Below are 55532 nucleotides of genomic sequence, written 5' to 3'. Positions count from 1 at the left end.
TTGTTTGGATTTCAAAAAACAACGACCGCGCGCCACCTGCAAAAACCCCCCCCCCCCCCGCGTCGTCGTTGTTTGGGGATGAAGGTCAGGAGGCGCCCTTGCGCAGCGCCTCGGTCAGGATGCGGGAGGCGTTGCAGACAATTTCCGCGTGCAGGCGCCCGGGCTGGCGGGTCAGGCGTTCGATGGGTCCGGAGATGGAGACGGCAGCAATCACGCGCCCGGAGGGGCCACGCACGGGCGCCGACACCGAGGCGACCCCGGGCTCGCGTTCGCCCAGGCTCTGACCCCAGCCGCGCCGTCGAACACCAGCCAGAACGGTGGGCGTGAAGCGGGCGTTGTGCAGGCCCTCGAGCAGACGCTCATGGTCTTCCCACGCCAGCAAAACCTGGGCCGCGGAACCGGCCTTCATGGTGAGCTGGGTGCCCACGGGGATGGTGTCGCGCAGGCCGATGGGCCGCTCAGCCGAGGCAACGCACACGCGCGAATCGCCCTGCCGGCGGAAAATTTGGGCGCTCTCACCGGTGGAGTCACGCAATTGCAGCAAAACAGGTCCCGCAGCGGCAATGAGCCTGTCCTCACCGGCAGCCGACGCCAGCTCAACGAGCCTGCTGCCGAGCACAAACCTGCCCTGCATGTCCCGGCTCACGAGCCGGTGATGTACCAAGGCTAGTGCCAACCTATGCACTGTTGGCCGGGCCAAACCGGTGGCTGCAACCAATTGAGCCAGGGTTGTGGGGCCAGCTTCCAATGCATCAAGCACAAGAGCCGCTTTATCGATGACGCCAACGCCACTTGAATTGTCCATGTAATGATATTGACGTCTCATTATGTGAGATGCAAATCGAAGGATTGGCTTCTGCCCGGATCTGGCTGGAACAGTGGAGCTATACAAACTAAAGAACACCCTTGGAAGCCAAGCAAATTCCCCGTGAATGCCATGGCCGCCAGGGCTTGAACAGATGAAGGGAGCTGACCGTGACCGAGCCCACCGCGCCCGTTGCGCACGAATCAGCACAGGTGCCGACAGTTTTGACATCGACTCCGCGCAAGACCGCGAAGACGTTGGCCGAAAAAGTATGGCGCGACCACGTTGTCAAGCAAGGCGAAGGCGACGGCGATGCCGCACAGCCCGACCTTCTCTACATCGACCTTCACCTGATCCACGAGGTCACCTCGCCCCAGGCCTTCGAGGGCCTGCGCCTGGCCGGCCGGCCGCTGCGCCGCCCGGACTTGACCATTGCCACCGAGGATCACAACACGCCCACGCTGGCCATCGACAAGCCTATTGCCGATCTGACCAGCCGGACCCAGATCCAGACGCTGCGCAACAACTGCGCCGAGTTTGGTGTGCGCCTGCACTCCCTGGGCGACGCCGAGCAGGGCATCGTCCACGTGGTGGGCCCGCAGCTGGGACTGACCCAGCCCGGCATGACGGTGGTTTGCGGTGACTCGCACACCTCAACCCACGGTGCCGTGGGTGCGCTGGCGTTCGGCATCGGCACCTCCGAGGTTGAGCACGTCATGGCCACCCAGACTCTGCCGCTGAAGCCGTTCAAGACCATGGCCATCAACGTTGAAGGCACCCTGCGCCCCGGTGTCACATCCAAGGACATCATCCTGGCCATCATCGCCAAAATCGGCACCGGTGGCGGCCAGGGCTACGTGCTGGAATACCGCGGATCGGCCATCCGGGCCCTGTCCATGGATGCCCGCATGACTGTCTGCAACATGTCCATCGAAGCCGGTGCCCGCGCAGGCATGATCGGCCCGGATGAGATCACCTTCGAGTACCTCAAGGGCCGGGCCCACGCACCCGTTGGTGCCGATTGGGATGCGGCCGTTGAGTACTGGAAGTCGCTGACCACCGAGCCCGACGCCGAATTCGACGCCGAGGTCTTCCTGGACGCCAACACCTTGGACCCGTTCGTCACCTGGGGGACCAACCCGGGCCAGGGCGTTTCACTGAGCGACAACGTGCCGAACCCGGAAGATTTCGGTGACGAAAACGCCAAGGCTGCCGCTGAGCGCGCCCTGGCGTACATGGACTTGGTTGCCGGCACGCCCATGAAGGACATCCGGGTCGACACGGTGTTCCTGGGCTCCTGCACCAACTCCCGCATTGAGGACCTGCGCGCGGCAGCGGACATCATCCGCGGCCGCGAAAAGGACCCCAACATTCGCATGCTGGTGGTGCCGGGCTCCGCCCGAGTCCGGTTGGAAGCCGAGGCCGAAGGCCTGGACAAGGTGTTCAAGGACTTTGGTGCTGAATGGCGCTTTGCCGGCTGCTCCATGTGCCTGGGCATGAACCCGGACCAGCTGGAACCGGGGGAGCGCTGCGCGTCCACATCCAACCGCAACTTTGAGGGCCGCCAGGGCAAGGGTGGACGCACACACCTGGTCTCACCTGTTGTGGCAGCCGCCACCGCCATCCGCGGAACTCTCAGTTCGCCGTCGGACCTGTCACCGGTCCTCGCCAACACCGTAGCGTAAGGAGCTAACACCATGGAAAAGTTCTCTACCCACACAGGCATTGGCGTCCCGCTGCGGCAAAGCAATGTTGATACTGACCAGATCATCCCGGCCGTCTACCTCAAGCGGATCACGCGCACAGGTTTTGAAGACGCCCTGTTCTCCAGCTGGCGCAAGGACCCGGAATTCATCCTGAACCGGGAGCCCTATGTGGCCGGTTCGGTGCTGGTGGCCGGCGCCGATTTTGGTACAGGTTCCTCCCGCGAACACGCCGTCTGGGCGCTGAAGGACTACGGCTTCAAAGCTGTTTTGTCCTCCCGCTTTGCCGACATTTTCCGCGGCAACTCCGGCAAACAAGGTCTGGTGGCCGCCGAGGTCGCCCAGGATGACATTGAGCTGATCTGGAAGGTCCTGGAAAATGCTCCAGGCACCGAGATCACCGTTGACCTGGTGGCCAAGATGGTTACCGCAGGCACCGTTGTTGCGCCGTTCCAGATTGACGACTACACCCGCTGGCGCCTGCTCGAAGGCCTGGATGACATTGGCCTGACACTGCGCGACGAGCCGGCCATCACGGCGTTTGAGGCCACCCGCCCGTCCATCAAGCCCACCACGCTGCCGGCGAAGTTCTAACTTTCAGCGGCTGCGGCCGAAACGGTCTTTCGCTGTTGATATATCAACAGCGAAAGACCGTTTCGCTGTCCGGAGTCAATGAGGGCCCCTCGGGCGTCGTTGCGGTAGGCTGGCCTCGCGCAGCAAGTGAATGAGTCGCTGCGGATTGCGCAGATCCTGCCATTCCCACCTGACCACCCGGTAGCCAAGCGCCCGCAAACGGTTCTCCCGGTTCTTCTCCTCGATGACTATTTGGGCAGGTGACCTCCCTTTGAGGTAGCGCTGGGCGGAATACTTTTCGTGTCCATCGAACTCCCCGAGAGTCTTGAATTCCTCCCAGTCAAAATCCGGGAATCCAATCCGGCCCAACCCATCCCGGAACTCCCGCTGCAGGCCAGGTATCGGGAAGCCCTGCTCAATCATGATGGCCCGGCTCCATGATTCCCCGGCAGACTGGGACTTGCCGTCGGCGACTGCAAGTACGCGTTGTGCCCGGGTTCGTGCCGTGGCGTTGGGCAGCAATTCAATGGCTGCCAGCACATGATCGGCTTGAAACGTCAAGGGAACATTGACCGGTGATCCTGGCAGGATCCGTTGTGCCAACAACCTGTCCATGGCGGGCAGCGACTGAACCAGCGGCAGGCGGACCGCCATATCCCTGGCAGTTTGTACGGGCGGTGTCAGCAACAAGCCATGCATTTCCCATGGTGGTGGATCCCCTGCCAGTGCCTCAAGTCGCCGGACGCCGTTGCTGCTGCGACCCCCACCTTGCCCGGGCGGTACAAGAGTCTGCACCTGGTTGGGTATTGAGATCAACGGCAAACCCATAATCTGGGCTGCAGATTCGCGTGCGAAAATGGGGCGCCTGAGGGCCAGCTCATGGACTGCTTGGATTTGCATCCGGTACTTCTGCCAACGGGTCAAGGCCTCCCAAGCTCCGGAGGGCAGGTACAGTCCGTGGCGCACCCGGACAAGCTCACCGGCGGCAGCCTGCTTGGAGAGTTGGCGGGAAGCTGTTTCGCTCACAAACTTGTTCGGAGCGGAGATAAAAGGTGGAACTTCGAACTCTGACATGACCCCATGGTGCTGCGATTTTTCCGCCCTTGGTATGCCACCGCAGTCGAACGTGGACAAGCCCAGGCCTTGCTGGGCCTGTGGAAGAGGAAAGCAGCGCTCGAGCGACCCAACCCGCAGGGCGCCCGGAACCCCATGACGTCGATGTGGTCATCGGCTGGAGCTATATCCAGGTCGGATGACCATAGCGGCAGCACGACGCGAATCACCCCGGGCCAGCGGCGTCCGCCACAGAGAGCACAGCGCATTTCAGCATCTCGAGCGGGAGAAACTATGCTTGACGCAGGCCCAAGCAGGTACAGGGTGCGTAGGTGGAACAAAGGATTAGGTGACGATGAGCAGAATTCTGACGGTACGTGGTGGTGTTCCGCTCAAGGGACGCGTCCAGGTGCGCGGCGCCAAGAACTTGGTTCCCAAGGCCATGGTGGCGGCACTTTTAGGCAGCACGCCATCAACGTTGCGCAACGTCCCTGAGATCAAGGACGTTGAAGTTGTCACGTCCTTGCTGCAGTTGCATGGCGTCACAGTGGTCAAGGACCCCATTACGGGCGACCTCACCATGGACCCGGCCAACGCGAAAAAGGCCAACAGCGCCGAGATCAACACCCACGCCGGTGACTCGCGCATCCCCATTTTGTTGTGCGGGCCGCTGATCCACTCCATTGGCCATGCCTTCATTCCGGATCTGGGCGGCTGCAAGATCGGCGACCGGCCCATCGACTATCACCTTGAAGTGCTGCGCAAGTTTGGTGCAGTGGTGGAAAAGACCGGCGGCGGTATCTCCATCACAGCCCCGTTTGGCCTCAAGGGCACCAAGATCAGCCTGCCGTACCCCAGCGTGGGAGCCACGGAGCAGGTTCTGCTTTCCGCAACGCGTGCCGAGGGCATCACCGAGCTCAGCGGCGCAGCCACGGAGCCGGAAATCATTGACCTCATAGCGATCCTGCAAAAAATGGGCGCCATCATTTCGGTGCAGACGGACAGGACCATCCGCATTGAAGGCGTTGCTGAGCTGACAGGCTACGACCACACAGCACTGCCCGACCGCAACGAGTCGGCGTCCTGGGCCTCGGCTGCCCTGGTCACCGGCGGCGATATTTACGTTGAAGGCGCCAGTCAGCGGGACATGATGACGTTCGTGAATACCTACCGCAAGATCGGTGGCGGCATGGACATCCACGACGACGGCATCCGCTTCTTCCACAAGGGCGGCAGCCTGAAGCCGCTCATCATGGAAACGGACGTCCACCCCGGCTTCATGACGGACTGGCAGCAGCCCCTGGTGGTTGCCCTCACCCAGGCCGAAGGCGTCTCCATTGTCCACGAGACGGTTTACGAAAACCGCTTTGGCTTCACGGAGGCGCTGACCCGCATGGGCGCCAATATCCAGCTGCACCGCGAATGCCTGGGCAGCATCCCGTGCCGCTTTGGGCAGCGCAACTTCATCCATTCGGCCGTCATTTCCGGACCCACACCCCTGAAGGGTGCCAAGATCAACGTCCCCGACCTGCGCGGCGGCTTCAGCCACATGATCGCCGCCCTGGCCGCCGAGGGAACCTCCACGGTGACGGGCATTGACGTCATCAGCCGCGGCTACGAACACTTCACCGCCAAGCTGGACGGCCTGGGCGCCGACTTTGATGTGCACGACTCCCAACGGATTTCGAGGTAGCCAACAGTGACCACTGACCTTCCGCCCACGGGCAAGCCGGCACACAGGCGCCCCTTCAAGCCCCGTGGCATGAAGATGAGCACCCGGATGTTCTTTGCCGCGGTTGCGGGCATTGCCAGGAGTGCCATCAACGTGCTCATGGGCAAGGAATGGTACGGCCTGGACCGACTGCCGGTGGATGAGGGCTTCATTGTGGTGCCCAACCACTGCACCGAAATAGACCCCATCGTTGTGGGACACATGCTCTACAACCAGCGGGTCATGCCGCACTTTTTGGCCAAGGACGGCTTGTTCAAGACACCCGTCGTGGGCACTGCCCTGCGTGGCGCACGCCAGATTCCTGTTGAGCGCAGCGGCGCCGGAGCCGGAAAGTCGCTGGCCGTGGCCCAGGAAGTCCTGGATGCCGGGGGAGCCGTTGTCATCTATCCCGAAGGCACGCTCACCCGGGATCCTGATCTCTGGCCCATGAAGGGCCGCACGGGGGCAGCACGGCTGGCCCTGGCCACGGGCGCCAAGGTCATTCCCGTGGCGCACTGGGGTGCACAGGAAGTGTTCCCGCGCTATGGCAAGGGCGTGAAGCTTTTCCCGCGCAAGAAGGCCAGGGTGGTGGTGGGTCACCCCGTTGACCTGAGCGCATTTGCCGGCAGGAGCGCGGACAAGGCGACCCTGGAGGCCATGACGGACATCATCATGAGCGACATCACGGCACTGTTGGAGACGCTGCGCGGCGAGACGGCCCCGGCCCAGCGCTGGGACCCCTCCGCGCACCAGCAATCAAGCCACGGCCGTTTCGAAGAGCGGGGTTCCTCCGCCAAGAATCCGGACACAAAGAACCTGAACGACGCCGGACCAACAGAAAAAGGGGACCTTCCGTGAGTTACGTGGATGGGATTGCACCGGCCAAGACAGCTGTTTTGGGCGCCGGCAGCTGGGGCACCACTTTTGCCAAGATCCTCGGCGATGCCGCCGAGGGAACAGAGCGCAAGATTGTGCTGTGGGGCCGCCGCCAGGAAGTGGTGGACCAGATCAATGACCACCACAGGAACCCCCGCTACCTCTCCACCACGGAACTTCCAGCCAACATCAGTGCCTCCTCGGACGTCCAAGAGGTCCTGGCAGGCGCCCAGTTGGTGGTTCTGGCCGTTCCCGCCCAGACGCTGCGTGAGCAGCTCCGCGGGTGGGCCGGGCACCTGGCCCAGGACGCCGTCGTCGTGAGCTTGATGAAGGGCCTGGAACTGGGTACAGACCAGCGCATGTCCCAAGTCATCGCCGAGGAGTTGGGGCTGGCAGCGGAGCGCATCGTCGTGGTGTCCGGCCCCAACCTCGCCATGGAAATTGCGCGCCAGGAACCCACGGCCTCCGTGGTGGCGTGCGCGGATGAGAACACAGCCAAATGGGTGGCGAACGTGTGCAAGCCCCGTTATTTCCGCCCCTACACGGTTGACGACGTGGTGGGCGTGGAGATCGGCGGGATCGTCAAGAATGTCATCGCGCTGTGCGTGGGCATTTGCGAGGGACAGAAGGTTGGCGACAACACCAAGGCCTCGGTCATCACGCGAGGCCTGGCGGAGACCACGCGGTTGGCGCTGGCGCTGGGCGGCAAGGCCGAGACCATGGCCGGGCTGGCCGGGTTGGGCGATCTCGTGGCCACGTGTTCGTCCTCGCTGAGCCGCAACCACACCGCCGGGCGCATGCTCGGTGAGGGGCTGACTCTTGATGAGGTCAACAACCGCATGACGCAAACGGCCGAGGGCATCAAATCCGGCCGAGCTGTGTCCGACCTCGCCGCGAAAATGGGTGTTGATATGCCCATCACCAACGCCGTTGTGGGCGTGTTGGAAGGTAAACTGACTGTCGATGATCTGGGTCCGCTGCTGTTGGCCCGCCAACTGAAATCCGAAGGCGACTAACACGTGACTACTGAAACCCCTGCAACAACTGCGCCCATTCGCGTGGCCATTTTATTCGGCGGCCGCTCCAGCGAGCACGCCGTCAGCTGTGTCACGGCCGCAGGGGTTCTGGGCGCCATTGACCGCGAGAAGTACAGCGTGGTTCCCATCGGCATCGCCAAAAACGGCCAATGGGTATTGGCTGGGGATGACCTCTCAGCGTGGTCGCTGAAGAACGCCTCCCTGCCGGAAGTAGTGGCGGGGGAGAAAACCGTTTCATTGACCCAGTTGGGCAACACGCACCAGCTGGTGGTGACCGAGGCCGCCAAGGTTCCCGAGGTGCTCGGTGCCGTTGATGTTGTTTTTCCGCTGCTACACGGTCCGTGGGGCGAGGACGGCACGGTCCAGGGCCTGCTGGAGCTCGGCGACACCCGCTACGTGGGCGCCGGCGTCCTGGCCTCGGCCCTCGGCATGGACAAGCACTTCATGAAGGTGGTCTTTGAGGCTGCCGGGCTTGCGGTGGGCCCCTACGTTGCCGTCACTGACCGTGAATGGACGGTTGACCCGGCCAAGGTGCGCAGCCGGGTGGCGGCCCTGGGCTTCCCCGTGTTTGTGAAGCCAGCACGCGCCGGTTCCTCCATGGGCATCTCCAAGGTTGATTCCCTGGACCAGCTCGACGCCGCCATCGCCGAGGCCCGCGAACATGACCTCAAGCTGGTCATTGAGGCCGGCATTGTGGGCCGAGAAATTGAATGCGCAGTTTTGGAGGGCCGGGGCAGTGACATGCCGCGCGTTTCCCAGCCTGGCGAAATCGCCATGGTCGACGGCGAACACCACGCGTTCTACGACTTTGAGGCCAAGTACGTCCAGGGCGATGCTGTCAGCCTCAGCTGCCCGGCCGACATGCCAGAGGCTGACATTGCCCGCATTCAGGAACAGGCCGCGCTGGCGTTCGACGCCGTGGGTGCCGAAGGGCTCTCCCGCGTGGACTTCTTCTACACCGCGGCAGGGGAGCTGATCATCAACGAGATCAACACCATGCCAGGCTTCACCCCGAGTTCCATGTACCCGCAAATGTGGGCGGCCTCCGGCCTGGCCTACCCGGAGCTGATTGACGAGCTCCTCCAGCTGGCCCTGCACCGCAAGGTGGGCCTGCGCTAACCCCGGCACCCTATCGCAGCAATGGTCAGTTTTTTCGGGACCCTATCGCATCCAATGAGACCGCGTTCACGAAAAACTGACCATTGCTGCGAGAGCGTTTGAAGGGGTGGGGCGGACGCCGTCGTTCATGTCCGCCGTGGCCCATGCCACCCAACGCGGTGAACGCCCCCGGCTTGTATAGACAAGCAATGTTCACGCGGCGCTCACCGGCTTAAAACGAGAACTTTTCTGTGGCTCATTATCGTTCCAAGGGTGCCAACAACGGCACCACAGACGAAAAAGAGATCATGCGCTCATCACATCGCGTTGTCCGCCCACTTGTAGTGACTGCCGCCGTGGCAGTGGCGGCCATGACGTTCACGCCCGCAGCCACTGCCGCAGTCCCGGGTATCCCCTATGAAGGCCTGCCCGGAGGCGCCAAGGTCCAGAAGTCGCTCGTGATCGGCCTTGACGGGGCTTCGATCAGCGTCATGGACAAAACGGCGCTGCCGGCCATTGAATCGGTCCGCAAGGCGGGCATGACGGCTGCCAGCAACCTCTACGCCAACCCCATGGCGCCCACCGTCTCCGGGCCCGGCTGGAGTTCCATTGCCACCGGCGCCTGGCCGGACAAGCACCGGGTGCTGGACAACAGCTTCACCGGAAACAACTTGGAACAGTTCACCAACTTCCAGAACCGCCTGGAACACAACGATCCCGCCACCTCCACTCTGGTGGCCGGCACGTGGGGACCCATCCCCGACATCATCTTCAAAACCGGCACGGACCTGGCCATCTCCGGCGGCTCCGACAACAACACCACGGCCAAGGCTGTTGACTACCTCAGGAACGGCAACCCGGACAGCACCTTCGTCCACCTCGACGACGTGGACGGCGCCGGGCACAACTCTGGCAGCAGCAGCGCCAACTACCAGGCACAGCTGAAGGTCACCGACGCCAAGGTGGGCGAGATCCTCGCAGCCGTCAAGGCCCGCCCCAGCTACGCCGCCGAACAGTGGCTGATTGTCATCACCGCCGACCACGGCCACACGCCCACCGGTGGCCACGGCGGCAGCACCCAGTTGGAACGCCAGTCCTTCGTCATTGCCCAGGGCGCCGGCATCCCCGCCAATTCCACGCGCAACGACGTCAAGGTCACAGACATCGCCCCCACGGTGCTCAAGCACCAGGGCGTGGCGATCGATCCGGCCTGGAACCTCGACGGCCAGCCGATCGACGAAATCGTCCCGGACGCCTTCGACACCGTCCGCAGCCAGCTCAAGCCCCGCGCCGATGAAACGGCGGTGGGCGCCGACGTCCTCGGCTGGACCCACACGGCCCCCGAGGGCTGGAGCATCGACAACTCCGCCATGCCCACCGGCGGTGTCGCCGAGTGGAGCGGCTGGTCCTTCGCCACTGACGAGTTCTGGACCAACATTGAGCGCAACCAGGGCCGTGAGAGCAGCGTGCGCAACCGCAATGTGTTCGCCGTGGCGGACTCGGATGAGTGGGATGACAAGGCCCACGCCGCCGGCAAGTTTGATTCCACCCTGGTCAGCCCCGCGTTCCCGCTCAATGGCCAGCCCACCGCCTCGGTGAACTTCGCCAGCAACTACCTCATTGATGGACCCCAGTCCGCTGAGGTCTTCATCAGCTTCGACGGCGGCACGCCCCAGCTGCTCAAGGCCTACAAGATCGACACCAACAGGATGGAAAGCCTGCCTGCAGACGTCCCCGCCGGCGCCAAGGAAGCACAGCTGCGCTTCAAGTACACCGGCACCAACAGTGCGTTCTGGACGGTAGATGCGGTCACGCTCACCCAGGCAGCCTGGACCGTGCCCGTCACCACTGCCAGCATCGCCGAAGCCCCCGCATCGGGTTGGCACACCACGGCCCCAACCCTGACACTCACTGTCAATGGCGGCGCCACGGCCTTGGCTGCAGAGTCCGGAATCCGCACCGAGTACCAGATGAACGACGGCGAATGGGTCGCCTACTCAGCCCCCGTCACCCTTGCCGACGGGGAGACCAAGGTGAACTACCGCTCCATGAACGGCGGCGGAGTTGCCGAAGAGACCAAGACCCTTGGTGCCATCAAGGTGGACACCACCGCCCCGACGCTGACCACCAAGGCTGTCAGCCGGACGGCCGTTGCCCAAGCCAGCGATGCTGCATCCGGGATCGCAGCGTTGGAGTACAGCATTGATGCTGGCGCCACGTGGCAGCCGTACACGGCAGCCGTTGAGGCCGGAAGCAAGGCCGCGACAGTGATGTTCCGTGCCGCGGATGTTGCCGGCAACAGCACAGCAGTGCAGGAAGTGAAAATTGCCGCGGTGGCGGCGCCCAGCGCTTCGGCGACACCGTCGGCAACCGCAACAGTGTCTTCACCCGCCTCAGCCGGAGCGGCCCTTCCTGTGGTGCAGGATCAGGGCCAGCTGGCCGTCACGGGTGCAGGCAGCACCCTCACATGGCTCTCCGCGGGAGCGCTCCTGCTGATGCTCGGTGGATTGGCAGTGCGCCTGCGCAGGCGCGTCCGCGCCTAGAAATCCTCGCCTAAAAGGGCGGACGCAAGAAGAAACTATGCCCATGCTGCACGCATCTCCAGAGCGTGCAGCGTGGGCATTGTCACTCCCGCGGCGATTCGCTGAGCTTGATCCCCAGAAAGCCTGTGGTCTTGAACAGGTGGATGATGCGTTTGATGGAGCCGGTGAGGCATGTGGCGCCACCGCCCACCACAGCCAGCAGCAGGACAGCGAGCACCAGGAGGTTCTCCGAGCTGCCAGGCACCAGCGGGGTTGTAATGAGCCCGCCGATGCCGGCGGCCATGATTGCCCCGCCGATGAGCATGAGTTTGATGCCCGGACGCCGGGTTGGTTGTTCAGTCATAGTAGGAAAATCTAACACCGCAGCACCACGCCTCCGCCAAGGCAGGCGAATTCACAGCCGCCCAAGAAAAACCTGGCTCCTGCACGGGCTAAACTGGGGCGTTAGTCCTGTCCTGTGGGCACTCGCCAGCACTGCTTGGCCCCGGCAATCATTCGAGGAGCCCCATGAGCACTGAACCCTTGCCCCAGCGCACCACCATTTCCTGGACGCAGGGCGAGGCCGAGTTCACAGCACCGTGGTTCTCGGCCAGCGGTGCCGCCGCGCCCAAAAAGGTCCTGGCCGTGGATGACTCGCTCACCGCCGACGACGCCTACCGCCTAGCAGCCCAGGGCACTGCCTTGTTGTGGCAGGGCGACTATCACAACGCCCGCCAGCTCCTCTCTGCCATGGCCCGGCGCCTGCCCACCTTTTCCCGGCACGACGGCGAAAGCGTTGCTCAAGCCTTCTACCGCTACCGCCAGGGCCGGACACAAAGGGCTAGAATGCTCGGGCTGGTGCTGGTCCCCTTGGAGCCGGGCCCCGCAGTGGGCCTGCGACGCGCCCCGGATGTTTCGGCAGCATGGCTGGCCGCTGCCGGTGAGGTGGAGACTCTGACAGTGGCCCCGTTGCAGGACGTGCTTGGCGCCGTGGGTGCCTTCGAATGGCGCCGCAACGGATTGTTTGTGCAGGAGCTCGATGACCACATCTACCCGCACTATGGGACGTTCGCGCCCATCCGCAGCGAATACCTGGCGCTGGTGGCGCAGGCGCCTTTGCCATCCACCGAGCTGGCCTTTGACATTGGCACGGGCACCGGGGTCCTGGCGGCCATTTTGGCCAAGCGCGGGGTGAAGACTGTCATTGCCACGGACAGCGAACCACGGGCCATCGCCTGCACCCAGGAGAACATGGAGCGCCTGGGTCTGGCGGATGCCGTCGAAGCCAGCCTGACCAACATGTTCCCTGAAGGGCGTGCGCCCCTGGTGGTCTGCAACCCGCCGTGGTTGCCCGGCACAGCCAACACGTTGTTGGACAACGCCGTCTACGACCCCAAGAGCCGCATGTTGAAGGCCTTCCTGACAGGGTTGGGCGGGCACCTGGAATCCGGGGGAGAGGGTTGGCTGATCATCTCAGATCTGGCCGAGCACCTTGGCCTGCGGTCACGGTCCGAACTGCTGGGCTGGATCGAGTCGGCCGGGCTCACTGTCCTGGACAAGTTGGACACGCCAGCCAAGCACCCGCGCTCCATGGACAGCAGCGATCCGTTCTTTGCCGCCCGCAGCCAGGAAACCACTTCTCTGTGGAGGCTCGTCACCGCGGACTGACGGCTGGTTGCCGCGCCATCGCTGGATGAAGCGTACGACGCCGGACCGCGTGGAAGTTCCGCTGTGCCCGCCATCGAACGTGGACGGCGGCACCACAGTCCTAGGACTTCGCCCGACGACCAGCTCGTTTGGCGAACTCATCGATGGCGTTCAAGATTTCGTCGCTGCGCCAGCATGGTCCAAGCTGGTGTTCCGCCTTGGACTGCAGAATTCCAGCCTCGACGAGTGCTTTCAGCGGTGGGTATACGTTCGGTTGCGCCACCCCGAGTTCTGCCGCAGCGGTAGCTGAGTCAAGAACTGGGCGGCGGGCAATTACATCGAGCATTCGCCAAGCATTACTGTTCTTGCGCGCGGTGAGCTGATTTTTCCAAGCTCCTTGAACTACTTCGATCTCTTCGACCAGCTGACGAGTGTTGGCGACTGCCCTCAATGCGGCGTTTGCGAAGGCGCGAATAATTGGCGTGACGTCACCGGCGCGGTACTCGGTCAGCGCACTATGGTAACCCTCAATATCGGCCAGCAGGCCGGCAGAAACAGGGATGGCCACGTTTCTGGTGACGCCGCGGTGCCGGAGGATCGATTGCGCCAAGGCGCGTCCCGTTCGGCCATTTCCATCCGGGAACGGGTGGATCGTCTCAAACTGTGCATGGCTCACGGCAACCGAGACCAAAGCTGGAACATCAAGTCGTGCGATAAACGTGACAACATCATCTATAAGCCCATGTACTTTGCTGTGGTGCGGTGCCACGAAGTCGGCGCCAACGGGGGTGTCGTTGCGCGTACCGATCCACACCGGCTCATCGCGCCATTCGCCGGCCTGGTGGATGGTGTGGTTCTCCATGAGGGCACGGTGCATTTGCAAGATGGCGTCAGATGAGATCTTCTCTGCCAGTTGCAGGGCAGCCGTCATCGCCCTGGTATTGGCAGCGATCAATTCAGCGTTTCGGCTCTTTTTCAGTCCAAGCTCGGCGCTGAATATGGCTCGGGCACTGGCAGTCAGGTTCTCGATCTGGGAGGATGATGCGGATTCAGAGCGCAGCAACACAGGTGCAAAGGTTGCTACCTTATGTCCCAATTCGGCATCAAACCTGGTGAGCCCGTTGGTGGCTCGATCGGCGAGTAGGAGCGTTTCCTCATCCGGTGCTGGTGTTCGCTTGGCAATGGATTCTTGTTGGTGCTCATAAAGCGACCGCCCTGTTTTTATGACTTATCGAGTTACTCATAATAGTTACCCATGATTTTGTGAGTAACCAGCCTCAAACACTTCAGCCCCGCCATGCGAAAGCCTACAGGCAGGCTCCGCCGGTGGCAGGAATCTTCGCAGCGGCGGCAGAAATCTGTGTTAGGACGGTGTCCGAGGGAATCGTGTTCTCCTTCAGCACCAGCTCGGTGGCGGGGTTGCGCCCATAGGTGGTGATGGTCCAAGTCTGGTCCTTTTGCTTCAGGACCCAGTCCACGCCATTGACCGTCACGCACTTGTCAGTGGTGGGCCCCAGAACCGGCACGCCGCAGCGCAACACCACCAGCGATGGCTCGCCCCAGGCGGCCGTTGCCTGGCTGGTGGTGGTCCGGCGCTGGGCGTCAGCCAGGGAATCCGGCAGGGCCACCATCATGGGGGCGCACGCCGGATTGTTGGCATCCTCGGCGGCGGTGATGGTCACGGACGGCGCGCAGGCGGTCAGGGAAAGCAGGGAAGCGGCGGCTAGGGGCACAGCAATCCGCCAGGAACGGTAGGTCAGAGGCATGGGTGAAGCCTATCTGTTCAAGCTATGAAGAGGCTGCCAGGAGAAGGCAATCCAACAGATTTACCTGCCCCGGGCGGGGTCAACGGGCGGTTTCGTGATGAAATTCACCACTCGCCGAAGTCGGTGGCTGGGTGGGGCGCAACAGCTCAGGAGCTGAAATCGCCGATGCGTGCCCCTACGCCCAACAAATGGGCAATGGCCGCCACTGAACGTGCCGCCGCCTTGCCGTCGCCGTAGGGATTCACTGCAGTGGACATCGCGTCAAAGTGCAGGGGATCGTTGAACAGCCTGCCTACCTCAGTGACGATGCGTTCCTCGTCCGTGCCGATCAGCCGCACAGTGCCAGCCTCGAGGGCCTCGGGCCGTTCGGTGTTTTCCCTCATGACCAGGACGGGCTTGCCCAAACTGGGGGCCTCTTCCTGGACACCGCCGGAATCTGTGAGGACCACATGGGCAAGGGACAGCATGCGGGTGAATTCGCCGTACGCTAACGGTTCGGTCACCATGACGTTGGGCAATCCCGCAATGGCGGGCAGAACGGCCTCCCGTACCAGCGGGTTCTTGTGGGCCGGGAGCACAATGGTGAGGTCCTGCTCCGCCAGTGCAATCCGGGCCAAGGCGCGTCCCATGCCGCGCATGGCGCCACCTTGGTTCTCGCGGCGGTGCGTGGTGACCAGCAGAATCTTCCGTCCGCTAGTTGCCAGTTCTTCCAAGGCGGGGTCGCCGAAGGCGATCCTCTTATCCACAGTGGTGAGGAGGGCATCGATGACAGTGTTTCCGGTGACAACAATGGCGGATTCCTTGACGCCCTCAGCGAGAAGATTGGCCTTGCTGGTGCTGGTCGGTGCCAGGTGGAGGCTGGCAAGCTGCGTGGTCATCTTGCGGTTGGCTTCCTCCGGGAACGGGGAGAACATGTCGTGGCTGCGCAACCCGGCCTCGGCATGGATGACGGGGATGCCGCGGTAGAAGGCGGCGATAGCGCCGGCGGTGGAGGTGGTGGTGTCACCTTGAACCACCACGGCGTCGGGCTTGGACGCGGCGAAGAGTTTGTCTAGGCCGTCAATGGTGCGCGTCAGGATGTCAGAGAGGGACTGCCCATGCTGGAGGATGTCCAGATCGTGGTCCGGGGTGATGCCAAACAGCTCGTTGACCTGATCCAGCATTTCCCTGTGCTGTCCCGTCACCGTCACAACGCAGTCAAAGTCGCTTGATGCATTCAAGGCTGCAACTATAGGCGCCATCTTAATGGCCTCCGGACGTGTGCCGTAGATCGGCATGATGACAGGCATGGTTCCCCCAATGAGAATTTGATGTGAGCAGCCCCAGTCTATTCCACGGGGCTCCGCGCCCGGCCGCACTGTGGCGCCGCAGACCATGCCATCGGCAATGTCTGGAATCACAGACTCGGCACCCGTCGAACCCCTAGGATTGCGCGGCGCAGCGGGGTTGGATAAGAGCATAGGAACTTTCCCGTCAGGCTTTCGGCCCTGAACGCTGATCCACTAGTTAAGGAAAATCATGGCAACCATGCATGACCCATCCCGCACCATCCGCGCAGCCCGAGGCACTGAGCTCTCGGCCAAGTCTTGGCAGACGGAAGCGCCGCTGCGGATGCTCATGAACAACCTTGACCCGGAAGTTGCCGAGCGGCCGGAGGACCTGGTGGTGTACGGCGGCACAGGACGCGCAGCCCGCTCCTGGGAAGCCTATGACGCCATTGTGGCCACGCTGAAGACTCTCGACGACGACGAAACCCTCCTGGTGCAGTCCGGCAAGCCGGTGGGCGTGTTCCGCACCAACGTATGGGCGCCGCGAGTTCTGCTGGCCAATTCCAACCTGGTGGGGGACTGGGCCACCTGGCCGGAGTTCCGCAAGCTGGAGGCCGAGGGCCTGATGATGTATGGGCAAATGACTGCCGGCTCCTGGATCTACATTGGCACCCAGGGCATCCTGCAAGGCACCTTTGAAACCTTCGCCGCCATCGGTGAAAAGCTCTTTGGTGGCACCCTCGCCGGCACGCTAACCCTGACGGGCGGCTGCGGCGGCATGGGCGGCGCCCAGCCGCTGGCCGTCACCCTCAACGGAGGCGCCTGCTTGATCGTCGACGTGTCCGCCGAACGCCTCCAGCGCCGTGTGGGCAAGCGCTACCTGGACGAGCTGGCCCCCGACCTGGACGCGGCACTTGAGCGCGTACTGGAAGCCAAGACGAACAAGACGCCGCTTTCCGTGGGAGTTGTGGGTAATGCCGCCGAGGTGTTCCCGGAAATCCTGCGCCGCCACAAGGCTGGCGAGTTCACGGTTGACATTGTCACCGACCAGACCAGCGCACACGATCCCCTCTCCTACCTGCCCACCGAATACTCGGTGGAGCAGTGGGCTGCCGAAGCGGAGGCTGATCCCGAGGGTTTCACCAAGAAGTCCCAGAACGCCATGGCCCGCCACGTGCAAGCCATGGTGGAGTTCCAGGACGCCGGCGCCGAAGTGTTCGACTACGGCAACTCCATCCGCGACGAGGCCCGCAAGGGCGGCTACAACCGTGCCTTTGACTTCCCCGGCTTTGTCCCGGCCTACATCCGCCCGCTGTTCTGTGAGGGCCTGGGCCCGTTCCGCTGGGTTGCCCTCTCCGGCGACCCCGAGGACATCCGCGTCACCGATGAAGCGTTGAAGGAACTTTTCCCCGAAAATGCCCACCTGCACCGCTGGCTCGACGCCGCGGCGGAGCACGTTGAGTTCGAGGGCCTGCCGGCGCGCATCTGCTGGCTTGGTTACGGCGACAGGGCCAAGGCCGGGGTGCTGTTCAACCAGTTGGTGGCGGACGGCAAAGTCAAAGCGCCCATTGTGATTGGCCGCGACCATCTGGATTCAGGGTCGGTGGCATCCCCCTACCGCGAAACGGAGTCCATGAAGGACGGCTCGGACGCCATCGCCGACTGGCCGCTGCTGAACGCCATGCTCAACACGGCCTCCGGCGCCACCTGGGTGTCCATCCACCACGGCGGCGGCGTGGGTATTGGCCGCTCCATCCACGCCGGCCAGGTGTCCGTTGCCGACGGCACGCCGCTGGCTGCGGAAAAGCTGGCCCGCCTGCTCACCAACGACCCCGGCATGGGCGTCATTCGCCACGCCGACGCCGGCTACGAGCGCGCGCTCGACGTCGCAGCGGAGCGGGGCGTACGCATCCCCATGCAGGAGCAGTAGGCCCTGGCGGAAGTGGCGTCCTGCGTCACTTCCGCCAGTAATACGGAATGGTGGTGGAGACCTTCAACAGGCCCGAGCGTTCCAAGATAGGCCGGGAGAACTCGGACGAGTCACTGTGGACAAGCGTCTTGCCCTGCGCCATGGCGGAGCGGGCCCGCGCGGCTGTTAGAGCCCGGTAGATGCCTCGGCCCCGGTAGGCCTCGAGGGTAGCCCCGCCCCAAATGCCAACGAAGTCGCTGTCTGGCACAGGTTCGAGCCGGCCGCAACTGACCATCCTGCCGTCAATTTCCGCCACCCAGAGTTCCATGCCGTCCTTGCGGGCCAGCCGGGCCAGCAAGGCATTGGCCTGGCGGGTGTCGACCGCCTCACCAAAGGCCTCGTCGGCCATGGCGCTCATGGCCCGCACGTCGGCCTCGGTGGTGACTGTCCGCAGCGTGACACCGTCGGGGATGGGAGCGTTGGCGCACAAGCCCTCGAGTGGGCCCACCATGATGGATTCGGCCTCTTCGGGGGCGAATCCTTGGGCCACCAGAGCCTCGGGCAGCCCCGGCGAGGCATCGTGGAGGCGGACCTTCCATTCAACCTTGTCGATCTCCGGATCTGTGCCGTAGTGGGCCAGGGCGCCCGAGACCAGTCCCGGCATGTCCGCCGCCACGGCGCCGCCCAAATCTCTGTAGGTAATGAAACCAAGCCCGCCCGCGAACGTGGCCAGTCGCAGGGGACCCCAGCGGGTCACATGCAGCGCGCTGGGCGTTTCGGCGTCGGTGCGGAGTTGTTCGTCATAGGCCTGAAGGTAGAGCTCTTTGGTAGTCATCGGCCCCAGTTTCGCAGCGCCCTGTGATCCGCGCAACTTCCCGTCTTGGCCCGGCGTGGGCGGGGTCCGGGCGCCAGGTGCGCTCAGCTGTGCGACGGCGGGGTCTTTCGGTTCCTAACAGCCACGAGCCCGGCACCTAGCAAGAGCAAGAGAATTCCGCCACCGGCCAACAGACTGCTGGAGGCGCCCGTCCAGGCAAGGTTTGCAACGTATTGCCGCTCGCTTGGACGGGGCACAGGCGTTTGTGTTGCCGAGGCCGCCGCCGTGGTCGCCGCCGTCAAGGTGGGCGTAGGCGCCGCCGTCGTCAAGGTTGGTGTAGGTGTAGGTGTAGGTGTAGGTGTAGGTGTGGGCGTAGGGGTAGGGCTGAAAGTGGATGTTGGCGTTGGACTCGGCGAAACCGTTGGTGCGGGTGTGTAGCTGAACCCTCCCGGCAGGGCGAACGTGGGCCCGGGCGCACCATTGCTGAACTCGGTGGTGATGGTCAGGTCAACGGCTCCCGCACTGTGGGCCGGGGCGGTGACGGTGAACGTTCCGGCCCCGGACGCTGCGAGGAGATGTGTTCCAGGCACGGAGTCAAACATTACGCCCGTCACCGTGAGGTGGGTGAGCGCGGCAACAGCAGTGGACTCGTTCGTGAACGTGGAGGTTCCGTCACCCAGCTGCCCGCTGCCGTTGAACCCCCACGCCCAGACGGAGCCGTCGGAGGCCACCGCCACCGAATGTTCGGCACCGGCACTGACGCCCTCAACTGCGGCGGCGGTTGGCCAGTTCGCCACCACCGGCACCGGCACCGAACTGTCGGCTGCTGTTCCGTCGCCCAGCTGCCCGCTGCCGTTGAACCCCCAAGCCCAGACGGAGCCGTCGGAGGCCACCGCCAGGGAATGGCCTTCCCCTGCGCCGACGCTCGTGATCGCAACGCCGATTGGCCACGTAGCCACCACCTGCACCGGCGCGGCATGGTCGGTGGCGGTTCCGTCGCCCAGCTGTCCGAAAATGTTGTTGCCCCAGGCCCAGACGGAACCATCGGAAGCCGCGGCGACCGAATGGTGTACCCCGGCGCTGATGCTTCCGATCGTGACACCGGCCGGCCAAGGGGCCACCACCTGCACCGGCAGCGCACTGGCGGCGGTGGTTCCGTCTCCAAGCTGGCCGTTGTCGTTGTTCCCCCAGGCCCAGAGGGATCCATCGGAGGCCACCGCGGTTGTATAGGTGAAACCGGCGTTGACGTTCTTGACGATGACCCCGGTGGGCCAGTTCGCCACCACCTGTGTCGGCTCGTTTTTGCTGGTCATGGCTCCGTTGCCCAGCTCCCCCTGAAGGTTGCCACCCCAAGTCCACACGGAGCCATCGGAGGCCACCGCAGCAGAATGGTAGTACCCGGCGTCGATGCTTTCGATGGTGACCCCTGCCGGCCAGTTTGCAACCACCTGCACCGGTACCGAACTGTTGACGTTACTGCCGTCGCCCAACTGCCCGGATCCGTTTGCCCCCCCAAGACCAAACGGATCCGTCGCTTGCAAGCGCCACCGAGTGGTAGTTCCCGGAGCTGACGCTCTTCATCACCACACCGGCCGGCCAGTTCGCCACCACCCTCACCGGCTCGCTGCGGCTGTCTTGGGTGCCGTCACCGAGCTGCCCGTAGAAGTTGTCGCCCCAGGCCCAGAGCGATCCGTCGGCGGCCAACGCCACTGTCTGGGAGCCAGTGGCGGAGGTCTGCACAAAATTGTCAATCGCTGCGCTTCCACTCACGGTTGTCCCGCCGCCAATGCCGCCCGACTCAGGGGTGATGCTAGCGCCAGCCTGCGCGGACAGGGCAGAGCCCGCAATAAGTGCGCCAGCCAAGAGCAAGGCTGCCAGGGGGTTGGTGCGCCTATGTTGTTTCTTGCTGGACGGTCCCCGATCCGGGGTGGTCAGGGTTGCGGCAGTCGACGGCATGGAACACTCTTTCAGCTGTAGTGGAACTACTCGGCCTGCTGAATTCAGCACATATCACCACAGCGTAGACGCCGTTGCAGCGGCGCGCACCAGTGGGGAGTACTCATATTGCACTCTTCCTACCTAATTCAGGCGCCCACGCTGCCCGTCCGGCTGGCGGTAGCCTCAGCGAGGTGACAGCTCGGTCCAACCGCAGCAGCAGGGAGAGTACCCTGATCCCATGGAATCCGTAGTGCGGCAACTGGTGTTGGGAACGGGCATTTGCGTTCCCTGCCTGGTCCACGGCGATGCAGGGGCAAAGCCGCTGTTGCTGCTGCATGCGTGGGGTGAGTCCAGGCGCAGCTTTGCAAGGATGCTGCCGTTTCTGGCGGACTTCAGGGTCTACGCCCCCGATCTGCGCGGGCAGGGGGACGCAGACAAGCCGGAAGCCGGGTATTCCCTGGTTGAACAGGCCGAGGATGCCGCAGCAATCCTGACTGCCCTCAAGGTGCCGCGTGCGTTTGTGCTGGGCTCCTCCAGTGGCGGATATGTGGCCCAGCAACTGGCCATCACGCACCCCGGGAAGGTTGCGGCGTTGGTACTGGTGGGTTCACCGGCGAACCTGCAGGGCAGGCCCGCCTTCGCGGCGGACGTCGAAGCCCTGACGGACCCCGTCGACGAACCCTGGGTGCGGGCCTCCCTGGAGTGGTTTCCCCGGCTGCACGAGGTTCCGCAGTGGTACATCCGGGACCGTGTGCGCGATGGCACCAGGATGCCGGCCCATGCGTGGAAAAGTATCATGGCGGGATTGTGCGCGGCAACGCCGCCCACCGAGGCGGGGATCATTCACGCGCCCACCTTGATGCTGTGGGGCGCACACGACAACGTGCTGCCGCGCTCGCAGCCGGACGCACTGGTGGATCGCATCCAGGATGCGGTGTTGAGGATTTACCCGGAGGTGGCACACCTGGTGCTCTGGGAATGCCCGGAGCAGGTGGCACAGGATGCCACGGCGTTCCTGCTTTCCCGCAACTGATGCCACGGCCCTGGCCGGCGCCGGCAATGTCCCACCCACCGGCTACGGTTAAAGCATGACCCTCACAGTGGCCCAACTCTCCGAATCCGAGCTCCTGGCCCGGATTTTCCCGCGCCTGCACACAGGTTGCTCCATGCTGCTGGGCCCGGGGGACGATTCCGCCATCATTGCCGCACCCGACGGCCGGACAGTCATTTCCATTGACACCCAGGTCCAGGACAAGGACTTCCGTTTGCTCTGGCCTAACGGCAGCGCCTCCTCCGGGTTCGACGTCGGCTGGAAAGCGGCCGCGCAAAACCTCAGCGACATCAACGCCATGGGAGCCGTTGCCACGGCCATGGTTGTCAGCCTCACCTTGCCGGGTACGACGCCGGTGTGCTGGGTTGAGGACTTTGCCGACGGCTTGAGTGCCGCGATTGTTGCGCTTGGTGCGCCGCAGTGCTCGGTGGCCGGGGGAGACCTCTCCGGCGGCAGCGAACTGGTGGTCACTGTTGCCGTCACGGGCTCCCTGGACGGACTGGCGCCCGTGCTGCGCAGTGGCGCCCGGGCGGGGGACCAGATTGCTGTTTGCGGGAATATGGGTTTCTCGGCCGCCGGCTGGGCGCTGCACGAAAGCACCATTCCGGCTGCAGACTTCACCCCCGCACTGGCCCATGCCGCCCAGCTGTTTGCGCGCCCGTTTCCGCCCTTGGCTGCGGGGGCCGCCGCTGCACGGGCCGGGGCCACCGCCATGATGGACATTTCCGACGGCTTGTTGCGCGATGCCACCAGGCTTGCCACCGCCAGCGGTGTCACTCTCGATTTGGATGGCACAGTGCTTCGGGGGGTGGCCCGCGGCCTTGAGGAATGCGCCGTCGCACTTGTTGCCGACCCCTTTGCCTGGGTGCTGACGGGGGGCGAGGACCATGGATTGTTATCCACATTCCCGGCGGGCGTGACGCTCCCGCGCGGCTTCCTTAGGATAGGCTCAGTACTGTCCTTGGACGCGGCCGGATTGGCAGTGACCATTGACGGACAGAACTTCAAAGGTGCCGCAGATGGCGCCGTGGGATGGGATCATTTTGCAGTCTAAGATCGCCGCAACTGCGCCCGTGGTCCGCCGCTGGTTGGCCATGGCTGAACAAACGCTGGCCAATCACAGCGACCGGCTCAACGCCATCAACATTTACCCGGTGGCGGATGCAGATACCGGCACAAACTTGTACCTGACGGTCAAGGCGGCAGCCCACGCGGTGGCTGAAATGGAACCCGCCGACGTGGGCGCCACCGTGAGTGTTGCCGGCCGCGCAGCCATGGAACAGGCACGCGGCAACTCCGGCACCCTGTTGGCAGTTTTCCTGGTGGCACTGGCCGAGCCGCTCGCCGGTGCGCAGCGCCTGAGTGGACCCCTGCTGGCAGCTGCCCTGCACCGGGCCCAACTGCGGGCCTGGAGCGCCCTGAGCGAACCTATGCCGGGGACCATTTTGTCCGTGTTGGAGGCGGCCGCCCAAGGGGCAACGTCGGTGCAATCCAGCCTCAGCGGTGATGAATCCAATCAGGCACTGGCCCAAACCATTGACGGGGCAGTGGTGGCAGCCCGTGAAGCCGTGGTGTTGACGGAGTCCCAACTGGGCGTGCTGAGTGAGGCCCACGTAGTGGATTCCGGCGCCGTTGGCCTGTTGCTGATCCTTGACTGTTTGCGCTCGGTGATTGTGGGTGAGCCGTTGCAGGAGGACTTGCTGGACGGCTTGTCAGGCTACAAGGTTCAAGATCCCAACATTGCCGTGTCCATGCCGGAGCAGGAGGGTGTGGAGGTCATGTGCACCATCCAACTCACGCCGCTGGCGGCAGCAGGACTACGGTTCCAGCTCGATGGCCTGGGGGATTCGGTGATCATGAGCGCCGTGTCCGAGCAAGCCGACGCCACCGGGGCCTACCCGTGGCGTTTGCATGTTCACGTGCCCTCAGCCGCCGTGGCACTTGAGGCAATCCAGGCTGTGGGTGATCCAAGCAATGTGAGCATTTCGGCGCTGACAGCCAATGCCACCGAGGACGCCCATGACTTCATCTGAGCCGATCTACCGCGATCTCAGCCTTGAACTGTCCAGGCTTGTTGGCGTCGCCACGGCAAAGTCGGTGGCCAAGGCCCTGGAGATCACCACTGTGGGCGGCATGCTCCACCAGTTCCCGCGGAAATACCTGGCACGCGGGGACCTGACCGACCTTGACCAGCTGGTGGTCGATGAGGAGGTCACCATTCTGGCCCGGGTGGTCAACCTCTCCACCCGGTACATGCAGACCCGCAAGGGAACCATCAGCGATGTTGTCATCACGGATAATTCGGGGCGCCCGTCATCACTGAAAATCAGCTTCTTTAATGGGTTCAAGGCCAAGGCGGAGCTGCAGGCCGGCGTGCTGGCCATGTTTTCCGGCAGGGTGTCCCTGTACAACGGCAGCAAGGTCCTGACCAACCCCGGCTATGTCCTGCTGCCCGACGACGAACTGGCCGAGCATGAGGTTGAGGTGCAGGCCGCCAAGCCCGTGCCCATCTACCCGGCAACGGCCAAATTCCCCAGCTGGAAGACCCAGAAAGTCATCGAGGCGCTGCTGCCCGCACTGGACCTGGAGAAGATTCCGGATCCCGTGCCCAAACACATTGCCGCCCGGGAGCGGCTCATGCCGCTGTGGGATGCCTACAGCGAAATCCACAGACCCACGGACATGGACTCCTGGCCCAAAGCCCGCAAACGCTTCCGTTTCCAGGAAGCCCTGGCGCTGCAGACCGCCCTGGCCCAGAAACGCTTCGAATCGATGCACCAAAACGCCACCGGCCGGCCACCTGTCCGGGGCGGGCTCCTGGACGCCTTCGACTCCCGGCTGCCGTACACCCTGACGGCCGGGCAGCTAGAGATCGGTGAACTGATTTCCGCCGAAGTGGCCGCCGGTCATCCCATGCACAGACTGTTGCAAGGTGAAGTGGGCTCGGGCAAGACAGTAATTGCCCTGCGCGCCATGCTGCAGGTGGTTGACGCCGGCGGGCAGGCCGCGTTTTTGGCCCCCACAGAGGTGCTCGCCGCGCAGCACCTGCACTCCATTTCTGCGCTCCTGGGCACCCTCGGTGCGGGATCGCTGCTTGGCGGGCCGCACGCCACCGCCGTGACCCTGCTGACCGGCTCCATGCCCGCGGCTGCCAAAAAGAAGGCACTGCTCGCGGCAGCCTCCGGCGAAGCCGGCATTGTGATTGGCACCCATGCACTCCTGTCCGAGCACGTGCAATTCGCGGACTTGGGCTTGATTGTGGTGGATGAGCAGCACCGTTTCGGGGTGGAACAGCGCGACGCCCTGCGCGCCAAGGCACTCAAGCCCCCGCACCTGCTCGTCATGACGGCCACCCCCATCCCGCGAACCGTGGCCATGACTGTCTTTGGTGATCTGGAAGTCTCCGAACTCACGGAACTTCCGGCCGGGCGGGCGCCCATCACCACCCACGTGGCGCCGCTGGCTGAACACCCCAGTTGGGAGTCCCGGGTCTGGGCGCGCTGCCGCGAAGAGGTGGACTCCGGCCATCAGGTCTATGTGGTGTGCCCCAAGATCGGCGACGACCCCGACGCTGACGACATCGCCCCGAGCGGCGGTGACACGCGCCCCATGGCAGGGGTACTCGACGTCGTACAGTATTTACGCACCGTCCCGGCATTGGCCGGCAAACGCATCGAGGTCCTGCACGGGCGCATGGACTCCCCGGACAAGCAGGGCACCATGGCCGCCTTCGCCGCCGGCGATGTTGACGTTCTGGTCTCCACCACCGTCATCGAGGTGGGCGTGGATGTGCACAATGCCACGCTCATGGTGATTCTGGATGCCGACAGATTTGGTATTTCCTCCCTTCATCAGCTGCGCGGACGGGTGGGCCGCGGCGGGTACCCGGGGACGTGCCTGTTGGTCACGAATCTGGAGCCGGACCACCCCAGCCGCAAGCGCCTAGACGTGGTGGCCTCCACCATTGACGGCTTCGTGCTGGCACGGGAGGATTTGGAAATGCGCCGCGAAGGCGACATCCTTGGGGCCAAGCAGTCCGGTGGAAACAGTGGGTTGCGCGTGCTGAGCGTGCTCCGCGATGAGGACCTGATTGCGCGGGCCAGGGCCGACGCCACCGAGATTGTGGCCAAGGACCCGGAGCTGGAATTTCATCCGGCCCTGAAGCTTGAAATAGACATGTATGTGACAGAAAAGAATGAGGCATTCCTTGAACGTGGCTAGCACAGTGGTACACCGGACGGCACACGCATGAGCCGCATCGTGGCAGGTGCCGCCGGCGGATCGGTGCTGGTCTCGGTGCCGGGGGACGGCACCCGGCCCACCACCGACAGAGTCAAGGAAGCACTGTTTTCCCGGCTGGAATCCATGAACATGCTCACCGATGTGCGCGTGCTGGATCTGTACGCCGGATCCGGCTCCCTTGGCGTGGAAAGTGCCAGCCGCGGCGCTAAATCCGTTGAGCTGGTTGAGTTCAATGACAAGGCTGCGGCCGTGTGCCAACTCAACGCCCAGCTGGTCAACAAGGTCCTTGGCAGCAAAGTTGTGACAGTGCAGCGTTCCAAAGTGGAAACGTTCCTGGCCCGGGTGGCCGAGGCCGGCGTGGACCAATGGGATCTGGTGTTCATGGACCCGCCCTACCCCCTGACGGAGGAGGAACTGGCCCTGGTGCTGTCCCTGCTGGCGCCGCGTCTGAGCTCCTACGCAGTGGTTGTGGTGGAGCGCTCGGCCAGGACGCCCGAGCCCACCTGGCCAGAATCCCTTGGGCGTTTTGCGGAGAAGAAATACGGCGAAACCCGCCTGTGGTTCGCGGAGCCGGCAGGCGAGTAGCCGGTCCCGGCCGTCACTGGGGCGTTCCCGGCCCGCACCTTCGATGAGCCCAGTATGCCGCGTCACGCAAGCGTTGCTGGGCTCCCGCCGCAGTAGTGTGGAACACAATCCCCGCCCGTACGGACGCTAAGGAACTTTTTGTGACGCAACTGAGAATTGGCCTCATCGGCGCCGGCGGCATAGCCGGCGTCCACATTGCCGGCTGGCAGCAGCAGGGCGCCCACATCAGCATTTATTCACGCTCCGGTGCGGCCCACCTGGTGCAGAAATACGGCATTGCCGAGGTTGCCACCTTGGCGGAATTGCTGGTAGCCAGTGACATGGTCAGCATCCTGACCCCCACCACCACCCACCACGGGTACGCCCTGGCCGCCATCGCCGCGGGCAGGGACGTGATCTGCGAAAAGCCCCTAGCGGAAACTACGCAGCGCGCAGCCGAGATCGCCAACGCTGCCCGTGACGCCGGCGTGCGGCTGTTTCCGGCCCATGTGGTGCGGTTCTTTCCGGAGTATGCTGCGGCCAACGAGCTGCTGGACGCCGACGCCACACAAGTCCCGGCAGTGCTGCGCCTGAGCCGCGCCAGCGCAGCCCCCGCAGCAGGTTCGTGGTTCTTCAACGAGTCACTGGGTGGCGGGATCGTCAGGGACCAAATGATCCATGATATTGACCAGGCCCGCTGGCTCGCCGGGGAGGTGCAGCGCGTCCATGCGGTGCAGGACCCGCCCTCCGCGGATGGAGTGGTGCCGCGCTCCGTCACAGCCACGGTGGCCTTGATGCACGTCAACGGCGCCGTCAGCCATCTTGCCGGTGCGTGGGGTCCGGACGGCTTGCCCTTCAGCACGTCGATCAGCATCGAGGCGCCCAATGGCACCGTGCTCTATTCGTGGCCGGATGTGGCCGCCGCGGGCCCCGCCGCGGGGAATATCCCGGGCGATTACCTGCCCGCCCAGACTCCGGCGGACAGCCCCTACACCCTGCAGATTGCAGAGTTTGCCGCAGCACGCGCCTCGGGAGGGCCCGCCCGGGTCAGCCCGCTCGACGGCGTCATGGCCGTTGCGCTGGCCGAGGCCGCCTATGCCTCAATTGCGGCGGGCGCACCGGTGGAGTTCTCCGCCGCGGCGGTGCTGGCGCTGCTGTAGAACTGCCGCGCATTGCGAGAGCATCCGGAATAATGTGACCATTGCTGCGAGAGCGTCCGGAATAATGTGACCATTGCTGCGAGAGCGTTGGGATGGGTGGGCTAGCCGGTCAAATCGTCCAGCTCAACCCCCGTCAGCACAGTGGCCGGGTGCGGGCCCGCTGCTACGAGTGCTTGGGCCCAGCCCTGCGGCCAGGGACCGTTTTTGCCCAGCAGGATGATGTTTCCGGGGTAGCGGCGACTAAATAGCATGGATGTGCCATAAGCTGCCACGCTTGTCATGGCCTCCTGGAGTGCCTTGGACTGGCTGGCCACCAGCGTGAACCCGGGTTCGTCACCAACATTTACGGCAAGGATTCCCTCTGGCGCCAGCAAGGCGGCCGCTTCACGGTAAAAGTCTGCGCAGGCCAGGTGCGCCGGTGCGTCGGGACCGCTGAAAATGTCCAGAATGACGACGTCGAACAGCAGGCCCTCGGGCAGGGCGGCGAGTTCCTCGCGGGCGTCCCCCACATGGTTGGTCAGGACGGAGCCTGCCGGCATGGGCAGCTGCTCCAGCACAAAGTCCAGAAGTTCGCGCTCCAACTCCACGGCGTGCTGCACCGAACCCGGCCGGGTGGCCTGGATGTACCGCGCAAGTGTCAGTGCGCCGGCGCCCAGGTGCAGGGCCGTGATGGTCTCGCCGGGCGGCTTGAGCAGGTCCACGGCGTTGGCGATCCGGCGCAGGTACTCGTAGAAAACTTCGCCGGGCTCGGCCAGATTCACGTGCGACTGCTCGGCATTGTCAATGCTCAGTACAAAGGCGTCCTCATGCCAGGGATCCTTCTCAATGCTGGCGTGGACGCCACTGGTGCGCAGGAAACGGCTGTTGTGCGCCATTAGACCTTGTCCTTCAAGGTGGCGAGGCGTTCGGCTGCCTGCTCCAGCAGCGGAACCTGTTTGCAGAACGCGAAGCGCAGCAGGGAGCGGGTTCGGTGTGCGCCTTCGGGGTGGCAGAAGACGGGGACGGGGATGGCCGCCACACCAATCAGCTCAGGCAGTCTGCGGGCCAGTGCCGTGGCGTCGGTGATGCCGAGTTTTTGGGTGTCTGCGTTGATGAAGTACGTGCCCTGGGGCAGGTACACGTCAAAACCGGCCGCGCGCAGCCCCTCGCCCAGGATGTCGCGCTTGTGGGCCAACGTTGCTGCCGCGTCGGTGAAGTAGTCATCCTCCAGCCGCAGACCGGCCGCAATGGCGCTCTGGAATGGCGTGCCCGAGGAATAACTGAGGAACTGCTTGACGGTCCGTGCCGCGGCCACTAGCTCGGCCGGGCCGGAGAGCCAACCGATCTTCCAGCCCGTGAACGAGAACGTCTTGCCGGCCGAAGAAATGGTCAGGGTCCGTTCGCGCGCGCCCGGCAGCGTGGCCACGGGGATGTGCGTGGGGCCAAAGGTGAGGTGCTCGTACACCTCATCGGTGAGGATGACGGCGTCGTACTTGATGGCCAGGCGCACCACCTCAGTCAACACCTCAAGCGGGAACATGGCACCGGTGGGGTTGTGCGGATTGTTGATGATGACCATCTTGGTGCGCGGGCTGAAGCTGTGCTCCAGCGTGGCCACATCCGGCATGAAATCCGGCGCGAGCAGGGCGGCAGTGGTGTGCTTGGCGCCGCTGAGGCCAATCATGGCACCGTAGGAATCGTAGAACGGCTCGAAGGTGAGGACCTCCTCTCCCGGACCGGTCAGGGCCAGGATGGCTGCTGCAATGGCCTCGGTGGCGCCGGTGGTCACAATGACCTCATGCTCGGGATCCAGCGTGATTCCGTAGAAGCGGTCCTGGTGCTCTGCCACAGCGGTGCGTAGATCCAGGATGCCCTTGCCCGGCGCGTACTGGTTGTTGCCCTGCGCGATGGCTTCCTGGGCAAGACGGCTGAGCTCTACCGGACCGTCCTCATCCGGGAACCCCTGGCCCAGGTTGATGGCCTGGTGCTGATTAGCCAGGGTGGTGATCTCTTCAAAGATGGTGACACCCAGGGAACCGTCAGGGCCCATCAAATTGGCGCCCTGCGCGGTGCGTTGCCATGGGTGGGACATTGCTGCTCCTTTGAAGAACCAGCCGCCACTGCGGAACGTGTGGGCGGGCGGTGAATTGATCCGTACTGTGTAGTCCCTCAATACGTTACCGGCCACGTCTCCTTCGCCCTAGCGGGAAGCGTGGGGGCACCGCCTCCCGCTACCGGGCAGTAGCTTGGCTAAATAGCTAGGACATGGGAGAAACAGCAGCGCGAACGTGAAGATGTCGGCTAGATTCATCTCTATGCGACGCGCTGTATGCCCCGGATCTTTTGATCCCATCCACAAGGGCCACATTGAAGTGATTGCCCGGGCCGCGGGACTTTTTGACGAGGTCATCGTGGCGGTATCCACCAACTACGCCAAAAACTACCGCTTCACGCTCAATGAGCGCCTGGAAATGGCCAAAACCACGTTCTCCGCACTGTCGGGAATTGTGGTGGAACCCATGGGCGAGGGGCTGCTCTCCGAGTACTGCCACGCCCGCGGTGTCTCAGCCATTGTGAAAGGACTGAGGTCCTCCTCCGACTTTGACTACGAACTACCCATGGCCACCATGAACCGGCAACTCTCCGGGGTTGAGACGGTGTTCCTGCCGGGGGACAGTCGCTACCTGCACCTGTCCTCCACCCTGATTAAGGAAGTTCATACCTTGGGCGGGGACGTGGCCGACTTTGTGCCCCGTGCCGTGTTGCGCCGCCTCCAGGGAGACGTGGGGCTGGACACGCGGCCCGTTCCCATAGTCCCGCCACGGCGCTAGCTGTTCCCTGGCCCGCATTTCGTGAACTTCACTCCTACGCCAGCGCACGGTTATGGGCGAATGTGGCGCCAGTCTAGGAGTGGCGCCACATTCGCAGCAAACCGCACGCAGGAGTTGTGCCAAACCCGTGGGGAACACGCGCAAGCCCGCCCGCGAAACCCGGCGTGTCCGGCGTCGAACATCAACAAAAGAGCGGTTGAGAGTTACATCACGCGCGGCTGGGGCGGGTGGGGTCGCTGTTAAGCCGGAGTCTGTCGTAGACTGGATAAGGCCAATTTGGTCTGGTACCGCTCGTTTTGATGCCCGTCAGCTTTCGGGCTAAGATGGTGCGTCGGTCATATGTTCTTACAGGAGTTCTCATTAGCGAAACCACGTTGGGCAACAAGTCCAACCATGGCACGCCCCTCACCATTGGTGTAAGGGAGCTTGGGCGCAGCCCGGGCAGCATGTGGAAGTTCGAAGAACGTATACCTGTGCCGGAAGATTTTGGCACCCCGCTCATCGGCGCGACGCCTGGATCCATTTTGGATCTGGAACTCCGTTTTGAGGCCGTCCATGAAGGAATTCTGGTGTCGGGCAATGTGCTTGTCGAAGTGACAGGTGAATGCTCACGATGCTTGGAGACCTTCGAGGATGAACTCGAAGTCGATGTGCAAGAACTTTTCTTCTACGAGGAACCGCCCGCGGAAATCCTTGAACAAGAAGAAGATCAGCAACGTTGGGTCGAGCACGATTCTATCGATCTTGAACCGGTGTTGCGGGACGCAGTGGTAACCGCCCTGCCGTTCCAGCCGGTGTGCCGGGAAGACTGTGAGGGTCTGTGTTCCGAATGCGGAATACACCTTGCGGATGAGCCGGGGCACCATCATGAGGTCTCAGATCCTCGATGGGCTGCCCTACAGGGCTTTACCGGCGAAGAAAACTAGCAAAAAGTTTTACTTTCGGACATGAGTCCGTAAGTTATCGAGAGAAAAGAGTTTGCCGTGGCTGTTCCCAAGCGGAAGATGTCCCGTGCCAATACGCGCGCACGCCGTTCCCAGTGGAAGGCCACCGCGCCTGCTCTGGTCAAGACCATTGAAAACGGCGAAGTTGTTTACAGCTTGCCGCACCAGGCACGAGTTGTAACCGACTCAGCTGGCACCGCACTGTTCTTGGAATACAAGGGCCGTAAGGTTGCCGACGTCTAAGACGTCCGTGCGGCCAACCGGCCGTTCGATTTAGTGGTTAATAATTATTGCAGGAGCTGCTCATGTCCTCAGGTACGGAATCCCCGAAGCTGACGGACGGACAGAAACTGCTTTTGAAGCGTCTCGGTGTCAGTATTGATGCCGGGACGCTTCGTCTTGCCCTCACGCATAGGTCCTACGCCTATGAAAACGGTGGCATCCCCACCAATGAGCGCCTGGAATTTTTGGGCGACTCCATCCTGGGGTTCTCCGTCACTGACGCGCTCTACCGCGACAACCCCACTCTTCCCGAAGGCGAGCTGGCCAAGCGCCGCTCCGCCGTGGTCTCCACCCGTGCCCTAGCCTCGATTGGGCGCTCCCTGGGCGTTGGCGAGTTCATCTACCTGGGCCAGGGCGAACGCCTGACCAAGGGCAGGAACAAATCCTCCATCCTGGCCGACACCATGGAAGCCCTGATCGGCGCCACCTACCTCACCCACGGCATCGACGTGGCGCGTGAGCTGGTCATGCGTCTGGTGGGCCCGCTGCTGGCGGATTCCGCTGTTCTCGGCGCCGGCACCGACTGGAAGACCAACATTCAGGAAATCGCCGCAGCCCAGCACATGGGCACCATTTCCTACCAAATCACCGGCGTGGGTCCCGACCACGACCGCTCCTTCACCGCCCAACTGCTCATCGGCGGCGAGCTCCACGGCACAGGCACCGGCCCCTCCAAGAAGGAGGCCGAGCGTTCGGCAGCCGCCGTTGCCTGGATTGAGCTTGAGAAACGCTTCCCCCAGAACGACGCCGGAACCTCCTCAGCGGCCGGCTCACCTGCCGCAGCTTCCGCAGCCGCTTCGGCAGAGTAATGCCTGAACTGCCCGAAGTTGAGGTGGTGCGGCGCGGCCTTGAACGCTGGATTGCTGGACGCAGCATCACCGGCGTCTCAGTGGTTGATCCCCGCTCCATCCGCCGTCACACCCTAGGCGCCGAAGATTTCCGCGGCAACCTGCTGGGCACCACCGTTTTGGATGTGGTGCGCCGCGGCAAGTTCCTGTGGATGCCGCTAACTGATTCGCCGGGCTCTTCCGCTCCGCCGCATACGGCCCTCGTGGCGCACCTGGGCATGAGTGGGCAATTGCTGGTGGAATCCCCGGAGCAGCCGCTGGAGAAGCACCTCAAGGTCCGGTTGACCTTTTCGCCCCGCGCCGATGCGCCCGAGGAACTGCGATTCATTGACCAGCGCATTTTTGGTGGATTGTTCGTCACCTCGCTGGTGCCCACTGTGGACGGCGCGCCGGGCGGCTGCGGGCTTGCCTCTGCTTCCGGAGGGTCCGAATCCGGGGCGATTGCTTCAGAACCCGGCTGGGCACTGATCCCCGCCGAAGCCGCGCACATAGGCCGCGACCCCCTGGATCCACACTTTTCTCTTGACGAGCTCCACAAGAAACTTCGTGCCCGCAAGACTGGTTTGAAGCGTGCGCTCCTGGATCAAGGGCTGGTCTCCGGCATCGGCAACATCTATGCCGACGAGGCCCTGTGGGCTGCCAGGATGCACTACGCCCGACCCACCGACACCCTGCGCCTGCCGGACACCGAACGGATCATCCTTGCCGCCCATGACGTCATGTCCAGGGCCCTGGATGCCGGCGGCACCAGCTTCGACTCCCTGTACGTGAACGTCAACGGGGCCTCAGGATATTTTTCCCGCTCCTTGAATGCCTATGGCCGTGAAGGCGAACCCTGCCACCGCTGCGCCGGGCTGGGCTTGTCCACCAGAATTCGCCGGGACACGTTCATGAACAGATCCTCCTACAGTTGCCCGGTCTGCCAGCCGAAGCCCCGCAACGCCCGCATGTAGCCGGTTGCAGGGATAATCACGGCAGCGCGGCACCGGACGGCGTTTGTGCGAGTGCTGACCTTGGCCACACGAATCGCTGTGTAACCACGCATCCCGCAGCGGAGGTCAGCAGAATCGTCAGGACTTGTGGTGGACAGCCCCGTTTAAGGGTCATGCGGCAGCTTGCCGGGCTGCCAGATACGCAGCCATGATCCTGGCCTTGAGACGTCCGGGGTTGCCCAGATGCTCCCACTTGACGCGGATGAACCTCCAGCCTTCCTCGATCAGGGCATTCTCGCGTTCCCGTTCCTCGATCAGTGCTTCGGCAGTGGGCAAGTAGTCAAAGTACTTGGTGTCTCCATCAAATTCGAGAATGAGCCGGATGCTGCGCCAGGCAAAATCCACGCGGAAGGAGCCGCTGGCAGTGTCCAACCAGACTTGTTGCTCGGGCTGCTCAATGGGCAGCTCCATCACCAGGAGCCGCGTTCTGGATTCGCCGGCTGATTCGGAGGCGCCATTGAGGGCCTTGATGGCCAGGCGTGCCCGTTTGATGCCGCGGCAGCCCAGGAATGTTTCCGCCAGCTCTTGAAGATCGTTTAGTTTCAGACCGGCATTGAGTGCCGAATCACCAATAATGACGGCCTGTTCCAAGGAACCCCTCATGGCGCACTCCAAGACTGTGCGGGAAAGGTTCGTGTACCGGGCCAGGCCAACTCCCGGGATGAACCGCTGGACTACGTCACTGGGGGCCAGCTGGGCAAAGTGGACTGTGATGTCCTGTGACGTCCGTGAGGGCGAGGAACTGTACGGCGTGCTCACATGAATCAATTTTGAGCTATTCCACAGCTGAAGTCCGTGCAGGCGTGCCGAACTGAAATGCGAATACACATGGCCTCCGTTGCTCACGGCAATATGGCCGGCGAGCACCAGTTTGTCCCTGTCCCAGGGTTTGGCCTGCTGCCACCTGTGCATGGGAACATACACTCCGCGCCGCAAACGGACGAGCAGCTTCAACTGCACACCCACCTCGATGGTCCTGGTGTCCAATCCGGCATGAAGCAGCTGTCCGGTGGTGGCCACTATGCGGTCCGAGGGCCAGAGCCTGGAAAATGAGTCTGATGCATCCTGCGCGTCCATGGCTTGATTCTGGGAAGAATCGGGCCTGCAGGCAAGGGGCCACCCGCCAAGACGGCAAATCTGTGGACAACACAGCGCCGGATCCGCATGGAGAAGAAATCTTTTGCTGACACCAGCCGCGAGATGCACGGTTGCACGGCGGATCCTGTGGCCAAGGTCAGCAGTCGCGAACCGGCCAGCAGACCTACTACCGGTCCGGCGACCGGTAGTAGGCGGCCAAGCGGGCCAGGCCCTCGTCGAGGGAGACGGCAGGAGTCCAGTCCAGGACAGCCTGCGTGTGCCGCTGGTCAAACCAGTGGGCAGTTGAAAGCTGCTCCGCCAGGAACCGGGTCATGGGCGGCTCGTCGTGCACCCAACCGCGTGTTCCGGCAGCTGTCCACGCCTTCTCAATGGCGGAACCTGCACCGCGCGCCAGCCAGCCGGGAACCGAGTAGGCCGGGGGACGGACGCCGGCGGCTTCGCAGATGCCAGCAATCAGCTCACCGACGGGGCGTGGTTCCCCATTGGTGACCACCAGGGCTTGGCCGTGCGCGTAGTCCATGCGTTCCAGCCCGCGCACTATGGCCTCGGCGGCGTTGTCCACATAGGTGGTGTCGATCAAGGCGCGGCCACCGTCCAGAAGAGGAAGCCTGCCAGCACGGGCGCGTTCCACCACGCGCTCTACCAGCTGAGTGTCGCCGGGACCCCACACAATGTGCGGGCGGATCGCGGTGACCCTGAAAGTAGGGGAGTCTTCGGCCAGAGCCAATTCCTCGGCGGCGGCCTTGGACCGGGCGTAGTGGCCGCGGGCAAATTCCGGGCTGGCTGCCCCTGCTCCGCTGCCCACAATGGAGGCGCCAAGATGGGCCACCGATGGGGAGGAAACAAACACAAAGTCGCGCACACCTGCGTGCTGGGCGGCCGTAATGAGCTGGCGGGTGCCCACAATGTTGGTAGCCACGAACTCATCCCACGCCCCGGTGAACGACACTTTTGCGGCCAGGTGGACTACGGCATCGACGCCGTGGACTGCGCGGGCTGCCACATCCGGATCGGCCACGGAACCCTGCAGCGAATCCCAGGGCGCGTCCACGGCCCGGCGCTGCAGGGTCACCACCGAATATCCCCGGTCAAAGAGCAGCTGCGCCACGGCACGTCCCAACAGGCCGCTGGTGCCCGTCACTAGAACCCGGCGGCCGCCGGCAGCGGGGGCCGGCCCGCCAGCCACGGGACCACTCATGGACGCCCGGCCTTCTCGCCGGTAAGCATGCGTCCGGCCCAGCGGGACAGTTTGGCCCGGTCGATCTTGGAGTTGTGCCGCACATCGGTGGGCATGGAATCGATGATAAGAACTGCTGCCAGCGGCATATCCACGCTCAGCGCGGCGGCCCGCACCTGTGCTGCCAAGGCCGTGGACGCCAGGGCGGAACGCTTCGCCGCCGGATTGGTTTCCACGATGGCAACCGCCACCTGGGTCCCGGCTGGGCCAACGCCCACCACGGCTGCCCGCGTCACCGACGGCACAAGCTCCACTGCCTGTTCGGCGGCAACGGGGGTCTTGACCCCGGACGGCGTACACAAGATGTGTTCCAAGCGGCCCTCAACCCAGAGCCGACCGTCCGCGTCCAGATGGCCAATGTCGCCGCTGCGGTGCCAGCCGGGGATGGAGGCGCTGCGCTGTTGGGTGATCCACAGGCGGTCGTAGCGTTCCTTGACATGCGGGGCGCTGACAAGGATTTCCCCCGTCACATTCGCCTCCAAGGTCGGCGTGGCAGCCACAGTCCCGTCGGCGTCGATGGGTGCTATGGCCACCCGTGCACCGCTGACGGGCACACCAACGCACACGCCGTTGCCAACGCCGGCTGCGCTGATCCCGGCCAGATCAATGTCCGTCACCGGCAGCGCTTCGGTCATGCCGTAGGGGGTGTGTAGGGCTGCCTTGGGCGCTAGCTTCTGCACTTTGTGCAGCAGTTGCTCGGCCAGGGGTGCCCCGGCTGACAGGACCAGCCCCACACCGGCCAGGGCCTTTTTCTGCCCGTCCGTCAGTTGCGCCGCGGTGGCCACAACGTTGACCAGGGCCGCCGGGGAGGCAAACACCACAGTGGCGTTGATGGCTGCTGCGGCATCGGCCAAGGCCTGGGCCGTGAGGGTTCGCGGTGCCGTGACATCCATGTCCGGAGTCACAGTGGTTGCGCCAAGGGCCGGTCCCAACAGGGCGAAGGGTGCAAACCCTGCCACGAGGGCGGTGCCAGCGCCTAGGGAATACGTTGCCGCCAGGGTGTCCCGCATGGCCGCCAGACGCCGGTGCGTGTAGACAACGCCCTTGGCGGGCCCCGTGGATCCGGAGGTGAACAAAACGGCGGCATCTTTATCTGGATCGGCTGTGCTAAATCCGGGCCGGGTACCGGCCAGCCGGGCCACGCGGCCGTTGGCCATGAGCTGCGGCAAGGTGGCCGCCACCTTCAGGACAGCAGTGCGGGCCGTAGCCGTCGCCGGGGAAAAGTCCTCGGCAGCGATCTTCACGCCGGGCCAGTTGTAGAGTCGGGCCCCCAGCAGGGCCTTTTCAATGCCGATCAGGTAGTCAGGTCCGGCGCCCTTGATGGCGCGGCTCATCCCTCGGGTGCCCAGTCCGGCATCGGCCACCACAATGACCGCGCCCAAGCGCAGGCACGCGTAGATGAGGGTGGTCAGCGTGATGCCCGGCGGCACCAGCAAACTCACCCGATCACCGGCGTTCACACCCAGTTCGCGCAGGCCGGCGGCGAGGTCGTCAACGTCGCGGGCAAGTTCGGCCCAGCTGAGCTTGGCCGTGGAACCTCCGGGCAGCATGTCCACCACCGCCGTTGAGGTATCCACCCGGCGGGCATCAAGCTCGGCCAACATGGGCACGTAGGGCGCGGCAACAAGGGCGGGGCCGGGGGCCACGGCCGTGTTGGGGGCGGCCAGGATCTTCTGCGCCAGCCAGGCAAACGTGGGGGTGGCAATGTCCCGGTCCTCCTGGACCAGGTGGCTGGCACCCTCAAAGCGGTGCACATCCGCGTGCGGCAGCCGGGTCAGCAAATCCCGCAGGTAGCGGTCGGAGAATACCGGATCCTTGGGCCCCCACAGCATGAACGCGGGAACTTTAAGGTTTCGGATGTCGGAAGACACACCATCCAGGGCAGGCCACGACGGGTGCGATTCGCCGGCGGGGATGTCGGCCACAAAATTGCCCACACCGTTGCGGCGCGCCACGGTGCGGTACGGGGCCATGAACGCTGCCCGCACGTCGTCGGACAGGGCAGGTTGGGCCAGCCCGTGCGTGACGTTCAGGAAGGCGGGGGAGGTCTTGGTGCCCCAGGGGTGCACGGCAGGGTGCAGGGCAAGCTTCAGGGCCGGCGGCAGCGAGAACCCTGCCGGATGGACTGCGGTGTTGGTCAGCACGACGCCGGCCAGCTGGTCCTGGTGCCGGGTGGCCCAGCCCAGGGAGATGATGCCGCCCCAGTCGTGGCCAACGCTGACCACGGGTCCCTCAAGGCCCAGCACGTCGGTCAGGTCGCCAAGGTCCGTGATCCTATCTTCGAGCCGGCGGAAGGTGCCCGTGCGCTCGGAGAAGCCCATGTCCAGCTGGTCCACGGCAATGACACGCCAGGGGTCACTGGCGGCCAGGGTGGCGGGGGAGGTGGCTTCGGCGAGCAGGGTGCGCCACAGGTAGCTCCAGGTGGGGTTTCCGTGCACGCACAGCAGGGTGCCTACGGGCTCCATGCCGGTGGCCGCAACGTCGTCGGTGTTGTCCAGGAAGTGCCATTGGCGGTTGGTTCCGGGGGAGTCAACGGCTGCCGTTGAGGGCACGGAAAGCGTCCGGCGCCAGTGTGCCTTGACGCCGGGCCAAGGCTGCGGAAGTTCGGTAAGGGGCAAAGTTGGGGCTACCACTCGATTTCCATCATGGTGGTGTTGAGCCCGGAGCCCACGCCCATGCAGAGAACCCTGTCCCCGCTGTTGAGGCTGTGTGATTCCTGGGCCAGTGTCATGGGCAGCGATGCCGGGCCCACATTGCCCCACCTGGGGAATGTCATGGGCACCCTGGAGCGCACCAGGTTTACCGCCTTGATGATGGCGTTGGTGTAGGAATTGGAGACCTGGTGGGTGACGTACCTGTCCATGGAGCCCCACTCCCAACCATCGGTGTGGGCCTCATCCCAGGCGTCCGTGACCAGTTTCAAACCGTTGTCCAGCAGGCCCTTGGTATCGGTGAACATGCCGTCGGGGCCGCCAACGCACAGTTCGTGGTGTTCGGTGCCGGCACGGGACACGCCGCCCAAAATGCGGTGGCCGCCGGGGTGCAGGTCGGCCGGGCCAATCACTGCAGCTGCCGCGCCGGAGCCCAGGGTCAAGGTGGCAAATTCGCGCAAGTAGTCTTCGCGGGTGGAGGTCTCGGCGTTCAAGCGCCTGAACGTTGTCTCCTGGGTGGCTTGGGCGTCCTCGCCGGCCACAATGAGTGCGTACTTGATCTGGCCGGAATCAATCATGTTCGCGGCCAGCGTCATGCCGTTGACAAAGCCCAGGCAGGCGTTCGCCACATCAAAGTTCATGGCCGAGGACGGCAGGCCCAAACCGTTGTGAATCTTCACAGCAACGGAGGGTTCTAAGTTGCGGCGGGTGACACTGGTGTTGATGAGCAGGCCTACTTGGCTGGCGTCAATGCCGGACTCGGCCAGGGCCTTGGCACCTGCCTCAATGGCGGCGTCGTCAAAGGATGTACCGGGTGCCCACCAGCGGCGTTCCTCCACGCCGGCCACACGCTCAAGCAGGCGCTTGGAAAGGCGCAGCCGTTTCAGGCTCGGGGCAAGGCGTTCATCAAAATCGCTGGAACGGACAACTACCGGAGCCTCAATGCTGGAGACGGCAAGCAAGGCAGTGTTGTGGTGTCGAAACGTAGCATTGCCGATCAAGTTCCAGCCTTTTTCTTGAGATTTTCGGAGTCGGTCGGCACCGGAAGCCCAGTGCTTGGTCCTGATTCACGGGATGTTCGCTGCAGTTGCCCCCATGGTTCATCAAGACCCAAGCTTAACTATGCACCTTATGGGGGTGATCATGCACATACGCCACAACGCATACACGCGGTGCTGGCCCCGGTGCACGGAGTCATTTCACGGTAGATTGGCTTGTGAGAAACAGTCCGGCGCAGGAGAAGAAACCAGTTTGCATCTAAAAAGTCTTTCCGTGCGCGGATTCAAGTCCTTCGCCTCGGCCACCACTTTTGACTTTGAACCAGGTGTGACTGCAGTTGTTGGTCCCAACGGTTCGGGCAAATCCAATGTGGTGGATGCGCTGGCCTGGGTCATGGGTGAGCAGGGCGCCAAAACCCTGCGCGGGGGCAAGATGGAAGATGTCATTTTTGCCGGCACCTCCGCCCGCCCGCCGCTGGGCCGCGCCCATGTTGCCCTGACCATTGACAACGCCGACGGCGCCCTGCCGATCGACTACGCCGAAGTCACCATTTCACGCACCCTCTTTAGGGCCGGCGGTTCCGAATACGCCATCAACGGCACCTCCTGCCGGCTCCTGGACATTCAGGAACTACTCTCCGATTCGGGCCTGGGCCGTGAAATGCACGTCATTGTGGGCCAGGGCCAGTTGGACAAGGTGCTGCACGCCACCCCGGAGGACCGCCGCGGCTTCATCGAGGAGGCGGCAGGAATTCTCAAGCACCGCCGTCGCAAGGAAAAGACGCTGCGCAAGCTTGAGGCCATGAGCGCCAATCTGGCCCGCCTGAGCGACCTGACCGGGGAGATTCGCCGCCAACTGACACCCCTGGGCAAACAGGCAGCCGTGGCCAGGCGGGCCCAAAGCGTGCAATTTGACCTCCGTGACGCCAAGGCCCGGCTGCTGGCCGATGAAATCGTCCAGCTCAGCAACGCCGTGGACCAGGACGAGGCGGATGAGCTGGCCCTGAAAAACCGCCGCGAACTAGTGGAGCAGCAGCTCCTGGCCGGGCGCACGCAGCAAGGCGAGCTGGAACAAATAGCCGCTGCCGCCACTCCCGTGTTGAATGCCGCCAAGGACAACTGGTACCAGCTGTGCGCCACCCGTGACCAGCTCAAGGCCATGGGTGCCCTGGCCGCCGAACGCCAGCGCCACCTGGGCGCGACGGACGCCGTCGCCGATCCCAGCCGCGACCCCGACAGATTGGCTGAGCAGGCCGCCCGGCTGCGTGCCGAGGAGGCAGAGCTGGTTCTGGCCCTGGAGGAACGCCGTTACGGGTTGGAAACCGCCATGGAGATCAAGGAAGACGCCGAGGCCGCGGTGCGGGCCGAGGAGCAGCGCGTCCGTGAGCTGCTGCGTGCCACGGCCGACAGGCGTGAAGGCCTGGCCCGGCTGGCCGGCAAGGTGGCCACCGTCCGCTCCCGCGTGGAGTCGGCCGAGGCTGAGATTGGCCGGCTGCACCACAGCAAGGCCGCCGGCGCGCAGCGGCACAGTTCCGCAGCCGAGGAGTTTGCCGCATTGGAGTCCCAGGTGGCCGGTGTGGAAGCGGGCGAGGAGCGCCTGGATGCATACTATGAGCAGGCTGCCGCGGCCCTCGCCGAGGTGGACAAGCGGATCCAGGTCCTAAGCGCCGATCAGCTTGCTGCGGAGCGCGAACGTGATGCGCTCACCGCCCGGCACGACGCCCTGGCCGTGGGCTTGCTGCGCAAGGACGCCAGCGCGCACCTGCTGACTGCCGCCCCGCCCGGCGTCGTGGCAGCCATGGCGCAACTGATCCAGGTTGCCCCGGGCCAGGAAACAGCCATTGCTGCCGCCCTCGACGCGGTTGCCGAGGGTGTTGCCGTCAGCGACATGGCTGCCGCCCTGGATGCTTTGGAACTGATCAAGACTGACGACGGCGGACGCGTCACCCTCGTGGTCACCGGCGCCACCGCAGCATCCGGCCACCCCGGCCAGGCCCATGCTGCGCTGCTGGCCGCAGCCCAGGCAGCGGCGGACGCTATTGACGGTGCCTCGCTGGCGCGCGACCACGTGGGCGGCCCGCCGGACCTGGACGCCGCACTCGACGCCCTGCTGGCGGCGGTGGTGCTGGTTCCCGATCTCGCCGCGGCGCAGGAAGTTCTGGACCACCATGCGGGCCTGACAGCCGTCACGGCGCAAGGGGATGTGATCACGGCGTTCTACCTCAAGGGTGGTTCGGCCACGGCGCCGTCGCTGTTGGAGCTGGCGGCAGCGGTGGACCAAACTCAGGAGCAATTGCGTGCCGCCACCGCCCGCAGTGAGCAGGCCCGGTTTGCGCTGGCCGGCTTGCGCTCCCAACGCCTTGAGCTGGCCGAGGTTGAGGCCGGAGCCCTCGCGGAACTGCACGAATCCGATGCCCGGCTGGCAGCTGTTGCAGAACGCCTCGGTTCCCTGGGTGCCACCTTGCGGTCGGCTGCTGGGGAATCGCAACGCCATGCTGCGGCGTTGGCGGCGGCCACGGCCAACCTCGCCCAGGAGCAGGATGCCCTGACCGAGATTGCCGCACGGCTGGCGGTTGCCCAGGAGGTGCCGGCGGATGCTGAGCCGGCCATGGATGAACGGGATGCCCTGGCCGCGGCCGCAACGGCTGCCCGTGCCGTGGAACTGGAAACCAGGCTTTCCCTGCGCAGCACCGAGGAATCACTGAATACCGTGAAAAACCGTGCGGCAGCGTTGGAACGTGCCGCCGCCACCGAGCGGCTGGCCCGGGAGCAGGCAGCACAACGCGCCAACCGGCGGCTCTTCCAAGCCAAAAAGGCGGCAGCCGTGGCACTGGCCTGCGAACACATTCTGGCGTTCGTGGCTGCGTCCATTGATCAGGCCGAGCAGGTCCGTGATGCGGCCGAGGAGCACAGGGCCGCCCGCGAGGTGGAACTGATGTCCGTCCGGGCGTCCGTGGTGGAGGGTGAGAAGGAACTTGCCACGCTGACCGATTCCGTCCACAAGGATGAACTGGCCCGGGCCGCCCAGCGTTTGCGCATTGAAACGCTGGAGAACAAGTCCATTGAGGAATTGGGCCTGACGGTCGACCACCTGATCGCCGAATACGGGCCAGACGTACCGGTGCCCCACGGACCCGGCGAGGCCGCCGACAAGTGGGCCGCTCTGCGCGTCACTGTCGACGCATCGGGTGAGGAAGTCCGCGAGGGCGTTCCGTTTGTCCGCGAGGAGCAACAAAAGCGCCTCAAACGGGCAGAACGTGACCTCGCAGCCTTGGGCAAGGTCAACCCGCTGGCGCTGGAAGAGTTTGCGGCCCTGGAGGAACGTCACCAATTCCTCGCGTCACAGCTGGAAGACTTGAAATCCAGCCGCAGGGATCTGATGGACATCATCAAGGAAGTGGACGCCCGGGTAGAGGAAGTTTTCACGGCCGCCTACACAGACACGGCCGCGCAATTTGAGCGGGTCTTTGGCCGGTTGTTCCCGGGCGGCGAGGGCCGGCTGATCCTGACGGACCCGGCGAACATGCTCACCACGGGCATTGAAGTGGAGGCCCGGCCCGCGGGCAAGAAGATCAAGCGGCTTTCACTGCTCTCCGGCGGTGAGCGCTCGCTGACGGCCGTGGCGCTGTTGGTGGCCATCTTCAAGGCCCGGCCCTCGCCGTTCTATGTCATGGATGAGGTCGAGGCGGCCCTGGATGACACCAACCTGGGCCGGCTCATCACCATTTTTGAGGAGTTGCGCGAATCCAGCCAGCTCATCATCATCACCCACCAGAAGCGGACCATGGACGTTGCCGACGCGCTCTATGGCGTCTCGATGAGGGGCGACGGCGTCTCAACAGTGATCAGCCAGCGCATGAACCGCGAACCCTCGAGCGCCTAACACCTCCCCTCCCCATCTGTGACGCACTTGTTGCGGTGGAAATCGCTTTCCGAGGCGGTTTTTGTGCACCTAATGCGTCACAGTTGGGGGGAGGGCGGGGAGGCGGGTGTCCTTGACCGGTAGCCAGAACATGATGCTGATCAGGGCGATGGCCGTGGCCATGGCGAAGGCCGGACCATAGGAGAAGGTGTCCACCAGGATGCCGGCGGCGATGGGGCCAACGATGGCACCCAAATCGGAGCTCATCTGGAACGTGGCCAAAACCTTGCCCCCGGACCGGTCATTGCCAATCACGTCGGCCACTGTTGCCTGTTGGGCAGGCCCCATGAGCCCGCTGCCAAGACCGGCGATGGCTGAAACCACGAAGAACCAGAACTCAGTGCCGGTGAAGCCAAGGACCCCCATGGCCAGCCCGTTCACTGTCAGGCCCGCCAGGATCATGGGTTTACGGCCCCACGTGTCTGCCAGCTTCCCGGAGAAGGTCAGGGCCGCGCCTGTCCCGATGGCAAAAACTGCCAGCGAAATGCCGGCCACTTCCGGCCCGGCACCCAAGGCTGCCGTGGCAAAAAGCGGCACCAGGGCCATCCGGATGCCGAAGGCCGACCAGCCATTGGCAAAGCCGGAGGTCAGCACAGCCCGGTAGGCGGGCAAGGCCAGGGCTGCCCGCAAAGGCAATGCCGGTTGTTTGCGGGCCGCTGCGGCCCGCAAATGCGCGGGAACGGCAACGGCTGCCGGGAGTTGAGTTGCCACCAGAAGCGCCACCAGCACCAGGGCGCCAGCGTAAACCAGGAATGGAAGCGCCATGCCCAGGCCCGCCAACAAGCCGCCCACCACGGGTCCGGCAATGTTGCCCAGCAGGAAAGAGCCAGCGTACAAGCTGGAGACCCGGCCCCTGGCTTGCTGTGGCGCCATCCTGATGAGCAGGCCCATGGCAGCCACCGTGAACATGGTGGAGCCAATGCCGCCCAGCCCCCGGTACACCAGCAGTTGCCAATAATTTTGGGCAAAGGCGCAGGCAGCGCTGGACGCGGCAACAATGAGAATCCCCAGGATGTAGGTGCGGCGCTCGCCCATCCGCTCCACCAGCCAGCCGCTCAACGGGGCGAACATCAGCCGCGTGAAGGCGAAGACACTGACCACCACGGCAGCTGCGGCCACGCCGACATCAAAGCTCTGCGCAAATTGCGGCAACACGGGCGCCACAATGCCAAAACCGATGGCAATCAGGAACGCGGCGGCAACCAGGACCTTGATCTCACGGCCCAGCCGAAGTGGAGGGGCGTAGGCAGGCTTCTTGGCTGCGGAACTTTTCTTTGACATCAAGGAAGAGTTTGTCACAACCAGGGCGCAACTGCCGGTTCCCAACCTCCGTGAGAGACTGGGGGAGTGAACGATATCCTCCCCATCATCCTGTCCATTGTTGTTGGGCTCGCCGTCATTGGTGGCCTCATACCCGTCTTCTTGAAGGCCCGGCGGACCAGCGCCGACTTCTCAGGCCCGCGTGACGCCAACGATCCAGCCCCGCTGGACTCGGCCGATGCCGCAAGCTCCACCGACACCTTGGTGCAGGAACGCCCAGAGACCCCCGTCCCGGCGTCGGAGGATGACGCCGTTGAGATTGAGGAGCCAGCGGCACCGTCCCTGGAGACCCCGCTGCCGGTTGAGGGCCGCCTGGTTCGGCTGCGTGCACGCCTGGTCAAGTCCAACAATGCCCTGGGCAAGGGCCTTTTGGCGCTCCTGTCCCGGGACACCATCGATGAGGATGTGTGGGAAGAGGTTGAGGAGACCCTGCTGCTGGCGGATATCGGCACAGATTCCACCATGGAGTTGGTGGACACCCTGCGTGAACGCGTGAAGGTTTTGGGTGCCCGCAGCCCCGAACAGGTCCAGGCCATGCTGCGTGAAGAACTCATCAAGTTGGTGGACCCCACCATGGACCGTTCGCTGAACATTGACCGCCACGACAACCGCCCGGCCATCCTCATGGTGGTTGGCGTCAATGGTGTGGGCAAGACTACCACCGTGGGCAAGCTGGCGAGGGTACTCGTGGCCGAGGACAAGGACGTGCTCCTGGGTGCCGCCGACACCTTCCGTGCCGCCGCCGCTGAGCAGTTGGCCACCTGGGGTGCCCGTGTTGGCGTTCCCACTGTGAAGTCCGACGTCGACGGGGCAGACCCGGCGTCGGTCGCCTTTGAGGCCGTCAAGGTGGGCATCGAGCAGGAAGTCGACGTGGTCATGATTGACACGGCAGGTCGCCTGCAAAACAAGGTTGGCCTGATGGATGAGCTGGGCAAGGTCAAGCGCGTCATTGAAAAGCAGGCAAGCGTGGATGAGGTGCTGCTGGTTTTGGATGCCACCACCGGTCAGAACGGGCTCACCCAGGCCAAGGTGTTTTCCGACGTCGTCAACATCACCGGCATTGTCCTCACCAAGCTCGATGGCACCGCCAAGGGCGGCATCGTGGTGGCCATTCAGAAGACACTGGGTGTCCCCGTGAAGCTGGTGGGGTTGGGTGAAGGTGCCGACGATCTAGCTCCGTTTGATGCCGAGAGTTTTGTTGACGCCCTCCTGAGCTAGGTTCCCTGCTGTTAAACACCTAGTGCCCGCTTCGGCGGGCACTAGGTGTTTAACGGGACGCAGCGCTGAACGGGACGCTGCCTAGCGCCTGCGGCCTGCAATTAAGAGGGCAGCCAGCATGGGCAGCAACGGCAGGCACAATGCCGTGAGGAAGCTGGGTCCGAGCATGCGGAAGTAGATATCCGACTGGCCCTGGCTGAACATGACGTTCCAAAAGAGCAGCCAGGTGGAGATGACCACGATGGTGGCTGAGCGGCCCACAGCCACACCGGCGCGGCCCATGCTCGTCCTTAACGCCACCGCCAGGCCCAACGTCAGCACCAGGAGTTGCAGCCCAAAAACGGACACCGGTGCAGCACCAAAAGCCCACAGCAGGGATGACACAACGCGAACACGCTCGTCCTGGGCGTAGGGAGTCACACCGTCTTGCTCCATGTGGTGTCCCAAGTAGCCAAGCTGCGGGCGGACCATCGCCTGCACCCCACGTTCGCACAGGCCCACCAGGCGTTCGGGGTGACTGAGGTAAAAGCCCGCCAACTCAATGTTGCTGACATTGCTGGTGAAATCCTCGAAGGTGGGGCTTTCGACGGCGGAACCTGTTTCGCCGTGGCTGGTCCCGGCATATCGGGCCAGGTCGGCACTGATGCCAAACCAAGCCAGATCCTTTTCGGGGTGCGGGCTGTACGGCAGAATTTCAGTGAAAATCGCGTTGTACAGTTGGGGCTCCCGGTTCTTGCCGCTGGAGGATGCCACCACAAGCACGGCGCCGGCGGACAGCACAAGGACCAAGACTGCGGCGACAGCCCGGCCACGCAGCCAGGACGTGGCGGCGGAAGGGTCGGCACCAACAATCGAACGCCTGCGCCGCGACGGGCGCCACCACAAGGCCAAGGCGAGAGCCGGCAGCAGGGCAACGGTCTGCGGATCAGCAGTAAAAACAAAGAGCGAAGCCAACACCACCGGGATCATCCCGGCCACGGTGACAGTGTCGCGGCGCCACAGGAATAAAAGTGACACAAACAGGCCAAAGAGGCCCAGGAACACGGCAGCCTGGGGGTACGGAGAGATGAAGAAGACAGCGAACATGCCATCGGCCATGACAGCGGTCAGGCCGGCCGCGGCCAGGATGCGGAAGGGCAGCCTGCCCGGGCAGGCGATGACAAATCCCGCGACGAGTGAGCCAAACAAGCCGGCACAGACCACGGCAATGGCACGGGTGTCCAACCCCGGCCCCCACCCCAGCAAGGGTGTCAAGAGCTGGCCCAGCCAGGCGAGCAGGTGGGGGGCTGACAGCCAGGACCAGGCGTCAGCGTTGGATGGGCAGGTTTCCCCTGCCCATCCGTGCGGAATCCATTGTGGATAGACGTATTGCGTAAGTTTTTCGTAGTTCCACGGCCGGACATTTCTGACACCCAGCCCGCACATCTGTTGGAATCCATCACCGCGGTCGGCCATGCCAACGGTAGTTGGCAGGAACAACCGGATCAGGATCACAGCAGCGGCCGCAGCTCCCGTGACGGCCGCTACGAGTCCGTGGTTGCGAATCCGCCGCACTGGCGCGCCAGGGCTGAACGTGGTGCCAAACCAGCGGAAGGCCAGTCTTGCGGAGCGTTGGCGGAAAGGCGTCCGGGCACCCCTGGAAATCTCACCGGCATCCGGGGTGGCTTTGCTGTCCTGGAAGGTGTCAATCATGAAGCAGGGTGCCCTTCACGGGTGCGGCGTCGGCGGAACGGACCGCGCATCGCAGGGTGGCCATTCCTGTGCCAGGAACAATGATTCCCGTCACCTGCACCGATGCCGGGAGGGGCTTCGGGGCGAAAAATTCCTTGGCAAAGGGTGTACAGGTGTCCACAACATCCGTTTCTTCCGGGCTCGAAGCGTCAATGTTCACCCACGCATTGATGTCTTCGGCGACGTGCGGTTCAGTGCAGGGAACAACCTCAGGAGGGGTCCCGTGGGGAGCCTTCCGGAGCGCTGCGCCCACATAACACCGGCGCAGGCGCGCGGATTCTTGCGTGGCCATGACGTCCTTCAGGGATCCGGAAAGTTTGACGGGTTCCTCGCTGCCGGCGTCCTTGACGCTCACGTCGCATCGGATGGTGCGAAGCCCGGCTTTCCAAGCCGAAGTTTCAGGAAAGTAGGCTGTGATGCCAAGGGCGGAACTGGAATCGCGTTCCCTTGCCCCTAAATACGTGCGCAGCAGGTCAACAGGGCAATACTGCTCTGTTAGGGCCCTTAAACGGCTAAGGTGCGGCCGGGAAGCGGTGGCAGCCAGCTCACCCACCAGCTCAGCCACGAGAAAGGTCTCACTCGTGTGGTTCGACCCGCAGGGGACCGGAGCTCGAGAATCGCTGACGGCCTCGTGCTCCTCCGGCGTTTCCAGCACATGGCACGAGGCCACCAACGGTTTGGCTGCGGGAGGGCTTGCAGCCACTCCCGGTACACATGCGGTGAGCGCCAGCAGCAGGCCCAGTGCCAGCAACAAGGAACCAAGGAGGCGGGCCGGAGACGTCACGGGCGCTGCTTTGGCGACTTGCGGGCTGACATGACCAGCAGGATGAAGGCTGCCACGAAACCTGCGATGACAACAATTGAACCCAGATAGTGGTGCATGAGGTCGAAGCCGGCCTGTCCCCACCAAACAAGGCCCAAGACGATCATCAGGAACCTGCCAACATTGCAGGCGGCGACTATCAAAAGGCTGAACAACAAGGCGCGCAGCAGTGGGCCGCGCTGGCAGCGTCCGGACAGCAGTATCAAGCCGGCAACAACAAGCAGCGGCACCCACAAGACGCCTGTGGAACACAGTGCTGTGATGTTCAGGCCATAGGGGGCCTGGTCCTCCAGACGGAAGACAACCATACTTCCCACGCTGTACACAGTTGCATCGGAGAACACACTCAAAACGCCGGCAAAGGCGCGGGCTTCCAGGGTGCGCAGCTGGACTTCAAACATGATCAAGGCGCCAGCACCCAGAAGCACCACCAAGGCAGGGAAGCCATGGGAGCCTGAGGCGCGGCGGGCCACTCCGGCAGGCGCGGGCAAAGAAGCCGTGCCGGAATTGTTTGCGGGAGTAGTTGTCATTAGGCTTCCTTTGCCAGCAGCTGGGTGTCGTTTTCGTGGTTGCGTCGGGTTTTGGCCCAACCGTTGCGGCCTGTCAGCATGCGGAACCCGGCCCGGAGAACGCACACGTAGCTTTGGTACATGTAGAGCCAGTAACCCAGGCCCCAGAGCAGGCCCACAAGGAAACCGCGATCGGGTTCGCACTGGCGGCGGTAGATGGGTCCCCACAAGGCAAAGGGTGCAACCCCCGTGAGCAGGATTAAGGGAATGAGCCACCATGACTGCCCCAGCCACAAGGCCACACCGCCGGCTGTGACAGCGCCGCTGCCCACCATGGAAAGCAACAGCGTGGGCCACAGGAAAAGCCCAATCAGCTGGACGTAAGGAATAACCAGGAAATAGCTCGATTCAAGGGCACCGAGGTTCGTAAAGTGTGGCGAGACGAAGATGTCCTTGAGGTAGCGCCCGCATTGCATGCCTCCTTGGCACCACCGTGTGCGCTGGGTCAGCAGGCGACGCACCGAGGGCAGTGCCTCTTGTGAGACATGGGTGTCGTGCATGTAAACGGTGTGGTGGCCTGCAAGCATGATGTGGATGGCCAGTTCGTAGTCCTCGAGCAGGCCTCCGTGCCATGGCCGCCGGGCCCGATCGGCCACCGCATCAAGTGCCGAGAGCCGGGTGAACTGGCCGTTTCCGCCGAGCCCCACCGAAAGCGTGTGCCGGCGCAGCGATTGCATGGCTGCGATCGTCGTGCGGAATTCGATGTCCTGCATGCGAACCAAGTAGCGCCCCATCGCCTGCCTGAGGCGTGAGTTTCCACTGGCTGGCCGTGGATCGTTGCGGTTGCGCATCCAAACGGCCGCCTGGGCGGCCCCCACCATGGGTTCACCGAACGCCAGTGGGCCGGCTGCCTGAGCCAGCGCGTTGGGCGCAAGCTCGCCATCGCCGTCGACCACGGCAACGATGCAGCGGGTGCGGTCGGTACCAGGCGGGAGCCAGGCGTTCAGCGCAGCATAGGCGGCGTTGAGGGCGTCGCCTTTGCCTGTTCTGGCATTGGGACGTCGCCGCTGCACCAGGTGGAGGTTGCCGTTGTCCGTGGCGAGGGAGGTGACCACACCCACGGTGCCGTCGTCGCTGTCATCGTCGATAACCCAAACATGGGCCCCGGGGAATTGCGTGGTCAGGGATGCAACAGTGCTGCTGATAACAACCTCTTCGTCGCGGCAGGGGATGAAGAAATGCCAGTCGAAGGAATTCGGATCTCCTTCCGGATCGGGTTTCCGGGTCAGGAAGGGGACCAAGAGAACGGCCACATAGGCCAGGAACGTAACCAAGAGGACAAAGGCAAGCGCCTGGGCCGATTCAAAAAAAGACAATGTGTCCCCAGACCTAAAGGATGCGGATGGTGCGGGTCCAGGCGGTGAATCCGTCTGGACCCGCACCATGGTGCTTGTGGTGCTAACTGGATGAATCTGTTAGGGCAGCCCGTGTCTTCCTACTGACGGATCGCAACAGAAAGAACCCGGCAAGCAAAACTGCGGCTGCGATGAGCAGGTACCAGCCCAGCGGACCGGCGCCGGTGGCCGCCAGGGTGCCAGCACCCGTGGCTGTTGCGCCGGTACCAATTTTTGGTCCGTACATGTGATCCGCTCCCTAGGCCATTGCTGCGGTGCTGACAGCACCGTTGCGGCGACGGCGAATGACAAACATGCCCAGTAGCACGATCAGTCCAAGACCGCCAGCGATGGCAATGCTGTCCTTGTTGAACACAGGGATTGCAGCCGTGGTCAGGTTGGGGCCAACGCTTGCCGAAGCCAGCGGAATCGAGGCCAGGTTGCCCTTGAGCAGGGTTAGCTGCAGGGCAGACTGTGTGAACTTTCCGGCTGTGGTGCCTTTGATATTGAGGTTCAGCGCGGCAAGATCGCTGATGGCCGAGGACAAGGGAGCCAGCAGGCTGGTGCCCAGACCGTTCAACAGTGGCGTCACAACACCCTGGAGGGTGGCGACCAAGGGCCTTAGTGCCAGGCCGGCCAATCCAAGCTTGCCAACCTCAGTGTTGATGGAGGTCATCAAGTCGTTGACAATTTTTGTCAGCTTGGTGACAACCGCCTGAGGCAAGAACTGCAACAGGTCGGTGCCGGCAGGCAGGGCATTGATGCTTGCTACACCGGCAACGGCGAGCAGCTCAGCTTCGCTGATGGCGATCGTGCCACCGGCCAGCGGGTTGGCAATCGTGACACCGGCGATCTTCAAGGCGTCAAGGACGGGGTTGAGCACCGGGTTCAACGTATTTGAAACACCCTGAACCAGGCTGCCGCCCACTTCGGCGCCGACACCGGCAACGTTGTAGGCGCCAACAGGAGCCGTATCAACACTCTGTTTGGCGGCTGCGGCTAGGGTCTGGACATTCACCTTGATGCTGACCAGGTCGGTTCCACCCAACAGGCCAGCAGTGCTCACATTGATCTGCGCGGCCGGCAGTGAGGAGTCACCCGAGGTGGGCAGGTCCGCCGGCAGTGTGACCAGTGAGGGTGCGCCCGACACCAGGCCGGAGAAGGCTTCCGACGATCCATCATTGACGGCGCGGCCATACTGGCCCAACGCGCCCAAGCGGATGATTCCGTTGTTTCCCAGCAGGGCGATGTTGCCCGATCCGACGTTGATGATGCCCAGGGCGCTCAAATCCAGTGGTGTGGTTGCGACAACGTCGGCCTTAGCGCCGGTGTTTACCGCAGTGGCCGCGCCATTGGACAGCTTCAAGGCAAAGTCAGGCTGGTTCAAGACGGTGCCGTTGAGGAACTGCCCGGATCCATCGCTGATGTCACCTGCGGCAGCCTGCGCCGGTGCTCCGGCGAACAGGCCAAGGGCCAAGGCGGCGACGGTGGCTGTCCCGACTGCGCTGGACCACGCGCGTACTGTTTTACTTTTGTTCATCTGATAATTCCCCTAATAATCTGACGACGACGCACCGAGTGCCCGCCAATCGAATGGTATGCAAGACCTTTCGATCCCCAATAAAACGCATCAACTTGCAATTAAGGCCGACAAGCAATGACAAAGCGAAAATAGCCGGCCCAGCAGATATTTGCTCGTATTATTTCGACAAGCTTCGCAACGAAAAAATCCGGGGTGACTTTTTGGGAAAATCAGCCCAATTGCCACTCCGGAATCCTTATTTGGTTGCTGGTTTTCTGAATCAGCCTGACGATACTGCGTGTGTGCCAGTCAAGATACACACAATAAATAGTTTGCCAGCTGCGCCGCGGCAGCATGACAGGCTAACGGCTAAAGTGGATGGCCGGTTGGTCAATGTTTTTGTAGCGAAAATAGACACACGGCTATTGGCTCAAAATTTTAGTGAGGGCCTGGCGCCGTTCCCGGGTCCGGCGAACGGCCCGGTGCCGCCACGAGGGGATATTTTTACCCTATTGGGTCGCAAATTTTGCACAATTTGGCCGAATGGGGTCCAGACATGTCCGGTCGGCAAAAAGAATCCGGCCAAACGCGCTACGCTAGCAGGGTAAAAATATTGGGGAATGTGTAGCTTCCGTTGGAAGGATTAGGCGCGTGCCGTTGGGGCGTGTTGTGCCTTCCGACGGGACCGGGAGCCGCCGGGTGGCTGAGGATCAACGCCTGCCCGGCCCTGCCTTTGGCTACGTATTGGCAGTATGAACTGGGGGTTTGAAAACATGAACAGTGCAATCGCTGAGAAGTCGGCAACAATGCGCATGGCCATTGTGGGTTGTGACTATGTGAAGGGGCTCGGCCTGGCCCAGCTCCTCAGCCCTGCGGGTTACATAGACGTGGTTGGATCGAGTGCTGACTCGGATGAAATTCTGGGGTTGATGGCGCGCCAGCCCATCGACCTGGTGCTGTTGGACGTCGCCATGGGAGAAGCAGAGCTCACACTGACCTGCAAAGCCGTCAGCGCAGAACCCTCCCCTCCCACCATCGTGATCATGGGCAATGTGCCCGATGAGCTTGGGGAGTACCTTGTAGGCTGTGGCGCCAGTGCCATTTTGCGCAGCGAAACCATCTCCGAAGATTTGCCCGTGGCGTTGCGCATCATCTACCGCGGGGGAGCCCTCATCCTCAGTGATGCTGCACGACGGGCAGTCAAATCGCGCAGCGTCTTCCTGGATAAAATTCACCTCAAAAGATTCGAATGCCTCAACGCCCGTGAACAGCGCGTGGCGGAGGGGGTAACCGCGGGCATGACCAACATTGCGCTGGCATCCTCGCTGCACGTCAGCGAAGCAACAGTAAAACTGTTGGTGTCCACTGTCATGAGCAAGTTAGGTGTGGGGAACAGGGTGCAAATCGCCGTCGTGGTCACCAAGGCCCAGGCGAGTTAGGAAATACTGCCGGCCCGAAACACTGCCGAAACATTCCCGTCGCACGAAGTTAACTCTCACGCCAGAGTTGTAACGTGGTGGAAATCATTGGCGAGCCGCGGCGAAACACGCGCGAACCACCATTGTAAGAGTCCAGATTGCACAGCCCCGATGGAGCGGCAGGCAGTAACTCTCGCAATGAAAGGCCAGCAGCTAATGAATACTGGCGATACAGCTTGGGTCCTCATATCCGCATCTTTGGTGCTGTTGATGACCCCAGGACTAGCGTTTTTCTACGGTGGCATGACCCGGGCCAAGGGCGTGCTGAACATGATGATGATGAGCTTTGGCGCCATCGCGGTGGTAGCCGTCATATGGGTGCTGTTTGGCTACTCGGCAACATTCGGTACCGACGTCGGCGGGGGACTGCTCGGAAACCCGTTTGAGAAGTTGGGTCTGCAGGGCGTTCTCGATACCGGCGACGGGATGCCCCTGGTGGGCACCATCCCCGAAGTTGCCTTTGTGGGATTCCAGGCAGTGTTTGCCATCATTACTGTTGCGCTCATCACCGGCGCCATTGCCGACAGGGCCAAGTTCGGTGCCTGGATGCTTTTCGCCGCAATCTGGGTGAGCGTCGTCTACTTCCCCGTGGCTCACTGGGTGTTCTCCTTCACCGAGGATGCCGACGGCAACCCCACAGGCGGTTGGATCGGCCAGGGACTCGGCGTGATCGACTTTGCCGGTGGCACAGCGGTTCACATCAACGCCGGTGCCGCCGCCCTGGCCCTGGCCCTGATCCTGGGCAAGCGAAAGGGTTTTGGCAAGGATTCCAGCCACCGCCCACATAACCTCCCCTTCGTCATGCTGGGTGCCGGACTGCTCTGGTTCGGTTGGTTTGGCTTCAACGCCGGCTCCGCCCTGGGCGCCAATGCAGTGGCAGGCTACGCCTGGATCAATACCCTCGCAGCTCCCGCCGCTGCCATCCTTGGGTGGCTCCTGGTGGAGAAGCTCCGTGACGGCCACGCAACCTCCTTGGGTGCCGCATCGGGTGCCGTCGCCGGTCTTGTCGCCATCACTCCGGCCTGCTCCGCATTGACACCCATGTGGTCCATGGTGCTGGGCTTGCTTGCCGGCGCCGTGTGCGCCTTGGCGGTTGGCCTGAAGTACCGCATGGGCATTGACGACTCGCTCGACGTCGTCGGCGTCCACCTGGTGGGCGGCATCGTCGGAACCGTGTTCATTGGCTTCGCAGCTGATCCCAACTCACCTGCTGGTGGCCAGGGACTGTTCTATGGCGGCGGATTCGAACTCCTGGGCAAGCAGAGCATTGGTGCCCTGGCCGTCATGCTGTACTCGTTCGTCCTCGCCTTCATCATTGGTTGGATCATCAACAAGACCATGGGCTTCCGCATCTCCCACGAACATGAAACAGACGGCATCGACGTGTCCGTGCACGCCGAATCCGCCTATGATTTGGGCGGCCGCAGCTCCGGCAGTTTCCAGCCGATGATTGAAAAACTGCCGACGACTTCAGGGTCCAAGGAATCACACGCTGAAGAATCGAAGGTTGATGCATGAAACTCATAACAGCCATAATCCGCCCGGAACAGCTCGACGATGTCCGCAACGCCTTGGAAAGCTATGGCGTCCAGGGACTGACCGTCAGCGGAGCCCACGGCTACGGACGCCAGCGCGGCCACACCGAGGTTTACCGCGGGGCCGAATACACAGTCGATCTGCACCCCAAGATCCGCATTGAAGTCCTTGCCAGCGATGACCAGGCCTACGACCTCATGGATATCATCGTTGCCAGTTCCAACACCGGAACAGCAGGCGACGGCAAGGTCTGGATGATTGAAGTGTATGAGGCGGTCCGGGTGAGAACCGGGGAACGCGGCGTGGCAGCCATCTAACGAATTTCAGTGGGCCCACGCGCCCGAGGGCTCCCTGGCCGAGCTTGCGAGGTTAGGGAGGGCGCGGGGAACGACGGCGGGGGGAGGGGGGGGGGGGGGGGGGAGACCAAAAGACGACCTCGTCTTGTTCTTCCCCGGGGGGGAGGGTTGGCGTGTTTTGTGGGC

General features: G+C 63.5%; 47 protein-coding genes. 25 read left to right on the top strand and 22 right to left on the bottom strand.

The genetic code is table 11. The features are described 5' to 3' along the window. Positions 1-85: 85 nt before the first annotated feature. A complete protein-coding gene (locus ACX80Q_RS13455; RefSeq protein WP_459331035.1) occupies positions 86-805 on the bottom strand; it encodes an IclR family transcriptional regulator in 720 nt (239 codons plus the stop codon). Between the two features lie 224 nt (positions 806-1029). Between ACX80Q_RS13455 and leuC the strand changes: the two genes are divergently transcribed. Then, on the top strand, positions 1030-2490 hold the full coding sequence (gene leuC, locus ACX80Q_RS13450) for a 3-isopropylmalate dehydratase large subunit (RefSeq protein ID WP_459331038.1): 1461 nt from the start codon (positions 1030-1032) through the stop codon (positions 2488-2490). A 12-nt stretch (positions 2491-2502) separates the two neighbouring features. Further along, positions 2503-3102, top strand: coding sequence for a 3-isopropylmalate dehydratase small subunit (gene leuD, locus ACX80Q_RS13445; protein ID WP_459331034.1), 600 nt, complete (start codon positions 2503-2505; stop codon positions 3100-3102). Between the two features lie 75 nt (positions 3103-3177). Here the strand turns inward: leuD and ACX80Q_RS13440 are convergent, their stop codons facing one another. Further along, positions 3178-4155, bottom strand: a complete 978-nt coding sequence (locus tag ACX80Q_RS13440) for a hypothetical protein (RefSeq protein WP_459331033.1) — start codon at positions 4153-4155, stop codon at positions 3178-3180. A gap of 334 nt (positions 4156-4489) precedes the next feature. On the opposite strand from ACX80Q_RS13440, the gene murA reads away from it, so the two are divergent. The 5 genes from murA (at position 4490) to ACX80Q_RS13415 (ending at position 11399) form a co-directional block, all read left to right on the top strand. Continuing rightward, a complete protein-coding gene (gene murA / locus ACX80Q_RS13435) occupies positions 4490-5827 on the top strand; it encodes a UDP-N-acetylglucosamine 1-carboxyvinyltransferase (protein WP_459331032.1) in 1338 nt (445 codons plus the stop codon). A 69-nt stretch (positions 5828-5896) separates the two neighbouring features. After that, the gene (locus tag ACX80Q_RS13430; RefSeq protein WP_459331037.1) at positions 5897-6703 is read left to right on the top strand and encodes a lysophospholipid acyltransferase family protein; all 807 of its coding nucleotides are present in this window, start codon (positions 5897-5899) and stop codon (positions 6701-6703) included. After that, positions 6700-7737 (top strand): NAD(P)H-dependent glycerol-3-phosphate dehydrogenase, encoded by a 1038-nt coding sequence (locus tag ACX80Q_RS13425; protein WP_459331031.1) that lies wholly within the window; start codon positions 6700-6702, stop codon positions 7735-7737. Before ACX80Q_RS13430 ends, ACX80Q_RS13425 begins: the two co-directional genes overlap by 4 nt. Positions 7738-7740: 3 nt before the next feature. Next, positions 7741-8877 (top strand): D-alanine--D-alanine ligase family protein, encoded by a 1137-nt coding sequence (locus tag ACX80Q_RS13420; protein ID WP_459331030.1) that lies wholly within the window; start codon positions 7741-7743, stop codon positions 8875-8877. A gap of 230 nt (positions 8878-9107) precedes the next feature. Beyond that, on the top strand, positions 9108-11399 hold the full coding sequence (locus ACX80Q_RS13415) for an alkaline phosphatase family protein (RefSeq protein ID WP_459331029.1): 2292 nt from the start codon (positions 9108-9110) through the stop codon (positions 11397-11399). 82 nt (positions 11400-11481) lie between these two features. Here the strand turns inward: ACX80Q_RS13415 and ACX80Q_RS13410 are convergent, their stop codons facing one another. Beyond that, the gene (locus ACX80Q_RS13410; RefSeq protein ID WP_459331028.1) at positions 11482-11742 is read right to left on the bottom strand and encodes a hypothetical protein; all 261 of its coding nucleotides are present in this window, start codon (positions 11740-11742) and stop codon (positions 11482-11484) included. 164 nt (positions 11743-11906) lie between these two features. Between ACX80Q_RS13410 and ACX80Q_RS13405 the strand changes: the two genes are divergently transcribed. Further along, positions 11907-13046 (top strand): methyltransferase, encoded by a 1140-nt coding sequence (locus ACX80Q_RS13405; protein WP_459331027.1) that lies wholly within the window; start codon positions 11907-11909, stop codon positions 13044-13046. A gap of 100 nt (positions 13047-13146) precedes the next feature. Here the strand turns inward: ACX80Q_RS13405 and ACX80Q_RS13400 are convergent, their stop codons facing one another. The 3 genes from ACX80Q_RS13400 to wecB form a co-directional block, all read right to left on the bottom strand. Then, positions 13147-14121: a Fic family protein gene (locus ACX80Q_RS13400; RefSeq protein ID WP_459331026.1), complete on the bottom strand. Its 975-nt coding sequence runs from the start codon at positions 14119-14121 to the stop codon at positions 13147-13149. A gap of 211 nt (positions 14122-14332) precedes the next feature. After that, a complete protein-coding gene (locus ACX80Q_RS13395; RefSeq protein ID WP_459331025.1) occupies positions 14333-14791 on the bottom strand; it encodes a DUF3515 domain-containing protein in 459 nt (152 codons plus the stop codon). Positions 14792-14937: 146 nt separating this feature from the next. Beyond that, the gene (gene wecB / locus ACX80Q_RS13390) at positions 14938-16080 is read right to left on the bottom strand and encodes a non-hydrolyzing UDP-N-acetylglucosamine 2-epimerase (RefSeq protein WP_459331024.1); all 1143 of its coding nucleotides are present in this window, start codon (positions 16078-16080) and stop codon (positions 14938-14940) included. A 229-nt stretch (positions 16081-16309) separates the two neighbouring features. Here wecB and hutU point away from each other — a divergent pair, with 229 nt between their 5' ends. Beyond that, positions 16310-17989, top strand: coding sequence for a urocanate hydratase (gene hutU, locus ACX80Q_RS13385; protein ID WP_459331023.1), 1680 nt, complete (start codon positions 16310-16312; stop codon positions 17987-17989). A 25-nt stretch (positions 17990-18014) separates the two neighbouring features. On the opposite strand, the gene ACX80Q_RS13380 is transcribed toward hutU, so the two are convergent. From ACX80Q_RS13380 to ACX80Q_RS13370, 3 genes are all read right to left on the bottom strand, one after another. After that, positions 18015-18803 (bottom strand): GNAT family N-acetyltransferase, encoded by a 789-nt coding sequence (locus ACX80Q_RS13380; RefSeq protein ID WP_459331022.1) that lies wholly within the window; start codon positions 18801-18803, stop codon positions 18015-18017. A gap of 83 nt (positions 18804-18886) precedes the next feature. After that, positions 18887-20272: an RCC1 domain-containing protein gene (locus tag ACX80Q_RS13375; RefSeq protein WP_459331021.1), complete on the bottom strand. Its 1386-nt coding sequence runs from the start codon at positions 20270-20272 to the stop codon at positions 18887-18889. Beyond that, positions 20256-20738, bottom strand: coding sequence for a hypothetical protein (locus tag ACX80Q_RS13370; protein WP_459331020.1), 483 nt, complete (start codon positions 20736-20738; stop codon positions 20256-20258). The genes ACX80Q_RS13375 and ACX80Q_RS13370 overlap by 17 nt, the downstream gene beginning before the upstream one ends. 220 nt (positions 20739-20958) lie before the next feature. On the opposite strand from ACX80Q_RS13370, the gene ACX80Q_RS13365 reads away from it, so the two are divergent. The 6 genes from ACX80Q_RS13365 (at position 20959) to ACX80Q_RS13340 (ending at position 27737) form a co-directional block, all read left to right on the top strand. After that, the gene (locus ACX80Q_RS13365) at positions 20959-21753 is read left to right on the top strand and encodes an alpha/beta fold hydrolase (RefSeq protein ID WP_459331019.1); all 795 of its coding nucleotides are present in this window, start codon (positions 20959-20961) and stop codon (positions 21751-21753) included. Positions 21754-21808: 55 nt separating this feature from the next. Next, positions 21809-22825 carry a thiamine-phosphate kinase gene (gene thiL / locus ACX80Q_RS13360; protein ID WP_459331018.1) on the top strand — a complete coding sequence of 339 codons (1017 nt, stop codon included), beginning with the start codon at positions 21809-21811 and terminating at the stop codon, positions 22823-22825. Further along, positions 22791-23804, top strand: a complete 1014-nt coding sequence (locus tag ACX80Q_RS13355) for a DAK2 domain-containing protein (protein ID WP_459331017.1) — start codon at positions 22791-22793, stop codon at positions 23802-23804. The genes thiL and ACX80Q_RS13355 overlap by 35 nt, the downstream gene beginning before the upstream one ends. After that, positions 23791-25992, top strand: coding sequence for an ATP-dependent DNA helicase RecG (locus tag ACX80Q_RS13350; RefSeq protein ID WP_459331016.1), 2202 nt, complete (start codon positions 23791-23793; stop codon positions 25990-25992). Before ACX80Q_RS13355 ends, ACX80Q_RS13350 begins: the two co-directional genes overlap by 14 nt. Positions 25993-26019: 27 nt before the next feature. After that, complete coding sequence (rsmD, locus tag ACX80Q_RS13345; protein WP_459331015.1) at positions 26020-26598, top strand: 16S rRNA (guanine(966)-N(2))-methyltransferase RsmD; 579 nt, start codon at positions 26020-26022, stop codon at positions 26596-26598. 140 nt (positions 26599-26738) lie between these two features. After that, a complete protein-coding gene (locus ACX80Q_RS13340) occupies positions 26739-27737 on the top strand; it encodes a Gfo/Idh/MocA family protein (RefSeq protein ID WP_459331014.1) in 999 nt (332 codons plus the stop codon). A gap of 101 nt (positions 27738-27838) precedes the next feature. Here ACX80Q_RS13340 and ACX80Q_RS13335 read toward each other — a convergent pair whose 3' ends face one another. Further along, positions 27839-28612, bottom strand: coding sequence for a spermidine synthase (locus tag ACX80Q_RS13335; protein WP_459331013.1), 774 nt, complete (start codon positions 28610-28612; stop codon positions 27839-27841). Continuing rightward, positions 28612-29808 carry an aminotransferase class I/II-fold pyridoxal phosphate-dependent enzyme gene (locus ACX80Q_RS13330; protein WP_459331012.1) on the bottom strand — a complete coding sequence of 399 codons (1197 nt, stop codon included), beginning with the start codon at positions 29806-29808 and terminating at the stop codon, positions 28612-28614. The genes ACX80Q_RS13335 and ACX80Q_RS13330 overlap by 1 nt, the downstream gene beginning before the upstream one ends. A 223-nt stretch (positions 29809-30031) precedes the next feature. Between ACX80Q_RS13330 and coaD the strand changes: the two genes are divergently transcribed. From coaD to mutM, 5 genes are all read left to right on the top strand, one after another. After that, positions 30032-30547, top strand: a complete 516-nt coding sequence (gene coaD / locus ACX80Q_RS13325) for a pantetheine-phosphate adenylyltransferase (RefSeq protein WP_459331011.1) — start codon at positions 30032-30034, stop codon at positions 30545-30547. Between the two features lie 446 nt (positions 30548-30993). Beyond that, positions 30994-31473, top strand: coding sequence for a YceD family protein (locus ACX80Q_RS13320; RefSeq protein WP_459331036.1), 480 nt, complete (start codon positions 30994-30996; stop codon positions 31471-31473). A 57-nt stretch (positions 31474-31530) separates the two neighbouring features. Next, positions 31531-31734 carry a 50S ribosomal protein L32 gene (gene rpmF / locus ACX80Q_RS13315; protein WP_062007003.1) on the top strand — a complete coding sequence of 68 codons (204 nt, stop codon included), beginning with the start codon at positions 31531-31533 and terminating at the stop codon, positions 31732-31734. Positions 31735-31796: 62 nt separating this feature from the next. After that, the gene (gene rnc, locus ACX80Q_RS13310; RefSeq protein WP_459331010.1) at positions 31797-32582 is read left to right on the top strand and encodes a ribonuclease III; all 786 of its coding nucleotides are present in this window, start codon (positions 31797-31799) and stop codon (positions 32580-32582) included. Further along, positions 32582-33574 carry a bifunctional DNA-formamidopyrimidine glycosylase/DNA-(apurinic or apyrimidinic site) lyase gene (gene mutM / locus ACX80Q_RS13305; protein ID WP_459331009.1) on the top strand — a complete coding sequence of 331 codons (993 nt, stop codon included), beginning with the start codon at positions 32582-32584 and terminating at the stop codon, positions 33572-33574. Before rnc ends, mutM begins: the two co-directional genes overlap by 1 nt. Positions 33575-33724: 150 nt before the next feature. Here mutM and ACX80Q_RS13300 read toward each other — a convergent pair whose 3' ends face one another. The 4 genes from ACX80Q_RS13300 to ACX80Q_RS13285 form a co-directional block, all read right to left on the bottom strand. Then, positions 33725-34690, bottom strand: a complete 966-nt coding sequence (locus tag ACX80Q_RS13300; protein ID WP_459331008.1) for a hypothetical protein — start codon at positions 34688-34690, stop codon at positions 33725-33727. Between the two features lie 187 nt (positions 34691-34877). Then, complete coding sequence (locus ACX80Q_RS13295) at positions 34878-35909, bottom strand: NAD-dependent epimerase/dehydratase family protein (RefSeq protein WP_459331007.1); 1032 nt, start codon at positions 35907-35909, stop codon at positions 34878-34880. After that, the gene (locus ACX80Q_RS13290) at positions 35906-38581 is read right to left on the bottom strand and encodes an alpha/beta fold hydrolase (RefSeq protein WP_459331006.1); all 2676 of its coding nucleotides are present in this window, start codon (positions 38579-38581) and stop codon (positions 35906-35908) included. The genes ACX80Q_RS13295 and ACX80Q_RS13290 overlap by 4 nt, the downstream gene beginning before the upstream one ends. Continuing rightward, a complete protein-coding gene (locus tag ACX80Q_RS13285; protein WP_459331005.1) occupies positions 38575-39600 on the bottom strand; it encodes a 3-oxoacyl-ACP synthase III in 1026 nt (341 codons plus the stop codon). The genes ACX80Q_RS13290 and ACX80Q_RS13285 overlap by 7 nt, the downstream gene beginning before the upstream one ends. A gap of 250 nt (positions 39601-39850) precedes the next feature. Between ACX80Q_RS13285 and smc the strand changes: the two genes are divergently transcribed. Continuing rightward, entirely contained in the window at positions 39851-43480 is a 3630-nt protein-coding gene (gene smc / locus ACX80Q_RS13280) for a chromosome segregation protein SMC (protein WP_459331004.1), read from the top strand. Positions 43481-43549: 69 nt separating this feature from the next. Here the strand turns inward: smc and ACX80Q_RS13275 are convergent, their stop codons facing one another. Further along, on the bottom strand, positions 43550-44800 hold the full coding sequence (locus ACX80Q_RS13275) for an MFS transporter (RefSeq protein ID WP_459331003.1): 1251 nt from the start codon (positions 44798-44800) through the stop codon (positions 43550-43552). A 66-nt stretch (positions 44801-44866) separates the two neighbouring features. Between ACX80Q_RS13275 and ftsY the strand changes: the two genes are divergently transcribed. Further along, positions 44867-46057 carry a signal recognition particle-docking protein FtsY gene (ftsY, locus tag ACX80Q_RS13270; RefSeq protein WP_459331002.1) on the top strand — a complete coding sequence of 397 codons (1191 nt, stop codon included), beginning with the start codon at positions 44867-44869 and terminating at the stop codon, positions 46055-46057. 81 nt (positions 46058-46138) lie between these two features. On the opposite strand, the gene wsfD is transcribed toward ftsY, so the two are convergent. The 6 genes from wsfD to ACX80Q_RS13240 all read right to left on the bottom strand — a co-directional run bounded on the left by wsfD (position 46139) and on the right by ACX80Q_RS13240 (position 52054). Further along, positions 46139-47749, bottom strand: a complete 1611-nt coding sequence (wsfD, locus tag ACX80Q_RS13265; protein ID WP_459331001.1) for a glycan biosynthesis hexose transferase WsfD — start codon at positions 47747-47749, stop codon at positions 46139-46141. Continuing rightward, the gene (locus ACX80Q_RS13260; RefSeq protein WP_459331000.1) at positions 47742-48572 is read right to left on the bottom strand and encodes a septum formation family protein; all 831 of its coding nucleotides are present in this window, start codon (positions 48570-48572) and stop codon (positions 47742-47744) included. Before ACX80Q_RS13260 ends, wsfD begins: the two co-directional genes overlap by 8 nt. Then, positions 48569-49141: an exosortase S gene (xrtS, locus tag ACX80Q_RS13255; protein WP_459330999.1), complete on the bottom strand. Its 573-nt coding sequence runs from the start codon at positions 49139-49141 to the stop codon at positions 48569-48571. Before xrtS ends, ACX80Q_RS13260 begins: the two co-directional genes overlap by 4 nt. After that, complete coding sequence (locus ACX80Q_RS13250; RefSeq protein WP_459330998.1) at positions 49141-50496, bottom strand: glycosyltransferase; 1356 nt, start codon at positions 50494-50496, stop codon at positions 49141-49143. Before ACX80Q_RS13250 ends, xrtS begins: the two co-directional genes overlap by 1 nt. An 82-nt stretch (positions 50497-50578) precedes the next feature. Further along, positions 50579-50761, bottom strand: coding sequence for a hypothetical protein (locus ACX80Q_RS13245; protein WP_459330997.1), 183 nt, complete (start codon positions 50759-50761; stop codon positions 50579-50581). Between the two features lie 12 nt (positions 50762-50773). Next, a complete protein-coding gene (locus ACX80Q_RS13240; protein WP_459330996.1) occupies positions 50774-52054 on the bottom strand; it encodes a PVV-CTERM domain-containing choice-of-anchor G protein in 1281 nt (426 codons plus the stop codon). Between the two features lie 755 nt (positions 52055-52809). Here ACX80Q_RS13240 and ACX80Q_RS13235 point away from each other — a divergent pair. The 3 genes from ACX80Q_RS13235 to ACX80Q_RS13225 all read left to right on the top strand — a co-directional run bounded on the left by ACX80Q_RS13235 (position 52810) and on the right by ACX80Q_RS13225 (position 55367). Next, a complete protein-coding gene (locus tag ACX80Q_RS13235; RefSeq protein ID WP_459330995.1) occupies positions 52810-53475 on the top strand; it encodes a response regulator transcription factor in 666 nt (221 codons plus the stop codon). Between the two features lie 195 nt (positions 53476-53670). Continuing rightward, the gene (locus tag ACX80Q_RS13230; protein WP_459330994.1) at positions 53671-55032 is read left to right on the top strand and encodes an ammonium transporter; all 1362 of its coding nucleotides are present in this window, start codon (positions 53671-53673) and stop codon (positions 55030-55032) included. After that, the gene (locus tag ACX80Q_RS13225) at positions 55029-55367 is read left to right on the top strand and encodes a P-II family nitrogen regulator (RefSeq protein ID WP_459330993.1); all 339 of its coding nucleotides are present in this window, start codon (positions 55029-55031) and stop codon (positions 55365-55367) included. The genes ACX80Q_RS13230 and ACX80Q_RS13225 overlap by 4 nt, the downstream gene beginning before the upstream one ends. The last annotated feature ends 165 nt before the right edge of the window (positions 55368-55532 follow it).

The sequence above is a fragment of the Arthrobacter sp. HLT1-20 genome, assembly GCF_054510895.1.
This window is presented reverse-complemented; position numbering and strand designations above follow the sequence as displayed.

What these genes read in the sequence shown, in the direction of transcription:
- ACX80Q_RS13455 (WP_459331035.1), bottom strand. Translation starts at nt 805, where the DNA reads ATGGACAATTCAAGTGGCGTTGGCGTCATCGATAAAGCGGCTCTTGTG.
- leuD (WP_459331034.1), top strand. Translation starts at nt 2,503, where the DNA reads ATGGAAAAGTTCTCTACCCACACAGGCATTGGCGTCCCGCTGCGGCAA.
- ACX80Q_RS13440 (WP_459331033.1), bottom strand. Translation starts at nt 4,155, where the DNA reads ATGTCAGAGTTCGAAGTTCCACCTTTTATCTCCGCTCCGAACAAGTTT.
- murA (WP_459331032.1), top strand. Translation starts at nt 4,490, where the DNA reads ATGAGCAGAATTCTGACGGTACGTGGTGGTGTTCCGCTCAAGGGACGC.
- ACX80Q_RS13430 (WP_459331037.1), top strand. Translation starts at nt 5,897, where the DNA reads ATGAAGATGAGCACCCGGATGTTCTTTGCCGCGGTTGCGGGCATTGCC.
- ACX80Q_RS13410 (WP_459331028.1), bottom strand. Translation starts at nt 11,742, where the DNA reads ATGACTGAACAACCAACCCGGCGTCCGGGCATCAAACTCATGCTCATC.
- ACX80Q_RS13405 (WP_459331027.1), top strand. Translation starts at nt 11,907, where the DNA reads ATGAGCACTGAACCCTTGCCCCAGCGCACCACCATTTCCTGGACGCAG.
- ACX80Q_RS13395 (WP_459331025.1), bottom strand. Translation starts at nt 14,791, where the DNA reads ATGCCTCTGACCTACCGTTCCTGGCGGATTGCTGTGCCCCTAGCCGCC.
- wecB (WP_459331024.1), bottom strand. Translation starts at nt 16,080, where the DNA reads ATGCCTGTCATCATGCCGATCTACGGCACACGTCCGGAGGCCATTAAG.
- hutU (WP_459331023.1), top strand. Translation starts at nt 16,310, where the DNA reads ATGGCAACCATGCATGACCCATCCCGCACCATCCGCGCAGCCCGAGGC.
- ACX80Q_RS13380 (WP_459331022.1), bottom strand. Translation starts at nt 18,803, where the DNA reads ATGACTACCAAAGAGCTCTACCTTCAGGCCTATGACGAACAACTCCGC.
- ACX80Q_RS13370 (WP_459331020.1), bottom strand. Translation starts at nt 20,738, where the DNA reads ATGCCGTCGACTGCCGCAACCCTGACCACCCCGGATCGGGGACCGTCC.
- ACX80Q_RS13365 (WP_459331019.1), top strand. Translation starts at nt 20,959, where the DNA reads ATGGAATCCGTAGTGCGGCAACTGGTGTTGGGAACGGGCATTTGCGTT.
- thiL (WP_459331018.1), top strand. Translation starts at nt 21,809, where the DNA reads ATGACCCTCACAGTGGCCCAACTCTCCGAATCCGAGCTCCTGGCCCGG.
- ACX80Q_RS13355 (WP_459331017.1), top strand. Translation starts at nt 22,791, where the DNA reads ATGGCGCCGTGGGATGGGATCATTTTGCAGTCTAAGATCGCCGCAACT.
- ACX80Q_RS13350 (WP_459331016.1), top strand. Translation starts at nt 23,791, where the DNA reads ATGACTTCATCTGAGCCGATCTACCGCGATCTCAGCCTTGAACTGTCC.
- rsmD (WP_459331015.1), top strand. Translation starts at nt 26,020, where the DNA reads ATGAGCCGCATCGTGGCAGGTGCCGCCGGCGGATCGGTGCTGGTCTCG.
- ACX80Q_RS13335 (WP_459331013.1), bottom strand. Translation starts at nt 28,612, where the DNA reads ATGGCGCACAACAGCCGTTTCCTGCGCACCAGTGGCGTCCACGCCAGC.
- ACX80Q_RS13330 (WP_459331012.1), bottom strand. Translation starts at nt 29,808, where the DNA reads ATGTCCCACCCATGGCAACGCACCGCGCAGGGCGCCAATTTGATGGGC.
- coaD (WP_459331011.1), top strand. Translation starts at nt 30,032, where the DNA reads ATGCGACGCGCTGTATGCCCCGGATCTTTTGATCCCATCCACAAGGGC.
- ACX80Q_RS13320 (WP_459331036.1), top strand. Translation starts at nt 30,994, where the DNA reads ATGTGGAAGTTCGAAGAACGTATACCTGTGCCGGAAGATTTTGGCACC.
- rnc (WP_459331010.1), top strand. Translation starts at nt 31,797, where the DNA reads ATGTCCTCAGGTACGGAATCCCCGAAGCTGACGGACGGACAGAAACTG.
- mutM (WP_459331009.1), top strand. Translation starts at nt 32,582, where the DNA reads ATGCCTGAACTGCCCGAAGTTGAGGTGGTGCGGCGCGGCCTTGAACGC.
- ACX80Q_RS13300 (WP_459331008.1), bottom strand. Translation starts at nt 34,690, where the DNA reads ATGGACGCGCAGGATGCATCAGACTCATTTTCCAGGCTCTGGCCCTCG.
- ACX80Q_RS13295 (WP_459331007.1), bottom strand. Translation starts at nt 35,909, where the DNA reads ATGAGTGGTCCCGTGGCTGGCGGGCCGGCCCCCGCTGCCGGCGGCCGC.
- ACX80Q_RS13275 (WP_459331003.1), bottom strand. Translation starts at nt 44,800, where the DNA reads ATGTCAAAGAAAAGTTCCGCAGCCAAGAAGCCTGCCTACGCCCCTCCA.
- wsfD (WP_459331001.1), bottom strand. Translation starts at nt 47,749, where the DNA reads ATGATTGACACCTTCCAGGACAGCAAAGCCACCCCGGATGCCGGTGAG.
- xrtS (WP_459330999.1), bottom strand. Translation starts at nt 49,141, where the DNA reads ATGACAACTACTCCCGCAAACAATTCCGGCACGGCTTCTTTGCCCGCG.
- ACX80Q_RS13245 (WP_459330997.1), bottom strand. Translation starts at nt 50,761, where the DNA reads ATGTACGGACCAAAAATTGGTACCGGCGCAACAGCCACGGGTGCTGGC.
- ACX80Q_RS13240 (WP_459330996.1), bottom strand. Translation starts at nt 52,054, where the DNA reads ATGAACAAAAGTAAAACAGTACGCGCGTGGTCCAGCGCAGTCGGGACA.
- ACX80Q_RS13235 (WP_459330995.1), top strand. Translation starts at nt 52,810, where the DNA reads ATGAACAGTGCAATCGCTGAGAAGTCGGCAACAATGCGCATGGCCATT.
- ACX80Q_RS13230 (WP_459330994.1), top strand. Translation starts at nt 53,671, where the DNA reads ATGAATACTGGCGATACAGCTTGGGTCCTCATATCCGCATCTTTGGTG.
- ACX80Q_RS13225 (WP_459330993.1), top strand. Translation starts at nt 55,029, where the DNA reads ATGAAACTCATAACAGCCATAATCCGCCCGGAACAGCTCGACGATGTC.